This is a genomic window from Nonomuraea sp. NPDC050383 (genome assembly GCF_044459125.1).
Lineage (GTDB): Bacteria > Actinomycetota > Actinomycetes > Streptosporangiales > Streptosporangiaceae > Nonomuraea.
The window spans coordinates 53684-109085 of sequence record NZ_JBITIP010000016.1; the positions used below are offsets into that span (position 1 = coordinate 53684).

The following is a 55402-nucleotide window of genomic DNA, read 5'->3' on the forward strand; positions in this document are numbered from 1 at the left end:
TGCGGATCCTGATCAGTTCGACCACGGCGCCGGCGTCGTACCTCCGATAGCCGGAGCGGTCCCGCGCCGGCTCCGGGAGCAGCCCCTTGGCGTGATAGTGCCTCACCGCGCGCACCGTCACCCCGGCGTACGACGCCAGCTCGCCGATGGTCAGCATCCGACCTCCTTCAGTCGATTCTCGGTGTCGCCCGCATGCCGAAGTAGACGTACGGTGTGCCGTCCGGGAGCGTTCCGAACACCAGTGGCAGCCACGGCGCGCTGACGGGGCCGAGGCCCGGTATGGCGAGCACCGTGTCGGACACCGTCACCAGGTCGGTCTCGATCGGCGGTGAGTAGCGGGCGTTCCCGCCGGTCAGCTGCAGGCGCAGCCGCGGCACTCCGTCCCGCTCGCCGATCCTGAGGCGCATGCCTTCGCGTTCGTACGTGCCCGCGAGCCCGGCGACATCGACCGGCCGCGGGTTCGCGGCGGGAGCGAAGGCGTCGGGCATCCGCACCCCGGCGAGCTCACCCAGCAGCTCCTGGAACAGGTCGACGAACAGACCGCCCGCGCCGCCTCCGTTGGTCAGCAGCGCGGCGACGACGCCGCTGCCCGGCACGACACGCAGGTAGGAGAACTGCCCGATCGCGGCGCCGTCGTGACCGTAGCCGGTGACACCGTCCCAGTCGTACAGCGCCCACCCGTGGCCCCATGCGTGCGCCATGAACGTCCATCTGTCCAGGCAGTCGACGGCGCGTCGCCGCATCGTCGCCGCCGACTCGGCTGACAGCACGCGTGTGCCGTCGGGCGCGGTGCCGCCGTCGAGATGCATCCGCGCGAAGCGGACGACGTCGGCGGCCGTGACCAGGACGCGCCCGTACGGCCCGGCCGAGCGGGGCAACATGTCCCACGCGGGCGCCGGCTCCGGGTCGCTTCCCAGCTCCCCGATATGGCCCATCGCCGTCCGGAACCGCAGGGCCTCCTCCGGCAAGGTCATCGAATGCTCCAGACCGAGCGGCGCCAGCAACCGGTCGCGCATCGCGTCGTCCCAGGTCTGACCGGTGACCACTTCCACGATTCTGCCCAGGATCGCATACCCGGTGCTGCAGTAGGACACGACGGTGCCCGGCGGGCAGTCCTGACCCAGGTCCGCGCACGCCTCCACGTAACGGGCGAGGCAGTCGTCGCCGCGGCCGGTGTCGTGGGTGAAGTCCCCGGCGATTCCGCTGGTATGGCTGAGCAGCCGCCCGATCGTCACGCTCCTGGTGACCTCGTCGTCGGCGACGGCGAAGCCCGGCAGCACGTCGACGACCCTGCTGTCGAGCCGCAGCTCACCGGAGTCGACGAGCTGCATCACCAGCGTCGCCGTGTACGCCTTGGCGATCGAGCCGGACTGGAACACCGAGTCCGTCGTCACCTCCACGCCGGTCCCTCGGTGCAGCACCCCGCTTGCCAACTCGTGGATCTCGCCCTCCACCAGCACCGCCAGTGCCGCGCCCGGCACGTGATGAGTGGCGCGCAGCAGGTCAAGGCGCTCCTGCCAGCGAGCGCGGTCGAACCTCTTCTTCGTTGTCATGCCGACCATGCTGAGCGGTTGCCCCTGCGTCAGGGTCAACCGTCGCGACGACACTCAGCCGAGCTGATCAGGAAGCAACGGTCGCATGAACGTACGTTCGTAGCGGAGCACGCACCCGCTCTCGTCCCTGATGCGATCCGCCTCCACGAAGTCCGGGTGGACACCGAAAAGGCCGCGGTATTCCTCATACGCGGCGAGGCTGGGGAAGCTGAACAGGGCGAGGGCCCTGTCGCTGGCGCCTTCCGCCGGCAGGAAGTAGCCGTGATGCGTTCCACCGTGCAGGTTGACCAGCTCGATCCAGCGGCGGCCGAAACGTTCGAACGCGTCGATCTTGCCCGGATCGATCACGTACTCGACGACACAGGTAATCATGGAGCCATTCTTACGGGTCCGCCGAAGGCCGCGACGTTGCGAGGTCCCGCCGCGGGCGGAGCGCGACCGCAGGTCAGCCGCGACGAGACCCGGGATCGGGGGTCTGCCGGATCAGGACCGTGGTGGCGCGTTCGAGGAGTTCGCACAGCGCGTCACGCTCCGTCGGCGTGAAGCTCTCGGCGAGGGCGCGTTCGAGCACGACGACCTCCTGGTAGGCGCCGTCCAGCACGCGCCGGCCGTGCTCGGTCAGCGAGGCGATGAGGACCTTGGAGTGCACGGGTGAGGTCTCGCGGGCGACGAGTTCCTTGTTCTGCAGGCCGGTCAGGACGGAGGCCATGGTCTGCTGGGTGACCCCGCAGGAGCGGGCGAGCTGGGCGCCGGACATGCCGTTCTCGCGCGACAGCGTCAGGAGCACGGTGTACTGCGTCATGGTGAGGCCGTAGCCGCGCAGGACGGCCTCATGGTGGGCCATCAGCGCCTGCTCGGTGCGGCGGATGCGCGTGCAGAGGTATTCCTCGGCGGGAATCTCGGTCAAGGATCAACAGCTCCCTGTGTTGACTCAGGTGCCTGATACTCATATAGAGTCGCTCGGTATCAGGATACTGAGTCAACACAGGGAGCTGTAATCATGAAGGCCATGGTTCTCGACACAGACGACCGGTTCACCCTCGCCGACATCGACGAGCCCGTCCCCGCGGCGGGGCAGGTCGCGATCCGGGTCGACCACGCCGGAGTCCAGTACGGTGACGTGCTCGTCCGCAGAGGCCACTTTCCGGTTCCGCGTCCCTTCGTGCCCGGGTTCGAGGCCGCCGGTCGCGTCGTCGCCGTCGGTGAGGGCGTGGACGCGGGTCGCATCGGTCAGCGTGTCACCGCATTGACCAGCGCCGGGGCCTATGCCGAGGTCGTGGTGGCGCCCGACCTCCTCACCTTCGACGCCGCCGGCCTGGACCCTCGGACGGCGGCCGGGTTCGGCTGGGTCACCCCGACCGCCTACGACCTGATCAACACCGTCGGCCGGGTGCGTCCCGGCGACCGCGTGCTCATCCACGCGGCGGCAGGAGGCGTCGGCACGCTCGCGGCCCAGTTCGCCAAGGCCGCCGGAGCCGCCCGGCTCGTGGGAGTGGTCGGCGGCGCCGCCCAGACCGAGTACGCCACGCGGTTCGGCTATGACCTGCTCGTGACCAGCGAGGACTTCCCGGGCGCGCTCGCCGACGAGCGGTTCGACGTGATCCTGGATCCCATCGGCGGACCGGCCCGCCTGGCGAGCCTGGAGCGGCTCGCCCCGCACGGCCGCCTGGCGATCTACGGCAACATCGCCACCTTCGACCCCGTCGAGATCGACACCAACGACCTGCTCATGGCCGGGAAGTCGGCCCTGACCTACAACAGCAACCTGCTCAGCCAGACCCACCCGGAGCGTCTGGCCGACAGCGCCACCAGGGCACTGCGGCTGCTGGCCGACCGCAAGGTCCGCGTGGACGTCACCGCCGAGTACGAGATGTCCGACCTCGATACCGCCATCCAGCGCCTGGCCGAGGGCGGCACGCACGGCAAGAGCATCGTCCGCATCGCCTGACGCGCCGCTCGACTCCCTCCCCCGGCCCGGAACGGCCGAGGCGCCTTGCCCACGGGTGGGTCCGCTACTGGCCTACGCGTCCGTCGATCCGCTCGCGCAACAGGTCGACGTGGCCCATGTGGCGGCCGTACTCCCAGATCATTCCGACCAGCATCTCGCGCAGCGACATCGCCCCTCCCCCGCTGCCATGCTGGTTCAACGGATCGTCCGCGGTGATGTCGAGACTGGGCGTCTCGGCCACGAACCGCTCGGCGAAGTCCACCTCCGCACGCCATGCCTCCCAGGCCTCCGCCACCACCTGGGGGTCGGGAACGGCGCCGTCGAAGTCACCGTCACGGTCGGTGTCGGAGCAGAACAGCCGGGGCGCGTCCTGTCCCGCCATCGTCCCGCGGAACGACGCACGCTCCACCTCGGCCAGGTGGCGCACCAGCCCCAGGAGCGACATCGTCGACGGCTCGACGGAACGCCGCGCCATGGCCTCCGCGTCGAGACCTGAGCACTTCAGCTCCAAGGTGAGGCGTGCGGAGCGAAGGGCTTCGACCAGCGTGGTGCGCTCGTCGCCCAGCGTCGGTCCGTTCTCACGCGGGTCGTCGTCGGACGGCTTGCCGTCCGCGGTGAACATGTCGGCTCGTCGTGTCGTGGCCATGGCCGCCATCATCGGTGATCTGCACGGCGGCCGACAAACGAATTACTCGTTCTGGTCGACGGGTCGGTTCAGCAGGGCGTTCGCCGACCGGTGGATCTTTGTCAGCGCGCTGAGCAGGTGTTCACGTTCGCTCTGGGTGAGGTCGGCGGTGACCTGTTCCTCGATCGAGCGACGCTCCTTCTCGATGGGCTCCTGCAGGGCGCGGCCGGCGTCGGTGAGCCAGAGCCGTACCAGGCGGTTGTCCTTGTCGTCGCGGCGCCGGGTGAGCAGGCCGGCGGCGGCCATCCGGGTGGCCGCCTTGACGACGTTGGGAGTGGTGACGTTGAGGGCGGTGGCGATCTCGCCGGGGGTGCGGCCGTCCTGCCGCCACAGCACCGCGAGCAGGTGGTCCTGCCCGAGATGCAGCCCGTGACGCCGCATGGCCGTTTCGGCCACCGCCCGCAGCGCCTTCGACATCTTGCTGTGCAGGTCCAGGAACTCGGGCATCGCACGGCCTCCGGTGACATCGCGGGGACGACACGGTTCGATTGACAGCTGATCGTGTACCGGTTAACGTTCTAATCGTTAACCGGTACACGACTTCGGAGTTCTCATGATACTGGTCACTGGCGCGACCGGAAACGTCGGCCGCGAGCTCGTCCACGAGCTGGACGCCATCGGCGCGGAGTTCCGCGTCCTGGTGCGCGACCCCGCCCGTGCCGCCGCACTGCCCCAGCGGCCCGAGCACGTCGTCGCGGACCTGGGCGACCCGGCGACGCTGCCGGCCGCCTTCGCCGGCGTGGACCGCCTGTTCCTGCTCACCCCCGGCATCGGCGTCGAGCACACCGCTCACGCCGTCGCCGCCGCACGGGCCGCCGGGGTGAGCCACATCGTGCACCTGTCCTCCTTCAACGTCCTCGGCGACCCGATGCCCGCCATGGGCCGCTGGCATCACGAACGCGAGCAGGTGGTCCGCGCCTCCGGCATGCCCGCCACGTTCCTGCGGCCCGGCGGCTTCATGACCAACGCCTTCGACTGGCTGCCCACCATCCGCGAGGGAGGATACGTCCTCGACCCGGTCGGGCCCGGCCGGTACGCGCCGATCGACCCGGCCGACATCGCCGCCGTCGCCGCCCTGGCCCTGACCCGGGACGGCCACCAGGGCCGGGAGTACGTGCTCACCGGCGAGGAATTGTTCACCATCGCCGAGCAGGTCAAGGTCCTCGCCGCGGCGGCCGGCCGGGACATCGAGGTCCGGGCGACGGCCACCCCGGAAGAGGCCGTCACCTCCCGCTTCCCCCACGGGGCGCCTCCGGCGCTGGCCGACGCCATCATCGAGGGGTTCGCCCTCATGCGCGCCGACACCGCCGGATTCCGCACGGACACCGTGGAGCGACTGCTCGGCCGCAAGCCCCGCACCTTCGCCGGCTGGTGTGCACGCAACGCCGACGCCTTCCGGCTCGCCGCCGGCTGACCCGGTGCGGGCTCATCAGGTGAGCGGGTGCTCCCGTGCCGCATCGATGAGGCGGCTGCCGAGGGCGCGGATGTGCTGGACGAGCTCGGGCGGTTCGTGCACCTCGAACGGGACGCCGAGCTGCGCGACCCACATGGCCAGCTCGTCGAGGGAGTTCGATCCGGTGCTGAGGACGCACGCGCCGTCGCCGACCGGCTCGACCACCGCCATCGTCGGCGGCATCCGGCCGGCCACCACCTCGGCCGGGGCGTGCACCGTGAACCGGCCGCGGTAGCGGTACGGATCGACGGAGATCCGCTCCGAGACGTAACGGACCAGGTCGGCGCTGGGCGGCTCGCGGGGCGTGAAGCGTGGCCCGTTCGGGGTGTGCAGGCGCAGCCGGTCGACACGGAACGTGCGCCAGGCGTCCCGGCCGGTGTCCCACGCCACCAGGTACCAGCGGCGGCCCGAGTTGACCAGCCGGTACGGCTCGGCGATGCGGCGATCCCCGGTGCCGTCGTGGGAGCGGTAGGAGAACCGCAGGCTCTCCCGGTTGCGGACGGCTGCGGCGATCGCGGTGAGCACGGCCGGGTCCACGGCCGCGGCCGGGCCCGACAGCGGCACCGTGACCGACCGCAGGTCGCCGACGCGGTTCCGGAGCCGGGACGGAAGGACCCGCTCCAGCTTGGCGAGGGCGCGGACCGAGGTCTCCTCGATGCCCGCCACGCCGGAGACGGCGGCGGTGCCGAGCCCGATGGCGACCGCGACCGCCTCGTCGTCGTCGAGCAGCAGCGGCGGGAGCCCGGTGCCGGCGCCGAGCCGGTAGCCGGGTGTGCCCGCGGTGGCGTGCACGGCGTATCCGAGTTCGCGTAGCCGGTCGATGTCGCGGCGGATCGTGCGGTGCGAGACGCCGAGCCGTTCGGCCAGCTCGGCGCCCGGCCAGTCCCTGGGGGTCTGCAGCAGCGACAGGAGCCGCAGGAGCCGTGCCGATGTCTCCAGCATGACGCCCATCCTAGGACCGAACCTGTCCTAACCGGTTCCTACAGTGACAGACATGAACGACGAACTGCAGATCCACCCGTTCCGGATCGACATTCCGCAGGCACAGCTCGACGACCTGCACGATCGGCTGGCCGCGACCCGCTGGCCGGACGAGCTGCCGGGCGTGGGCTGGTCCTACGGGGTCCCGGTCGGCTACGCGAAGAAGCTGGCCGAGTACTGGCGCACCGGCTTCGACTGGCGTGCCGCCGAGGCCCGGCTGAACGCCTTTCCGCAGTTCACGACCCGGATCGACGGGCAGGACGTCCACTTCCTGCACGTCCGCTCCCCCGAACCCGACGCGCTGCCGCTGATCATCACGCACGGCTGGCCGGGCTCGGTCGCCGAGTTCCTGCACATCATCGGCCCGCTCACCGACCCCGCGGCGCACGGTGGCGACCCGGCCGACGCGTTCCATGTCGTCGCCCCGTCGATCCCCGGGTTCGGCTTCTCCGGTCCCACCACCGAGACCGGCTGGGACCTGGAGCGCGTCGCGCGGGCGTGGGCGGAGCTGATGGACCGGCTCGGCTACCGGCGATACGGCGCGCAGGGCGGCGACAGCGGCTCGGTCATCTCACCGATGCTCGGCCGCGCCGCACCCCGGAACGTCGCCGGCGTGCACGTCAACGGCGGGCTCGGGTTCCCAACTGGCGACCCGGCCGAGTTCGAGGGGCTTACCCATGCGGAGCTGGCCCGCCTCGGCCAGTACCAGGACCAGGACCGGGCCGGCTACGCCATCATCCAGGCGACCCGGCCGCAGACTCTCGCGTTCGGGCTGCACGACTCGCCCGCGGCGCAGCTGGCATGGATCGTGGAGAAGTTCAAGGAGTGGACCGACCCGGCCCGCGAACTGCCCGAGGACGCGGTGGACGTCGACCAGCTGCTCACCGACGTGAGCATCTACTGGTTCACCGGGACCGCCGCCTCGGCCGCCCGCCTCTACAAGGAAGGGCAGAAGGGCTGGGGGGCGGTGGCCGAGTACTCGGCGCTGCCGCACGGCGTCGCGGTCTTCCCCGGCGACGCCGGGGTCCGGCGGATCGCCGAGCGCGAACACCACGTCGTGCACTGGTCGGAGTTCGACCGCGGCGGCCACTTCGCCGCGATGGAGGCCCCCGACCTGCTCGTCGGAGACATCCAGACCTTCTTCCGCCCCCTCCGGTGACGCCGGTCCGTGCCTCAGGTGGTCAGGCGGCGGCCCCGGTTGACCAGCCGGTACGGCTCGACGATGCGCGCGCTGGCCGCACCTGCATGGTCGTGGCAGTCGAACCGGAGCCGTTCCCGGTCGCGGCCGACCGCGGTCAGGGCGGTCAGGATCGACGGGTCGACATGGGCGGGGTCATGTCCGCGCGATGGACGCGAGGAGCGCCACCTTGTCGGCACTGTCGGTGCCGGGGTCCGGGTGGAGGACGACGAGCGTCTGGCCGGTCGCGCCGCTGACGCCCAGTCTCTCCCGGTTCAGCCACAGGCCGCCGACCTGCGGGTGGTCGATGCGCTTGGGCGTGCCTTCGCACGTGTTCACGTCGTGGCGGGCCCAGAGCCTGCTGAATCGAGGGCTGGCGAGGGCGAGCTCGCCGACGAGTTCGATGAAGCGGGGGTCGTCCGTGTCGGTGCCGACGGACTCGCGGAAGCCGGCGACCATGCCCTGCGCGGCGTCCTCCCAGTCCGGGTAGAGGTCCTGCTCGGCGGGGTCGAGGAACACGTCCCGCAGGCGGTTGCCCCCCGCCACGAGACGTGGCGACAGAGCGGTCGCCAGCGCGTTGGCGGCGAGGACGTCGAAGTAGCGGCCCTCCACGTACGCGGGCAGTGGCAGCGTGGCGACGAGCTTGGCGACGCCCGGAGGGACGGTCTGCTTCCGGGGCCGCCGTCGCCGCCGGGGTCTTCCCGCGCCGAGGCGCAGCAGGTAGGCCGTCGCGTCGTCGTCGAGCTGCAGCACGCGGGCGAGGGAATCGAGGACCTGCGCGGAGGGGTTGCGGTCGCGGCCCTGCTCCAGGCGCAGGTAGTAGTCGGCGCTGATGCCGGCGAGCATCGCGACCTCCTCGCGGCGCAGGCCCGGCACGCGCCGTACGCCGACGGAGGGGATGCCGGCCTGTTCAGGAGTGACGAGCTCCCGGCGGGCGCGTACGTATTCGCCCAGCAGGTTGACTTCGTCGCTCATGTCCCCACTGTAATTCGCACACCTTCGTGCGTGCCTGGTCCTGTCACCCCCAGGATCGCGGGGGCTCTGGCTCCGTCAGCGGGTGAGCGGAAACCTCACTTCCGGGACGAACACCGTCGAAATCGGCCGGCGGTTCCCTTCCGCGAGCAAGGAGCTACACCATGTCAACGTATTTGCTGGTACACGGGGCCTGGCACAGCGGGAACTGCTGGGAGCGGGTGGTCCCGTTGCTGGCATCGGCGGGGCACCGGGTGGTCGCGCCGTCGCTGACCGGCTTCGGCGACAAGGCGCATCTGCTCGGCCCCGAAGTAGGGCTGGACACGCACGTCGACGACATCGTCAGGCTGATCACCGAGGAGGACCTCACCGACGTGATCCTGGTGGGCCACAGCTACGCCGGGCTGGTCATCTCGTCCGCCGCCAACCGCATCCCGGATCGGATCGCCCAGCTGGTCTATCTCGACGCGATGGTCCCGGAGGACGGCGAGAGCGCGGTGGATGTGCATCCCGTGACCCAGGCCCTCATCGACCGCGCCGCGGAGTCCGAGATCGCCTGGCGGATCCCGCCGATGCCCGAGTTGCCGCCGCCCCTGGGCCTGTTCGGGGTCACCGACCCGGCAGACGTGGCGTGGCTGCGGGCGATGTTGTCGGATCAGCCGGTGCTCTGCCTCCGGCAACCGGTCCGCCTGGACAACCCGCTCGTGCGCACGATTCCGCGGACGCACATTCACTGCGTCGCCGGCGTACCGGAGGGCATCGAGCGGCGGCCCGTCCCGGCGATACAGCCCAACGGCAGCCCGGCACAGGTGTGGGAGCTGGAGACGGGCCACGACTGCATGATCACCATGCCGGCCGAGCTCACGGAGCTGCTGCTCAAGCTCGGCTGACCCGGTTGGTCGAGCTGACCCGATTGGTCGAGGGGCGTCCCGGGGCACAGCTCCCGGTTCCTGCGATCTCGCAAAGCTGGAGCGGTGATCTCGCCCGTCGGGGATCGCGCCGAAGCGAGCAGGAGATCAACGAAGGACACGAGGTGAGTAGGATCGTCCGCGTGGATCTGGATGGCGTGGATCTGGACGACACCGCCGCCCGGCTCGGGGTACCCGTCGAGGACGTCGACCGCGTGCACCGGCTCGCCGGCGACCGGCCGTCCGCTCCGCTGCCCGCCAAGGCCGACGCGCCCGCGATCCTCGACCGGCTCGCGGTGCGGCCGGACGACGCCGCCGAGATCATGGCGGGCTGGCCCGACCCCGGCTCTCCCCTGTGGACTCCGGAGTTGCGCTGGCTGCTCGACCGCTCGATCGCCCTGGTCCGCGCCGATCTCGGGGGCCACGGCTGGCTGTCACCCGGTCCGGAGCTGCCGCGCGAACGTGGCCCCGCCTGGCGGCATCTCTACGTGTACGCGTACCTGGCCCTGGTCGACGTCGTCACGGGGTACCACCGCGACCGCGGCATCGCCGACGCCGCGTCGTGGGCGACCCTCGCGGACCTGGGCCGCAACCTCGCGATCGACCGGCGGATGCGCCGCGAGGGCTGGCCGGTCATGCAGAGCTGGCTGACGCTGCACGCGCGCGGCGGCGTCTACGAGCTGGGCCGGCTGCAGTACCAGCGCGGCCGAACCGCCATCGACCTGCACATCCCCGAGTCGGGGCCGATGACCCCGGAGGCGGTCGCGGCGTCGCTCGACGAGGCCCGCGCGTTCTTCCCGCGCCACTTTCCCGATGAGCGGTACACGGCGTTCTCCTGCGGCTCGTGGCTGCTCGACCCGCAGCTGCTGGAGTACCTGCCCGATGACTCCAACATCGTCCGGTTCCAGCGGAGGTTCGAGCTGGAGCCCTACGAGGAGCCGGAAGGGCTGGACGCCGACGTGGAGGTGCTGCGGTTCGTGTTCCGCACCCTGAGCACGCCGCTCGACCAGCTGCCGCGCCACACCGTGCTCCAGCGCGCGATCATCGACCACCTGAAGGCCGGCCGCCACTGGCACTGGCGCCGCGGCCGCTTCCCGATCTAGCCGGCCCGGCTCTGCCGCGAGTACGTGTTCGCGCTCCTGAGTGGAGTGACGCACGTCACGTCGCGTCCTGTCACGCCGCTGCGATCCCCGGTGTCTTGAGGGCATGACCGAACACAACACATCCCACAAGGTCGTGGTCATCGGTGGCGGTTACGCCGGAACACTGGCGGCCAACCGTCTGCGGATGCGCGACGACGTCGACATCACTCTGGTCAATCCCCGCCCGGAGTTCGTCGAGCGCATCCGGCTGCACCAGTTCGTGGCCCGTACCGGCGACGCCACGATTGACTACGGCACGCTGCTCGGCGAGGGCATCCACCTGGTCGTCGACAGCGCAACGCGCATCGACACGGCCGCCCGCACCGTGCGGCTGGCGTCGGGCCGCGCACTGGACTACGACTACGTCATCTACGCCGTCGGCAGCACCGGCGCGGTCCCCTCGGTGCCGGGCGCGGCCGAATTCGCTTGGTCCATCGCGGAATGGGAGTCCGCGCAGCGGCTGCGCGCCAGGCTGGAGGAGCTGCCTCTCAACGCTCCTGTCACCGTGGTCGGCGGCGGGTTGACCGGCGTCGAGACGGCCGCCGAGCTGGCCGAACAAGGACGCAAGGTCACGTTGGTGTGTGGCCGGACCCTGGCGCCCTACCTGAGCGCAGGGGGGCGCCGATACGTCGCCACATGGCTGACCCGCCATGGTGTCGCCGTGCTCGAGGGCGGCGCGGTATCCGAGGTCCGGCCGGACGCGGTCGTCCTGGCCGACGGTTCTGCCGACAGCGTGGTACGTCCGAGCGCACTGACTGTCTGGACGGCCGGTTTCGGCCTGCCGGAGCTGGCGGCGGCGAGCGGACTGCGCACCGACACGCTCGGCCGGCTGCTCACCGACGAGACGCTGACCAGCATCGACGACGACCGCATCCTCGCGGCCGGCGACGCCGCCGCACCGTCGGGCCGGCCGCTGCGGATGAGCGGCTACGCCGCAGGGCCGCTCGGGGCGCAGGCCGCCGACACCGTGCTGTGCCGCATCGCGGGGACCGAACCGGCGGTGATCAACCTGGCCTTCACGGGCGCGTGCGTCAGCCTCGGCCGGCACGCCGGCATCAGACAGATCGCCGGCAAGGATGACACCGCCGTGAACATCTACATCCCCGGCCGCCTGGGCGCGATGATCAAGGAAGTGACCTGCAAGTTCGTGGTGTCGAAGAGGATCCGCGGCGAGGCGCGCAAGCCCGGTTCCATGGGCTGGCCCAAAGGTGGTCCGCGCCCCGGACAGCCGGCCTCCGCCGCGCGGGCGGCCACCTCCCCGTGAGCGCCGACGAGCATGCCGAGCGATTCACCGTGTTGCGGCCGCTGCTGTTCACCATCGTGTACGAGATCCTCGGCTCGGCGACCGAATCCGACGACGTGCTGCAGGACAGCTATCTGCGGTGGGCCAAGGTGGATCTCGCGGCGATGCGGGACACCAGGTCGTATCTGGCGCGGCTGGTGACCCGTCAGGCGCTCAACGCCTTGCGGGCGAGCACGCGCCGTCGCGAGGAGTACATCGGCTCCTGGCTGCCCGAGCCGCTGCTGCTGGAGGAGAACGACGCGTCGGCCGATGTGGTGCTCGCCGAGTCGGTGTCGATGGCGATGCTGGTGCTGCTCGAAACGCTCACCCCCGATGAGCGCGCGGTGTTCGTGCTGCGGGAGGTTTTCGCGTTCGACTATGACGAGATCGCTGCAGCGGTGGGCAGGTCCGTGGTGACGGTGCGCCAGATGGCGCACCGCGCCCGCGGGCACGTACAGGCGCGGCGTAAACGGTTCGACCCCGTCGACGCTGGGACGACCATGCGGATCACCGAGCAGTTCATGTCCGCGGCGGCGACCGGTGACATGGCGGGGCTGCTCTCGCTGCTCGCGCCGGACGCCGCGTGGACCGCCGACAGCGGCGGCAAGGTCACCGCGGCGCGCCAGCCGGTGGTGGGCGCGGAGAAGGTGGCCGCGCTCGTCATGGAACTGTTCCGCGTGGGGCGGTTGCCGGACTCGCGGATCGAGATGGTCAACTGCAACAACGCGCCCGCGATGGCCGCCTACGACGGCGATCACCTGGTGGGCGTCTGCCTGTTCGAGGTCGGCGACGGGAAGATCACCAACTTCTACGTCATCCGCAACCCGGACAAACTCCTCGCGCTGACGGTTCCGCGTCGGATCAGCCGATAGGAGCCGGCAAGCCGCAGCGCAGCAGGTCGCGATCACGCATGTCTGAGGTGCCGCTGCGGATGGGCGCGGCAGGTGACACGTCCTGTGGCGATCGACGAACGCGTCTCCGCCCCTTTGCGTGTGTCGACGACGCCTGTTTGCCCTGGTCGAGCGCCCTAACGTGCCTGCTCATGCCTGTGGATTTCCTCTCAGATGAGCAAGTAGCCCGCTATCGCCGGCTCTGGCCCGAGGTGTCGGTGGCCGAGCTCGAGCAGTTCTTCCGACTGGACGCCAAGGCGCTGCAGGCGCTGGCGAGTAAGCGCCGTTTGTGAGAACGGCGGCCAGGGACAAACCGGACAGCTCGGGCGACGGGCCGAGGTCTGTCAGAACTCCTCGTTTCTGAGAGGGGCCCTGGTCATATCCGGCCGGGAATTCCCGCTAAGCCTTCGAGTGTCGGCATGCGGGGCCATGGAGGACATCGGGATCATGGCAGGAGAACGCCGAGCGAGCTCGGCTCGATTTGGGTGTACCGACTGATAGTGATCTAGTATGCGCGTAGTGTGACGGCTTGTGGCACAGGAGTATTTGTCCGCCGCGCAGTGCCCTGTCCGGCGAACACACCGCCTGCCGCTCCGCTGGATCGACCCGGCCGACGCGCATGACAGCCGGAGTTATCTGGGGTTGTCAGGCGAACTAGCAGGTCAGCTACCTGAACGCCTGTCAGGCACGTTGGGCAAGCAGGGGGAAGCCCGGCTGCGCCGGGGCATGCTCGAGCCACGAGAAATGATCAGGTAGCCCGTGTCCGTGTGGCTGGTCAGCGCATGAGTGCAAGTAAGGCATGTCAGCCAAATGGGTTGGCCCGCGCTGCCGCACGAGGTGTGAGCTGGCAGGTCTAGCGCTGCCCTCTGCCGAGAAGAGCCCTCACCAGCGCATTTGACCTCAACTTAGGTTGAGCTGATGGGCTGTTCACCGCCCGCCTCGGAACCAGAGAAAGCGAACAGCATGGACACCTCCACACCACCGTTCGAACATTCCACCGCGGTGGATCGGCCCTCTCCGTTTACGCTTCCGGTGGTCTTGGTCGGCGTCGTGCTGGTGGCGATGTCCATCTCGGGCACCGCGGTGGCGCTGCCGAGCATCAGTCGCGACCTTGACGTGTCCGGATCCCTGCTGCACTGGGTCGTCGCAGGATACAACCTGGCCTTCGCGGCCATGACGCTCGTCGCAGGCTCGGCCGCCGACCGAATCGGCCGCCGCCGGGTGTTCATCGCCGCGGCGCTGATCTTCGTGACCGGATTCCTTGCAACCGCGCTGAGTCAGGCGATCATCATCACCGACGTCGCCCGTATCCTGTCCGGCGTCGGCGGAGCCGGGATTATGGCAGCAGGCGGCGCCATCATCGCCTCGAGTTACGACGGCGCGGCCCGCAACCGTGCCTTTGCCCTGATGGGCACCATGGCCGGCGTCGGCATCGCAGTCGGCCCCACCCTGTCGGGCCTGCTGATCTCGGCCGCTGGATGGCGGGAAAGCTTCGCGGTCTTCGCGGTCATCGGCCTGCTGGTCGCCCTGGGCGCGGCCCGCACTCGAGAATCCCGGTCGACCGGTATTGGCCCGATCGACCGGACGGGCAGTGCGCTGTTCGTCGCCGCGCTGACCCTGTTGATGTTCGCACTGCTGGAGGCGCCCACGTTCGGCTGGACCCATCCGATCATCCTGGTCACCGCCGTCGCCGGGCTGGTCGCGCTGGTGTGGTTCGGCCTGTCCCAGCGGCGCAGCGCCGCCCCGGTCCTGGCTCCCTTCCTGATCGCCAACCGCGCCTTTCTGGGCTGGAGCCTCGCGACGCTGACCACCTCGATCGGGTTCCTCGGCGTTCTGGTCTTCCTGCCGACCTACCTGCAGGCAGCCGCAGGACTCTCACCTGCCGCTGCGGGGACGGCCATGCTGCTGCTCACCGCTCCCGTGCTGATCACGCCCATGGCCGCCGTCACCCTGGTCAACAAGGGAGTTCCGGCCCGGCTGGTCATGATGATCGCGCTGGCCCTGGTGGTGGCAGGGAACCTATGGCTGATGGGACTGAACGCCGGTAATCCGGTCGCGGCGGCCACCGCCCCGCTGCTGATGATCGGCCTCGGCATGGGAGCATCCTTCGGCATCACCGACGGCCAGGCCATGGCCCTGGTCCCGGCCGACGCGGCCGGTATGGCGGCCGGATTCCTCAACACGCTGCGCGGCGCGGCGGAGGCCCTGGTGATCGCCGCCTTCAGCGCCTCCCTGACCGGCCTCCTCTCGGCCAGGCTCGGCGACACGACCCGTGCCGCCGAGGTCGGCGCAGGGCGCCTCACCTCCGGTGCCGAGTCCGCGGAACTGGACGCCTTCACCTGGTCCTGGCAGCTCACCCAGCTCGGCGCCGGGCTGCTCTGCCTCGTGCTGTCCATCGTCGTGGCCGTCCTCATCCACAGCCGCGCCAGGTCCCGCCACACCGCCTGACACCACCTCACCGCAAGGAGCCGCCGTGCATGCCAGCCCAGAGGATCACCTCACGATCGGTGACATCGTCCGCCGGACCGGCGTGCCCGCCTCCGCGCTGCACTTCTACGAACGCAAGGGCCTGATTTTCAGTGCACGCGACGGCGGCAACCAACGCATCTTCTCCCGGCACATGCTCCGCCGGATCTCCCTCATCATCGTGGCCAAGCGCCTGCACATCCCGCTGTCGGACGTCGCAGAGATCCTTGCCACCCTCCCCACCGACCGCGCCCCCGCCCACAAGGACTGGCAGCGGGTCTCCCGTACGTGGAAGAAACGACTCGAGGAGCGCCGCCGAGCCATCGAGCAGCTCGAACACGAGCTTACGGGCTGCATCGGCTGCGGCTGCCTATCGATGAAAGCCTGCCTGCTGCTCAATCCCGACGACGCCCTGCGCGACCACGGCCCCGGACCGGTGCGGCTCCAGGAGCCCACCGAGTCCCTGCCCGGCGACCTGACGCGACGTTCCTCGGACGAGCCGGGCCCTTGATCCATACCCGTCGGCCAGGTCCTCGACCGGGGCGGCGCCCGCCCGGCTCGCCGATGGCAACGACGGATCCCGATCTCCCCGACGGTGGCCGGTCCGGATCGGCGGCGAGACTTTCGAACCCTGAGCGAGATTCTTGGGAGGCGCCTTCGCTGGTAACGCACGTGCCTGACAACACTGGATAATTTGTAAGGCACGTGCGCCAGGAGCCCACCTGCCTTACATGCCCGACACCTTCTCGGCACCCCAGATAACCGACTTAACCCCCGAGTCGGGTCCCGACCATCCACGCCTGGCTCCGACACACCGCCGGGAACAGCGATGGGCCTGTTCGTGCGAACTTCTGAGAATGACACGTTCTCGGAAGTACTCTCCGGTAGTGACTTCCGAGAATCCGGCTCCAGCCCGGTCACAACCCCCCCGGAACAACTTCCGAGAACACGGAGCCAGCCACGGACGGGCAACGGCCGAAGCGCCACGGTGCCCGCCCCACCCCGCTGCCCGCGGCCTACCAGCAGACGCTCGCCGACTACAGCGCCGCGCTTGAGCGAATGCCGCTGGCCGCCGACACCCGCCGCACCTACGCCTCTCGCGTGCGGATGTATCTGGCCTGGCTCGCCGAGCGGCCCGCCACTGGCGCCGACCCGCTCGCCGACGGCCGCGCCCGCGACTGGGCGGTACGCGACTACCGCCACTACCTGCTGCGCGAGGCCGACCCCAAACGCTCGGTGCGCTACGTCAACAACGCCCTGGCCGCCCTGGACGACTTCCACGCCCCGGCGTGGCCTGGGCAAGGCCGACGTCGGCCGCGAGGACATCCCCAAGACCGCGCCCAAGGCGATGAACGCCCCGGCCCAGATCCGCTGGCTGCGCGCCATCGAGGACTGGCCGCACCCCCGCGATCGCGCCCTGGCCCTGCTGCCCTTTTACGCCGGGCTGCGCATCGGCGACGCCGTCGCCCTCGACGTGCCCGACGTGCGCATCTCGGCCCGCAAGGGCGTGCTGATCGTCTACGGCAAGGGCGGCAAGGTGCGCGAGGTGCCCATCCATCCCCAACTGCGCCAGCCCCTGACCGACTGGCTGGATACGCGCCGCTCCTGGCCCGGCGCCGCCACGCAGCGGGCCCTGTTCCTCAACCGCCGCGGCACCCGCCTGTCGGCCCGCGGCGCCTCGACCGTCTTCACGGCGATCGCCCAGGCCGCTGGTTTGGAAGACCCCACCACCGCGCACGTCGGCCGGCACACCTTCGTCACCCAGCTGATCCGCGGCGGCGAGGATCTCGTCACCGTCGCCGAGATGGCCGGCCACGCCCGCCTGGACACGCTACGCGTCTACAGCCAGCCCACCGAGGAGGACAAACAGCACGCACTGCGCCACCTCGCCGTCGACCGCTGACCGGCAAGGACTGCGTCTGCCCCCGCAACCCGCTGTTCTCCCCTACGTAAGCTGACCATGGACGACAACGACGAACACACCCCCGCCCCGCCGCCCTCACCACCTGCCGAGTCCACACTGCACTACACCGTCCCGCCCCGCCCGGACGGCTGGCCCAATTGGCTCGGCCGCCGCCCAATGCGCCCCGCCAACCGTGACAAGATCCGCGAGGCGCTTGAGGCTGGACTCCCCGACGGCCCGCTCACCGTCCCCGGCCCGTTCCTGTGCTACCTCACCATCGACGACCTGGACCGCACTACCGACCAGCGCAAGCTCATCCGGTTACGCGGCCGGATTCACGCCGCCGCCCGGGTGGCCGCCGAAGGATGCCACACCACCTACCACGCCACCGACTCCGCCCTCCCCATCGGCATCCAGGGCCCCGACGCACAAGATCGCATCAACCAGCTCCGCAACGCACTGGCCAGGCTCATCACCAAGCACGGATGGACCATCCGCTACGAACCTCGCTGACCTGCACCTTCTTGCTTAGCGGGAATTTCCGGCTGGATATGACCAGGACCCCTGAGAACGAGATCAGCCTGGCGCGGAGGCTCGCGGCGTCTTTCTCGTCCAGGTGAGTCCTGAACGGAACGTCACGCCAAGCCGCATCCGCGCAGCGCTCGTTGGGTATTGCCCTCCGCTTGCCAGTCATTAAACATACGTTTAAGATCCTAAACATGTGTTCAGCATCGTCGGACTTGACCGCCCAGGCCAAGATCCGCAACGCGGCCATCGCACACTTCGCCCGGGACGGCTTCCAGAAGACCAACCTGCGCGCCATCGCAGCCACCGCCGGAGTGAGCCCCGGCCTGGTCATCCATCACTTCGGCAGTAAGGAAAAGCTCCGGAGCGTCTGTGACGACCATGTCCTCCGCATCTTGATCCAGCGGGCCGACAACGCCCGGCCCAGCGGCATGCAGGACCTCTTTCACGAATACCTGTCCAACCCGGAGGAATACCGCCTCCAGGTGCAGTACATGCTGCGCGCGATCGAGGAGGACACCCCCGCTGCGGCCACGTTCGTCGACACGCTGGTGGCGGAGTCCGAGGAGATCCTGCGGGCCGGTATCGCCGACGGCTCGATGCGACCGTCCTCGGACGTGCGGGCGCTGGCGGTGCTAACCGTGCTCAACAGCGTGGCCACGCTGACCATGCCGCCGCCCCTGGCGCGGGCGCTGGGCTACGAGCGGTTCGGCCCCGACCTGCTGCGCCGCCTCGCCCTGCCCACGCTGGAGCTCTACACCCACGGGCTGTTCACCAACGACACCGCGCTGAAGGCAGCCCGGACCGCGCTGGACGAGTCTCCACAGAAAAGGGACTGACACGATGGCCATCACCCTCCCCGAACTCACCCCGCTGGAGAACACGCTCTGGCTGACCCTGGCCGGCAAGGCGCTCGACTACCAGGCCAAACACTCGATCCTGCACGACAAGACCGCATACGACATCGTCAGGAAGCTCGACTACGACGCCGGGCAGTTCAAGCTCTCCGCCAGCCCCGTCGTGGGCATCGCGCACCGCTCCCTGGTCATGGACAACATCGTGCGCCAGTTCATCGCCAAAAATCCCGACGCCGTCGGGCTCGACCTGGGCGCCGGACTCGACACCCGCGTCTACCGCGTCGACCCGCCCACCACCGTCGAGTGGTACGACGTCGACCTGCCCGGCGTGGCCAAGACCAGGCAACTACTACTCCCCGAGCGCCCCCACCTCCACACCGTCGGCTCCGACCTCAACGACCCCCGATGGATCAGCGAAGTCCCCGCCGACCGCCCCGCCGTGATCGTCGCCGACGGCCTGATCGGGTTCCTGTCCGAAGAGGAGCTGGCCACCCTCCTCGACCGCCTCATCCGCCACTTCCCCGCAGGCGAGATCTGCTTCAACGGCTACACGAGGTTCCACGTCTGGGCGGCCAAGAAGTACGCCGGCACCCAGTCCGTCGTCCCCTTCCTGCGGTCTCCCGGCTTCGACACCCCGCAGGACATCGAGCGACTGGAACCCCGCCTGAAGCTGGTACGCGAAATCCTGCTGGGCCGCGAGCCCGAAGTCGCCGACTACCCGTGGACGACCCGCCTGGCCAGCTTCCTGACCGCCTGGAGCACCTCCATTTCGCGCAAGGGCACCGCCATCCAGCACTACCGCTTCAGGGACTCCAGAGGGACGAGGTGACCGCCGAGGACCGGCGGCTGCTGGAGGATCGTGTGCGCTTCCTGGCGGGCGGCGGCCGGGACCGACCGAAGAGCCGCATCGCCCGGCCGGCCGATCCGACATCAACCAGGCAAGTCACAGCTAGTGGCCCGTCTCTGAACGTTGACCCGGTAATTGATCTCGGCTGGTGAACCCGTGAAGCCGGCTGCCTCTGGAACCTGGGAGGTAGCCGTGGCCCGTCCACCGGATGTGTTCGTCCGGCCCTTGACGATGGAGGAGGGCCGGAAGATCCAGCGCATCTCCCGTACTGCGAAAGACCCGGTCAAACTGCGCCGGGCGATCGTGGTGATGATGTCCGGGCAAGGCCAGAGCGTTCCGGACATCACCTCGTTGATGCAGGCCGGCGAGGACTATGTACACGATGTCATCTACGCCTTCAACGAGCGCGGGTTCGACGCGCTGGACCCAAAATGGAGCGGGGCTGGCCACCGGCCGGGCACCTCATCGCCCGGGGTGTCGTGGCGGCGATCAGCCGCGAGCACCTGCGGCGCATCCTGCGCAAGGGCGGGGTCACCTGGCAGACCACCACGACATGGAAGGCGTCCAACGACCCGCTCTTCATCGCCAAGATGCAGCGGGTGCTGGAGTTATACGATCACCCGCCCGCCGGTGGGCGCGTGATATGCGTCGATGAGTTCGGGCCGCTGAACCTGATGCCCCGTAAGGGCAAGCGATGGCGGGAGTTCTTGTCCTTCCTCAAGACCCTGCGGCGGCGGTGGCCCGGCGAGAGACTCTACGTGATCATGGACAACTACTCGCCGCACAAACATTCCCAGGTCCGAGCCTGGGCCGCCGACCACGACGTCGAGCTGGTGTTCTTGCCCACCTACGGATCCTGGCTGAACTGGATCGAGTCCGAGTTCGCCGCGCTGCGCTACTACGCCCTCAACGGCACCGACCACCGCACCCATGAAGAGCAGAACGCGGCAATCGGCGGCTACGTCCGCTGGCACAACGCCCGCGCGCAACCGAAGACCAGCTTCGCCGCCAGCTCACCCATCCGAAGCTGGACCAGTTACCTGGTCAACGTTGCGTGACGGGCCACTAGATCAACGCTGTTCGGGGCTCAGTCGGGTCGGGGCAGGGCGCGGTGCTGGTCCTGCGATCAGTCCGTTTCCCTGACCCACCCGCCTAACCAGGCATGTATGTTTCCAGGCACCGAGCTCTCCGCGTGTCTTGCCGGGGGTCAACCGCCTGCGGTGGTGGTGTCCACGGCGTCGGAATCTTGGTTCCGCGATGGCCGCTAACGCGAACTACGCTTACGCTCACTGGTGTGCGTCACGCAGTACGGTGCTGACCACGCGGTCGACGAAGTTGGTGAGGGCCTGCGGATCGTGTTGTCCGAAGGCGGAGGTCCACAGGGCGAAGCGACCGAAGATCGCGGACCAGATGAGCATGGCGGTGTGTTCGGCGCCGTCCGGCCAGTGCAGTCCCTCCTCCTCACACGCGTGGACGGCATCCAGCCATTGCTGCCACAGCAGCCGGGCCGGATGAACCTCGGTGGGCTGAGCGAATCGTGAGGAGTCGTGGCCGAACATCAGGCGGGTGACACCGCGTTCGGCGCGGGCGAAGTCGCAGAAGGCGTTGGCCTGGACGCGGAGGCGTTCACCGGCGTCGGCGCCGCGAGCGGCCGCCTGGGAGTCGGCGTCGCGCATGGCGGCGACGACCCGCTGGTAGCCGTCCTCGGCGACGGCCTGAGCGAGTTGGTCCTTGTCGGCGAAGTGCAGGTAGAGGCTTTGGGCGGCGATGCCGACCTCGCGTGCGACCTCGCGAAGGGACACCGGCAGGGCGGTCTCGGTGAGCTCCCGGTCGAGCAGTCGGGCGACGGCGGCCAGGATTTCCGCGCGTAGCCGGTCCCCCTGGCCGCGGGGGTTGCGTCGGCGTGTGGTCGTGTCGCTGGTGTCCTGGCTCATGTGTTCATTCTCCTGAGTTTTCCTGCTTCGCGGATTCCCGGTCCTCCCATGGGAATCCGCGTGAGCGGCGGCTACGCCTCCTTGAGCGCCCGGGTCGCGGAGGCCATGGCCTGGCCGGCGGCCGGGAGGCCGATGTAGGGGATGGTGTGGATGACGGCCTCCTGGATCTCCTCCGGGGTCAGCCCGTTGGCGAGGCCCCCCAGCACGTGGTTGCGGATCTCCCACTGATGACCCTGGGCCATGAGCACGCCGAGGGTGACCAGGCTCCGGCTGCGTCGGTCCAGGCCCGGCCGCGCCCATATCTCGCCGAAACACTGTTCCAGCGCCAGCCGGGCCGTCACGGCTCCGGGGCCGTCGCCGTCCGCTGCCGCGGTCATGTTCTCGGTGAGGAACCTCTCACCGAACATCTCCCGCACGACCTGTTCACCGGCGGCTCTGCGGTTCTCGGACGGGCTGCTGCTCATTGTTGTCCTTTCCCTGGGAACCGGCTATCCGGGGGAGCATGCCCAGCACGGTGGCTGTGGTGGTGCCCGCGTCGACGGGCAGTACGGTGCCGGTGATCCACCGGGATTCAGCACTGGCCAGGAAGAGAACCGCCCAGGCCAGGTCCCAGGCGGTGCCCTCGGCACCCAGCAGGTTGGCCGCGCGGCGCATCCGCCGGCCCTCCTCGCCGCCGTGGTCTCCGATGGGGGTGTACAGGTGACCGGGAACCAGGCAGTTGACCCGGATGTTGTCCGGTCCCCAGCTGTAGGCGAGGTCGATGGTCATCGACTGCAGCGCGCCCTTGCTCGCGGCGTACGCGCCGCTGCCGAAACCGCGCAACGCCGCGATCGAGGAGATGTTGACGACGGAGCCGCCGCTGCTGCGGACCAGATGGGGATGGGCGGCGCGAGCCACCTGCATGGCCGCGGTGACGTTCAGGGCGAAAACTCGGTCCCAGCCCGCGCGGGTGGTCCCGGTGATGTTGCCCTCGCCGCTGATGCCGGCGTTGTTGACAAGCACGTCAAGGTGTCCGGCTCGGTCGGTGAAGTCGTCCACCGCGATACGCGCGGCCTGCTCGTCGGTGATGTCCGCGGTGAGCGCGACGGCCTGGCCGCCTGCGGCCTGGATGCGCTTGCGGGTGTGTTCGGCGCGCTCGTCGTTGATGTCGACGACGCCGACGGTGGCGCCCTGGGCGGCCAGCAAGATCGCCGTGGCGGCCCCGGTGCCCAGGAAGTCACCTGAGCTGCCGGCACCCGTCACCAGGGCGGCCTTGCCCGCCATCCGCTCGCCGCGGCCGTCGGCGTGCCCGCCGACCTCGAACTCCGGGCTACTCGGCATGCTGCTCACCAGGTCACCGGAAGGGACTTGAGCCCGTAGACGACGGAGTTCTTCTTGAAGGCAAGCTGGTCCTCGGCGACGGCGAGCCGCAGGCCGGGAATGCGCTCGAACAGCCGCGGCCAGGCCACCTGCATCTCCACCCGCGCCAGGTTCTGTCCCAGGCACTGGTGGGAGCCGAAACCGAAGGCCACGTGGTGGCGGGCGCCGCGTCCGATGTCGAGCTTGTCGGCAGGGCACTCACCTTCGCCGGTGCCGAAGGCGCGGGGATCGCGGTTCCCGGCGATCAGCGAGACGATGACGCCCTCACCCTTGCGGACGAGCCGCCCGCCGATCTCCACGTCCTGCGTCGCCACGCGCCGCGGATCGGTGGAGACGATGCTCCAGTAACGCAGCATCTCCTCCGCGGCGCTGGGCGCCAGCTCGGGGTGCTCCCGCAACCGATCGCGCTGGTCGGGGTTGAGCAGCAACGCCACGGTGCCCAGGCCGAGCATGTTCGCGGTGGTCTCGTGCCCGGCGCCGACCAGGATGCTGACCAGGACGGGCATCATCTCCGGCGCGAACCCGTCCGGGCCGGAGTGGTCGGCCAGCAGCCGGCTGACCATGTCATCGGCCGGTTCCTGGCGCTTGCGCTCGACCAAAGAGGTGTAGTACTCGAACGCCTCACGCTGGATACGCGCGCGCTCCTCATGGCTGACGTCCAGGTCGGTCCCCGCATTGGCGTGCTGCTGGAACATCTCGTGGTCCTCGTAGGGGACGCCCAGGATGATGCAGATGGCTCGGGAGGGCATCGGCAGACAGAAGTCCTGGATGAGATCGACCGGCCCGCCCTTGGCAAGCATCGCGTCGATCAGCTCGTCGGTGAACTCCAGCAGTTTCTCGCGCATCGCCTGGGTGCGCTTGACGCTGAACTCCTTGGTGAGCATCTGCCGCAGGCGGGCATGCTCGGGGTCGTCCAGCCGCAGGAACATGCCGCCCTCGTGCTCGCGCTGGTTGGAGTGGACCAGTGGAAAACCGAGGTTGCGCACGTCCGCGCTGAAGGAAGGGCTGGACAGCACGGCGCGGATGTCCTCGTGCCGGGTGGCGAGCCAGTGCTGGGAGCCGTCCCAGATGGTGACCTTGTGCAGACCGCCGCTCTCGCGGAAGTCGGCGTACTGCGGCGGTTCGCTGAACGGGCAGCTGCGCGGAGCCGGAAAGAACGGCGCTTCCCCGGCGGAGGTGGTCTCGGGCGTGGTGGTCGTCATGTCGCCTTCCTTGATCAAAGAGTTGACGCCTCGGCGGTGGGAGCCGCCGCTGCGGATGCGGATGCGGGCCAGGGGGCTCGGTCGAGTACGGCCTGCCGCCAGGTGCGCAGGGCCCGGGCCATGCCGTTGCCCAGCACCCCGTCGACCTGGCGCGGTCGTCCGCCGGCGTCCCGGTGGCCGTAGACGCCGACGAACCGGCCTTCCTGCAGGGAGCCCTCCACGACCGTGAAGGCCATCTGCCGTCCGGTGAAGCCGTAGGACTGCAACTTCAGGTCGTACTGGTCGGACCAGAAGTAGGGCAGCGTGGCCGGGGCCGGCTCAGCGCCCATCAACGCCGCGCCGACCGCGCGGCCCTGCTCGGTGGCCGCGAGCCGGTGCTCACTGCGCAGGTGGCGCCCGGTCACGGGATCCAGCCAGGCGGCCACGTCGCCGGCGGCCCAGATACGGTCGCCGGCCCGGCCGCGGGCGTCACACAGGACCCCTTCGACGCCGTCCCGCTCCCGGCTGCCCAGCGGCACGCCGGATCCTCCCAGCCAGTCCACCACGGGCTGGGCACCGACCGCGATCAGCACCGTGGACGCCTCGACCACGGCACCGTCGTCGAGGACGACCCCGACGGCCCGGCCGTCCTGCGCCAGCACCTCGGTGACCCCCTTGCCGCAACGCAGGTCCACCCCGGCGGCGTGGTGACGGGCCTGCAGCAGGCCGGCCACCTCCTCGCCCAGGACGTTGACCAGGGGGAGCGGGAGCGGGTCGACCATCGTCACCGGCACTCCCATCCCTCTGGCGACCGCGGCCGCCTCCGCGCCGACGAATCCGGCACCCACGACGACCAGCCGCCCACCCATGCCGAGCGCCTCACGCAGCCGCAGGGCGTCCGGCAGGTTGCGCAGCACCTGGACACCGGACAGGCCCGCGCCCAGGGACGACGGATGTACCGCCTGCGCGCCGGTGGCGATGACCAGCGCGTCGTAGGAGATCTCCTTACCGTCGGCCAGACACACCGTGCCGGTGGCCGGCTCCAGTCGCACGACCGCGGTGCCGGGCAGGTGAGTGACCTGGAGGCAGTCCCACTGCTCTTGCGGGCGCAGCAGCAGCCGTTCGACCTCCCACTCACCCGCCAGCAGCTGTTTCGACAGGGGCGGACGGTCATAAGGCAACCCCGGCTCGGCGTCGACCAGCATCACCTCGCCCGTGAAGCCGCGGCGCCGTACCTCCTCGACCACCGCCAGCCCCGCGGCCGAACCGCCGACCACGACGAGCCGGCGAAGTCCTTCAGCGGCCTTCACGTCAGCGTTCCTCGATGATGATCGCCGCGGCCGGGCACACCTGCGCCGCCTCCCGCGCGGCGGAGTGCTGCTCCGCCGGGGGTTCGGCGTCCAGCAGGATGACGATGCCGTCCTCGTCCCGCTGGTCGAACACCTCCGGTGCGACCAGCACGCACTGGCCCGCACCACAGCATTTCGCCTCGTCAAGGGTGATTTTCATGTTCCTTCCGCCTTCTCTGGTGACACTCCAGCAGGCGTTGACCACCCACTTATCCTCACAGATGTCACCTTATGACTGTCAGGTTATGCGCGGAAGCTGACAAGCGCAAGGTTAAATCGGTGAAGTCGGGGGCCTTCCGTGACTGCCTCGGCCACGACGGCGAGCAGCCTGGCCGGCGCCGCCTCCACCGGCTCCGAGGCGCCGGCGACCAGCCGGGCCGGTGAGCTCATCGCCGTCCCGACGGCGGGTGTCGATGAACTCCTCGATCACGCGTACGGCGGCGCCGCGCGTGGCAAGTACCGGGTGGCCGAGGCCGCGCAGGCGCTCCACCAGATCCTGGCCGCCGACGCGCTCAACCCCTGGCACTACCAGTCGTGGGTCTTCATCCGTGATCCCGACTTCGCCGCCAAGGCCACCCGCGTGCTGGACCTCTACCAACGCATCTGGGACGGCCGGCCGTTCGCCGACGACGAAGAAGGCCGTCGCCCGGCGGGGGCAACGGCCTTCACCGTCCCGATGCGGGTGGAGGTGTTGTGACCCTGCAATCGATGACCGTCACCTGGGTGCGGTTCGCGCAACGATCTCTTTGGCGGGGTCCTGGTCGGCCGGGTCGGCATGCGGGCGCGCGCTGCGCAGTGCGGCCTCGACGCGGCGGTTGCTGGTCATGGTCGCGGTGACGGCGGTCATCGTGAGCAGGAGGCCGGCGGCGGCGTAGAGCGGGGTGCGCAGGTCGTAGGTGGTGGCCAGCCAGCCGCCGACGAAGGCGCCGAAGGGGGCGGCGCACATGGCGAGCATGCGGGAGGTGGAGGCGACGCGGCCCATCAGGTGGGCCGGGACGATGGCCTGCCGGAGGGAGGGGCCGAGCACCATCGTGGCGCCCATGCCCGCGCCGCAGACGGCGAGCGCGAGCCCGGCCACGTACGGGTTCGGGGCGGAGGCGAGTCCCAGGATGGCGAGGCCCTCGATTGCGGCGGTGCAGGTCAGCGCGGCGCCGGTGCCCAGGCGCCGGCCGAGGAGGGAGGCGATGCCCGCGCCGAGCAGGCCGCCGATGGCCTCGGCGGTGAGAAGCAGGCCGAAGCCGAAGGCGCCGACGCCGAGACGTTCGCGGGCGAACAGGGCCAGGACGGTCTCCACGGCGAGGAAGGCGACGTTCCCGACCGCCGGACGGAGCGCGAGCCCGAGCAGCAGCCGGTCCCGGAAGACGTAGGAGGCTCCGGCGCGCGCCTGCCGGAGCAGCGACTCGCGGGCGCTCGCGGCCGGGCGCGGCACGGCGGGCAGCGACCGGACGAGCAGTGCGGACAGCGCGAACGACACCGCGTCGGCGAGCAGCGGAACCGAACGTCCGAGCGCGAGCAGTGCACTGCCCGCAGGTGGCCCGGCGAAGCCGGACGCCGCGGTCTGGGCGCCGCGCAGGCGAGCGTTGGCGCGCTCCAGCTGGGCGGGGTCGCGGCCGAGCAGATCCGGCAGGTATGCCGTGGCGGCCGTGTCGAAGAACAGCCCGCCGAGGGCGAGCAGGAACGCGAGGGCCGCCAGCAGCGGGATGCTCAGCACGTCGAGCGCCGCCGCCACAGCGGGTATGGCGAGCAGCACCGCACGCGCGGCGTCCGTGACCCACATCGTGCGGCGGCGGTCCCAGCGGTCCACCAGCGCACCGCCGAGCACTCCGAACAGCAGCCAGGGCAGTGTCCCGGCGGCCGTGACGACGGCCAGCGCCATCGGATCCCGGGTCAACGTCAATGCCAGCAGCGGCAGCGCGGCATGCGTCACGCCGTCACCGAGCGAGGACACCGTCTGCGCGGTCCACAGTCGCCCGAAGCCGGCCGGCAGCTTCGCTGCATCGTTCATTGGATTTTGGGTCATTCGGCGTCCTCCTCGACCTGCCGGCGCGGAGTCGGCCGGAACAGCGCGAAGATCAGCGACACGTCTGGAAGCGATGGATCAGACAGCGCCCGGTACTCATCCGCCAGTGCCTCCAGGCGCGCCCCCAGCTCCGTGAACTGCTCCGCGGTGAGTCGCAGATGTGCCATTCGTACGTGCCGCTCACCATCCGCCGGCGACGCCTCCAGGTCCGCCACCGCGTTCCGCAGCAGCACGTCCGGCTGCCCCGGCCCTGGATCCGGCAGCTCGATCGACCGCGCGGCCATCGCGTAGTACCGCTCGGTGACCCCTCTCACTTTCCGCGTCCGCACCACCTTCACCAGGCCGGCCCGCTCCAGCAGCCGCACGTGATAGCTGGAACTCCCCTTCGCAAGGCCCACCCGTTGGGCGATCTGCGTGATCGTCGCCGGCTCGAAGCGGAGCATGGCCATGATCCGGTGACGCGTGAGATTGGAGACGGCGCGTAGTTGCTCGTCAGTGGTGACGTGAAACGTCTCGGGGAGATCATCGGTAGACACGCGGACAATGGTCAACGATTCTTGACCATTTGCACAAGGGGTCCATGCCTAGCAATATGGCGCTTTCCCCCGCGCCCCGGGGTCGCCCTCACCTGCCGCGCAGCTCCGCGGCCACCGCCCGCTCCCGCAACTCCGCCGCCTCGGCCCGGACAGCCTCCAACTGCGCCCGTACGTCGTCCAACCGCGCCCGCTCCAGCCGCAGCTCCACCCGCAACTCGTCACGCTCGCCGGCCAGGGTGTCGGCCCGTTCCCGCTCGGCCGTCACAGCCTCGGCGCGCCGCGCCGACTCCCGCTCGGCCACCGCGGACGCCTCCCGACGTGCCGCCTCCAAGCTCTCGGTCACGGCGGCGAGCTCGCTCTCGGCCCGCTCGCGCTCCCGCCGGGCCTCCGCCGCCTCCGTCTCGGCGGCCTCGCGCGCCTGCTCGGCCGCGTTGAGCGCCACGGCGCGGTCACGCTCCGCCTCCGCGGCGGCTCGCTCGGCGCTCTGCGCCCGCGCGACCGCCCGGTCCCGCTCCTGCTCGGCCGCCTCCGCCCGAGCCCGCGCCGCCGCCACGTCACGCTCGGCCTCCTGGCGGGCCAGCACCGCCGCGGCCACCTCCTGACGCGCCTGATCCCGTTCGGCCCGCGCCAGCTCCGCTTCCGCACCGGCTTGTACGGCCTGCTCCAGCGCCTCGCTCGTACGGACCTCGGCGGCCTCCACCCGTTCGGCCAGCTCCCGAGCCGCCTGGGCGCGGGCCCGTTCAGCCTGCTCGGCCCGGCCGTCCGCCTCCTCCGCCCGCCGCTCGGCCAGCTCGGCCCGGCGGGCGGCCTCCTCGGCGCTCTGCAACGCCTGCCGCTCGGTGCTGGCGGCCTCCCGCAGCGCGGCGAGGGCCTGCTCGCGTGCCTGTTCGGCGTCGCCGAGCGCGGTGTCGCGCTCCGCCTCGGCCTCCTCGACCCGCAGCCGCATCTGCGCCGCCTCCCGGCGCGCGTGCTCGGCCGCCTCACGCGCCAGCCGTACCTGCTCGAACGCCTGCTCCCGCTCGGCACGCGCCACCGCCACCCGGGTGTGCGCCTCGGCCTGCACAGCGCTCAGCTTCGCCTCCACCCCGGCGGGACTCAGCTCCTGCGCGAGCGCGTGCGCGAGCGGCTCGATGGCGGCGGCGAGCCCGCTCTCCATCCGCTCGTACAACTGCTCGGCCCTGGCCAGCGCGCCCTCCAGTCCGGGAGTGGCGCGCCGCAGCTCCCGCTCCCGCTTGGCGGCGGCCTGGCAGTCACTTTCGGGGCAGTACGCCTTCGGCCGCCCTCTCCCCCGCCGCTGCTCGATCGGCGCCCCACAGTGCTTGCACGGCGTCACCACGCCGGTCTCCACGGTCACAGCAGCACCCTACCATTATTGATTTTCCAGAAAATAAAAATCAGAAATTCAGATCTGTTGCGTCACGATGGCATCCCAGTAACTTGCGGGAATGCAGAATTCCCGCAAGCTTTGTCTGGACGGCCAACGTGAAGGATGACCGAGTGGCGGTGTGGGATGCGGCGCCCTGTCGGTCAAGACCGCGATGCGCATGCTGAACAACACCGGCGTCTTCCTCGACATCAACGCCACCCCGGCCAAGTTCCTGCACGCGGCGTTCAACCGGCGCCACAAGATCTTCAACTGCGCCCCGACCACGCAGATCCTCACCGAAGTCGCCCGCGCGGCCGTCGACGGGAGCCTGCGCATGCTGATCGGCGAGACGGTCCCCCTCGATTCCGCCATCGATCTGATCACCGACCTGGAGAAAGGCCGCAAGATCGGCGACAGGGGGGCTCATCCTCATGGACGCGAACTAGTAAGGGGCCGGTGACCGCTATCGCCGCCTCGACTGGCGGCCCGGCTTCCGCGCCGGGCGGTGCGAGGCACCGGGCAGGCGCCTGCAGCAGCGCGGCAGCACCGTGTCGGCCCCTGAGCAGCAACCAATCGGTCAGTGGCGGTAGCGGATCGACGTCGGCGGACCTACCGCCATCCAGCGGCCCGTTGTGGGTGGGCAGCAGCATGACGGTGGATTGAGTAACTGTTCGGCTACTTTCGGTTCGTTGTGGGTGAGCTGGCCATAGTTTGCGGCGTATGCCGGTGGTGGAGTTCCTGACCGATGACGAAGCGTCCGCGTACGGCCGATACGGGGAAGTGCTGTCGCGGGCGGACCTGGAGCGGGTGTTCTTCCTTGATGACGAGGACCGGGAGCTGGTCGAGCGTCGTCGTGGCGAGCACATGAAGCTCGGCTTCAGCCTTCAACTCCTCACTGTTCGCTGGGTTGGGGCGTTCCTGGAGGACCCTCTGGAGGTGCCGGCCTCGGTCCTGGACTTCGTGGCCGAGCAGCTGGGCATCGCCGACCCGTCGTGCGTGAAGCGGTATACCGAGCGGACCAAGACGCGATTCGACCACCAGTGGGAGATCCGGCGGGTGTACGGCCTGAAGGAGTTCGGGATCGTCGAAGTGGATCTGCGAGCGTGGGTGGAGGCCAGGTCCTGGACCACGGGGGATGGACCGAAGGCGATCTTTCTTGACGCGGTGAGCTGGCTGCGGGAACGCGATGTGCTCCTGCCCGGGTGACGACGCTGGCGCGGCTGGTCACCAACGTCCGCGATGAGACTACCCGGCGGCTGTGGGGTGTCCTGGAAGGGCTGCTGACCGTGGGCCAGCGCTATGTGCTGGACCAGCTGCTGGAGGTCCCGCCGGGATCACGGATCTCTGACCTGGAGCGCTGGCGCAAGGGCCCGGTCCCGCGCGGGTCCGGGCCGACGCTGATCAAGGCACTGGAGCAGGTCGCCGAGGTCGCGGGATTGGGCATGACGGACCTGGAGGCCGACCGCCTGGTGCCGCCGCGTCGGCTGGCGGAGCTGGCCAAATACGGGATGAGCGCGGACGCCTCGCAGATCCGCCGTCACCGCGATGGCCGCCGTCTGGCGACGCTGCTGGCCACGGTGGCGTTCCTGGAGGCCAAGTCGGTCGACGACACCCTGGAACTGCTGGACCTGCTGATGACCACCGAGCTGCTGAACAAGGCGCAGACCGCGGCGGACAAGGAGAAGATCCGCAAGCACCCGAAGCTGGCCAAGGCCTCGGCCCGCCTGGCGGTGGCGGTGGAGGCGCTGTTCGACTCCGACGCCTGGGGCGGTGAAGACGAAGAACCGCGGGTGTCGGAGGTGTGGGAGGCGATCGAGGCGGTGGTGTCGCGGGCGGAACTGCGGGCGGCGCTGGTCTTGATGAATGAGAACGTACTGCCGGTGGATGCGGAAGAGCCCGACGACTGGCACCGAGCTGATCGGCCGCTACAGCACGGTGTCGGGGTTCTTGAAGGTACTGCCCAAGGCGATCTACTTCGGCGCCAACGCCGAGGGCGCCCCGGTGCTGGCGGCGATGCGGCGACTACCGGAGGTGCTGGCCTACCGCAGCAGGCTTCCCGCGCCGCTGATTCCGGCCCGGCGATCGAGGCGGCCGTGGTGAGCGGCCCGTGGAAGCGGCTGGTGTTCGGCCGGCCCGTTCACGAGGACGGCGCGGTGAACAGGCACGCCTACACCTTCTGCCTTCTGGAGCAGTTCCACCGGCATCTCAAACGCCGCGACATCTACGCCGATGCCTCCACCAAGTGGCGCAACCCGCAGGCCAGGCTCCTGGAAGGCCAGGCGTGGGAGACGGTCCGGCCGGACGTGCTCACCAGGCTGGGCCTGCCGGAGGACCCGGACGTCCTGCTGGCCGACCACACCCGCGCGCTGGATGCGGCATACCAGGACGTGGGCAGCCGCCTGGAGGTCAACACCGAAGTCCGGATCGACGACGCCGGGAAGATCCATCTGACCGGCGTGAAGGCCATCGATGAACCGCCCTCGCTGGTCGACCTGCGCAAGCGCACCACGGCGATGCTGCCGCGCGTGGATCTGCCCGAGGTCATCTTGGAGGTGATGAGCTGGGAGCCGCAACTGGTGGAGGCCTTCACAGCGGCCTCCGGTGGCCGCTCCCGGCTGGAGGACCTGCCGACCTCGATCGCAGCGTGCCTGGCCGCGCACTCCATGAACGTCGGCTACCGGCCGATCGCCAAGACCGGCGTCCTCGCGCTGGAGCGCTCGAGGCTCTCGCACGTGTTCCAGAACTACTTCCGGCCCGAGACGCTCAGCCTGGCCAACGCTCCGCTGGTCGCCTGGCAGGGCGGGCTGCCGCTCGCCCAGGCGTGGGGTGGCGGCATGGTCGCCGCGGTCGATGGCATGCGGTTCGTGGTCCCGGTCCCGGCGGCCTTCGCCCGTCCCAACCGCAAGTTCTTCGGCTCCAAGCGCGGCATGACCTGGCTCAACGCGATAAATGATCAAGGAATCGGGCGAGGCGCGAAGATCGTGTCCGGCACCGTCCGCGACTCCCTGCACATGGTCGATGTCATCTTCGGGCTGGACGGCGGGGAGTTGCCGGAGATCGTCGTTTCCGACACCGGCTCCTACAGTGACCTGACCTTCGGCCTGCTGGAACTGCTGAACATCTCCTACCGGCCCGCGCTGGCAGACCTGCCCGACCAGAAGGGCTGGCGCATCGACCCCGGCGCCGACTACGGCCCGCTGAACACCTTCGCCCGCGGCAGGATCGACCTGCGCAAGGTGCGGCGGATGTGGCCGGACATCCTGCGCGTGGTCGCCTCGATCTACACCGGCACCGTCCGCGCCTTCGACGTGGTGACCATGCTGCAGCGCGATGGCCACCCCACCGCGCTGGGCGAGGCGATCGCCGCCTACGGCCGGATCTTCAAGTCCCTGCACATCCTGGCCTACATCGACACCGACGAGACCTACCGGCGCGACATCAAGCACATCCGCAACCTGCAGGAGGGCCGACACGCCCTGGCCCGCAAAGATTTGCCACGGCAAGAAGGGCGAGCTCTACCACCGCTATCAACGCGGGCTGGAGAATCAGCTCAGCGTCCTCGGCCTTGTTCTCAATTGCGTCGTTTTGTGGACGACGGTCTACCTGGACGCTGCAGTCCGGCAGATGAAGGCGCAGGGCTATCCCGTCCGCGATGAGGACATGGCCAGGCTCTCACCCTTCGTCAACACCCAGCTGGGCGTGCACGGCGCCTACACCTTCCTGCTTCCCGACCTGGCTCCGGGGGCGATCCGCGCTCTGCGTGACCCCGACGCACCCGACGACGACGAGATCTGAAATTATCTAGTGCTGCGTCAGGCCATGTTTGCCCTCTTGACGATCCTGCGTAGCCGCTCGTCGTTGGTGTGGCGATTGCGCCAGGCGATGTAACGGCGGGGCTCCGGTGCTCAGTCCGCGTACTCGAGGCCCGTCTGGCGCTCGGCGGTGACCTCCAGGCCGACCACGCCCTCACGCGCAGGTATGACCTTGAACACGATCCAGTCGCCGCCCACCTGATCCGCGGCCAGTGGTTCGACCGTGTACCCGCCCTCATGGACCACGACGCGGCGGAACTCCGCACTCAGGCCGCGCTTGCCGACCTCGGCCAGCACATCGCCGACGGTCCGGCCGCTCACCTTGACGCCGGCCAGCGGCTCTCCGGGACGGGTGGCCGACTGCCAGTTGTTCTCGTAGGACTCCCCCTGCTTGGCCGGCCTGCCCAGCTCGAAGTGCACCGTGCCCTTGATCGCCGCCGGGACGGTCACCACCATGAAGCAGCCGCTGTCGGTCAGATCGCAGTCCGCCGGCTCCTTGCGGGCGCCGATGGGCACGTTGACCGGGGTGGCGCCGCCGCCCAGGCTCACGATCTCGCCGACCGCGCTGGGCGAGACCGGGATCACCCTGAGCTCGACGTTGAGGCCGAGGGAACGGAACGCCTCCGAGAACTCCCGCTGGTCCGCGTAGGGGTCCTTGATCCGGGCGACGTAGGTGTCGGCCTCCTCGTGGATCTCCACCGCGGAGTTGGCGTAGGAGGTCGCGACGCCGCCGAGCAGGCTCGGTCCGAGGACGACGCCGAGGGCGAGGACGGCGGAGGCGGTGAGCCCGAGCAGCGCGCGACGCCCGAGGCGACGCCCGCGCGGGCGTCGTAGGAGCGCCGCCGCCGTCGTCGTGTCCCGCTCCTGGGCGATGATGTCGGCGAACAGCGCCTGCGCGCGGGCGCCGCCAGCACGTCCGCCTGGTTCGTCCGGACTGATCCGGGCCAGCGGCCTCAGCAGCTCGTTGATCTCGTCGATGTCCCTCATAGTGATCTCCCCGTGGGAACGACCGCGTTGGTCGGCGTGAGTCGGACGTCGGCTTCTTCGAGCGCCCGGGACAGGCGTCTGCGCGCGCGGTGAAGCCGGATACGGACGGCGTTGCGGGAGAGCCCCAGCATCGTGGCGATCTCCCTGCGGTCCAGGCCCTCCCACGCGACCAGCGCGAGCAGCTCGCGGTCGTCGTCGGGAAGCGTCGCGAACGCCTGGGCGATCGCGTTCCTCTCGACGCTGTGGTCGGCGAGGTCACCGTAGAGGTCGGCCATCTCCGCGTCGAGGTCACGGTGCCGCGCCTGGCGGCGCAGCGCGCTGCGGCGGTGGTCGGCCAGCACGTTGCGGGCCACTCCGTAGACCCAGAGTCTCGCCTGCGCGCCCGGTGGCAGTTCGTCGATCTTGCGCCAGACGATGACGAAGGTCTCGGCGACCACGTCGGCCGCGTCCTGCGGCGAGTCGCAGCGGCGTCCGGCGTAGGCGGTGATCTGGTCGTAGGTCGCCCGGTAGACCGCTTCGAACCTGTGAGTGTCATCTGACACAGGCGGTTCCCATCGTGACGTCCTCCACTTCCGGTACGGGTACGAACGCTCTCTTCATGGGTGGCGGTGCCCCGATCATTTCGCCCGGGACCGGAGAATTTTCGCGCGGACTCGTCGCTCTCCTGTCCAGAGTGGCTCGCAGAGAGCGGCGAGGTCGGCTCCCCGGGTCGTCGGGCGTGATCACTTCAACGTCGGCGGGAAGAACAAAGACCCCGAGCGCGAGCCCCGGCCGCGGATGCGCGCCACCTACACTCGCACGCAGGGCGTACGCCACTTATTCGCCGCCCTGGACCTGGGCAAGGAAAGATGTACGGGCACATCAAGAAGCGCAAGCGACGCGGCGAGTTCCTGGAGTTCTGCCGCTACCTGCGCAGCCTCTATCCGCCCGAGATCCGCATCGCGATCATCTGCGACAACTTCAGCCCGCACCTGACAACCAAGAAGGACAATCGGGTCGGGCAGTGGGCAGAGGCGAACAACGTCGAGATCGCCTACACGCCCACCCATTCGTCCTGGCTGAACCGGATCGAAGCCCAGTTCACCGCGCTGCGCGAGTTCACTCTCAACGGCACCGACCACGCCTCCCACCGCGAGCAGGGCAGCATGATCCGCCGCTACATCGCCTGGCGCAACCGCCACACCCAAGACGAGCGGCTACGCAGGATCGTCAAGAGGGCAAACGTTGCCTGACGCGGCACTAGGTGCTGGAAACGCGTCAGGCATGTGAGGCAAGCGCACTCCCACGAACGTGCCTGACACGTTATCTGGGGTTGTCAGGCACGTTTGTCACCTGCGAAATCTTCTGCTCAGCTCGCTCTGTCGTACGTCAGCTGGTCCTCGAACGTAAGGTCCCTCAAACGTTTCGGTCCGCAACGTTTCCTGCCTGCATTCGAGGGACGTAAGCCCTGATCAGCGGCCTTTGAACGGTGAAGCCACCGAGAGGCGCAGGTCGTGCTCGGCGGTGATGCGGACGGCGCTGAACCACGGGATCTCCCATCACCTGGACCTACGCCCCCTGGTCCGCCGCAACTCGCGCTTCAACCCGCCCCAAGCTGGGCGCGCGGCCAGCGGGGTATCTGCCGAGCTTCTACCGGGTCATGGCCGACGTCAGCGCGGTGATGCCGGCACGGGTGCGCACATAGATCATCTCGTCGGCCGGGAGGATGGCGAGGTTCTCCTCGCTGTACTGCGCACCCAGGTACTCCGTGAGCTCGTACCGGCCGCCGACGATCTCGTCGTCGAGGTTCACCTGCCAGACGGACTCGCCGGTCAGCTGCTGATAGGTGGAGATCGTGCCGTCTCGCGCCGCCAGGTAGATCAGCCCGTCAGCCAATACTGGTGACCCCACGGGAAGGGCGGGCAGGCGGATAGTCCAAACCGGTGCGGCGGTGGCGATGTCCACGGCGTACAGCATGAATTCAAAAGGCCGCTCCGGCTCGGTCTCGGGGTCGCCGCCCTGCGCAACGATGAAGAACAGGCGGCCGCCGGCGACCGCGACCGCCCCGCTGACCTCCGATGCCAGGCGGGGATCGAGCTGGAACGACCAGCGCCGCCTCCCCGTCACCGGGTCGAGGCCCACCACCTCGGCGCTGGTCCAAAGCTGGGAATGGAAGCCGTCGTCACCGTGCTCGCGCCGGGCCGGCATCCACGCCAGACTCTCGGCCAGCACCGCGTGCGCCTGCGCGAACAGCACCCAATCGCTTGGGCGCTCCTCCTCCTCGTCATCATCGTCGTCATCATCGTCGTCCTCCATGGACGAGAGCAGCTCGGCTTCCAGCGGGCACTGCGCCTCCTGGTCATCTCCGGCCTGGAAGATCTCCGCTCCCGAGTTCACGTCGAATGCCACAACCCCGCTGTGCGTGTGATGGCCTTCGAAGCCCAGCGCCGCGTAGGCCACGCCGGTCGCCGACAGGGCCAGATCCGCCTCGAGTAGCCCGGTGAAATCCTCGTTGTGCCAGCGCGGTGTGAGCTCGGGCAGGTCCAGTGCCCGGACGCCGTGGTTCAGGTCGGTGCACAACAGCAGGTCGCCCGCTACGGTGCAGCAGCTGGCGCCGGGCTTGAGACGATGTAGCAGCGTGCCGGTTAACCGGTCGTGCACATGGACGCAGCCCTCATAGTCCCGGTCCGGCAGGAAGAGCAGGCCGCCCCAGACCGTAGGCGACCCGGTGAACACCGGGTTGAGGTAATCCCACTTCTCGTCCAGACCGCCGGATCGCCAGCGTACGGTGCCGTCCGCGGCGTCAAGGGCGTACAGGCTGCCTCGTACGTCCACGACGTAGAGCGTGTCGCCCGCCAGGACCGGCGCAGCCAGGACGGCGGCTTTGGTGAGTGCACGCCAAGCCACCGATGGCCGGTCCTTCACTCCGCCGCCCGGATGAACACCGCTGCGTCCCGCGTCCCCGAAATCGGGCACCGCGAATGCGGTCATTGCCATCTCCGTCTCCCTGTGTAGTGAGCCGCACCTGACTATGCCGAGGGAGGTATGTCGGTCTCGTGCACGGGCAGGTCGGTCGTCGATCTTGGCACAGTCCGGAGCTTCGACGAGCCGGATCAACACTGCCTGGTCCAGGAATCCTGGTACAGCCCGAGAACCACACCATGCATGCGGTCAACAAAGCGAGGAACCGGCGGACAGCCGTTATCGATGAGAACGATCGTGGCAACGCCCTCCAGGACCGCCTCGGTGTCGCACAATCCCTCCACCCACGCCAGGTGGACGGCCTGCTCCTTGGACTTCGACCAGCTCGCCGAGCGAGACCCTGCTCACTACCGTCGAACGCATGCCGCAGAAGAACTCCAAGGTCGTCGACCGCGTCAGGCAACTCGTCGGTGGCGTCGGCAACTCCGAGACCCAGGTGCACGCCACGCGCCTGGCCAACCTGAGCAACGCCTGGCCCGTCTCGTCCCCTTGCCCGGAGTGGTCGCGACCACAACCATCCGCGACGCGCTCCTGCAGAACCCCATGATGATCGACGTCCAGGCCCAACGGAACGACTTGACCGTCGTGCTGGTCGGCATCGGCAGCCTGGAACCTCCACCTCTCCTGCTCAGCAGCGGCGACCATCGCACCCGCTAGCGCAGGAGGTGGCGGTCGTCGATGAACGCGTTCCACAGCTGGGCGGCGCGGTCGCCGCGATGTGCGGGGGTGTGGCGGCGCAGGCGGCGGACGGCACCGCAACGTGCCGTGCACACCAGCCCATATGCCTACGTGCCTGACAAGATCACGTCTCTTCGACCTGTGAGAAGGCCCAAGAACCCGAGATAACAATCGATCCTAATGAAGGCAGCTCAGTGGATGAGAGAGATTATCCGCTGAGAATGGCTAGCATCTCAGTGGATAACGTCGCCGCCGGAGAATCAGAAGCCGGGGCTGAACTCAGCGGATAATAAGGAGCGGGCGCCAATGACGGCGGATCCCCACTCACACCGGACCGGGCAGCCCGAGGTCGATGCGCTCCTCGACCGAGCCGACACCGAGCACCGCGCGGTGGCCGAGCTCGTGACGATCAACCACGCCGAGGGCCTCGTCACCCACGCCCGGCAAGCCGACCTCGCCGCCGAGCACCAGGCGCTGCATGAGCGGTATGGACAGGCGGAAGCCGAGCTGGCGGCCGCGGCGGCCAGCGGCGATCCGGCCCGGGTCGCCAGGGCCCGCCGCCTCCGCGACGAGGCGAGCGCCACCTGCGACCGCGTTGGCCGCACGCTGCGCGAGGAACTGGCGGGGCTGGCGGAGGCGGGCTTCGAGCGCACCGGCGAGTTGCTGGCGCAGATGCGCACCGCCTGGCGGGCCGAGGACACCGCGCGCGAGGCGCTCCGGCGCAGCACCTGGGAGGCCGGCCCGCTCGACGGCGACGCTGACGGGCGAGGGTGATCGCGTCATGCCCAATGTCGTCGCGCTCCGGCCCGCCGGCGACGTCGGCGCTGCCGCTCGTGAGGCCGTGGTGGCGGCGCACCGTCACCTCGACCGGTGCAAGCTGTCGGCCAACACGGTCAAGGCCTATCGGCGGCAGATCGCCGCCTACGTCGCGTGGCTGGCCGAGCACGCCGCCGAGCGTGACGACGCCTTCGCCGACCTGGTGGGCGCCGAAGCCGCGGTCACCGCCTGGCGCCGGAGCCGGATCGACGGCCGGGCCGCGCCCAACACCATCAACCAGGGCATCGCCGCGCTCACGCTCATGTACGCCCAGCTGGGGCTGCGCATCCGCGTCAAACGCGCCACCGTCCCCAAACCGGGCGAGCCCGACGCCCTCACCACCACCGAGCAGGGCGCCGTCGAGCGCGCCGCCGCCCGCCGCGGCGCTCGTGACGCGGCGATCATCGCGATCCTGCTGTACGGCGGAGCCCGCGAAGAGGAGTGCGCGCGGCTGGAGGTCGATGACATCGCGATCACGGCCCGCACCGGCACGATCCGTCAGCACGGCAAGGGCGACCAGGTCCGGGTCGTCCCGCTCCCCCCGATCGTGCGAGAGCGCATCTCCACCTGGCTCGACCTCCGCGGCCGCCATCCCGGCTCGCTGTGGGTCGGCCAGCGCGGAACCCTGACCATCTCCGGGATTGTCCAGGTCGTGCTGGCTGTCGGCGATGACGCCAAACTCCCCGGCCTGCGCCCACATCGGCTGCGCCACACCTACGCCACCCGGCTGCGTGAAGGCGGCGCCGACGTCGCCCAGGTTCAAGCCCTCCTCGGCCACGCCTCCCTCGACACTTCAGCCCGGTACTTCCGAGCGGGCACCGCCGAGCAAGCCGCCGTCGTCGACCGCGTCTTCGAGTAGCCCAGCCACCAGCATCGGGCCGCTGGATGGCGGTAGGTCCACTGACATCGGCCCACTATCGCCACTGACCGATTGGTTGCTGCTCAGGGGCCGTGTCGGCGGTCAGAGATTTGGAACGGAATCCGGCTTCAACGGGATTTCCGCAGGTCAGTGAGCCTCTGTCATCGCGGTCTTCCAGACGCGGTTAACGCCGGATTCCGTTCCTTCGCACAGAGGGCGTGGGGCTCGGCCAGTTCTTGGATGATCTCGGTTATCCGGCGAGATAGCGATCAAGCCGGGTGCGGGCTGGGCGGCCGTCGTCCGGCGCGGGAGCTTCGATGCCCGGTTATCTGGCAACCTGGCCGATCGGCACAATCGAGAGTGTGGGCAGGACTGCTGACGAATCGAGGTTAGTAGGCGAGTTCTCCGATGCCACCGTCGACGCGCAGGACGGTGCCGGCGGTGTAGGCGGACTCGTCAGAGGCGAGGTAGACAGCTGCCTTCGCCAGCTCGGTGGCGGTGCCGATGCGATGGAGGGGCACGGTCTGCCGGAGTTCGTCGTAGATGGCGGCCTGTCGCTCGGGGCCGAGCGACTTGAACGTGTCCGTGAGGGTCGGCCCCGGGCTCAGCCCGTTGACCCTGATGCCCCGGTCCTTGAGCTCGTAGGTCAGCCCGCGGGAAAAGGACAGCAGGCCTGCCTTGGCGGCACCGTAGACTGCCGCGTTCTCGTGCCCGATGAAAGCGGAGACAGAGCCGACGAGGATGACCGAGGCTTGCCGTGACAAGAGCGGCAGCAATGCCTTGATCAGGAAGAACGGCCCCTTGAGATTGGTGGCGACGAGCCTGTCGAATGCCTCCTCGGTCCATTCCTCGATCGGGAGATGAGTGACGTCGGCGGCGTTGCTCATCAAGATGTCGAGCTGCGGCCATTCCTCCTGCAGCCGCGCCGCGAGTGCCGCCTGGCTGGGGACGTCGCCGGCGTCGCTGACGATGGGCAGCAGCGGTCCGTCCAGCTGCCGGGCGGCCTCCTCCAGCCGTTCCCGCGAGCGGCCGGTGATCGCGACAGCCGCTCCCTCGGCGAGGAACTCACGGGCTGTCTCCAGCCCGATGCCGCTCGTCCCTCCCGTGATCAGTGCGTACTTTCCCGCAAGACGACCCATTGACCTCATTCTCCTCACTCGCGCCAAGGCGCGTGATTCCGGTAACGATGACGGGCCATTCCCGCCATCACGGAACACCCGCCAGAGGCAGGCTTCCTCACTGTGGACGTGGCTCTGGCCAGCGCATTCGGGGTCAGATGGCGGTCCGGCCACCGTCGGCGGCCACGACCGCGCCGGTGACGTAGCTTGCCTGGTCGCTGGCGAGGAAGGCGATGACCTGGGCGACCTCGGCCGGGTCGGCGGTGCGCTTCAGCGCGGTCGACAAACCCATGCCGCCCAGGTCCGGACCCATGGCCGCCACCACCTTTGAGGTGGTCATCGGGCCGGGTGACACGGCGTTGACACGCACGTTCGACGCGGCGAACTCGGCCGCCCAGGTGCGGGTCAGGGACTCCAGCGCCGCCTTGGTGGCACCGTAGACCGCCATCGGCGGCATGCCCAGGCCGGCCGCGGTGGAGCTGACGTTGACGATGCTGCCGCCCCCGCCGGCAGCCATCTTCGGCGCGAGCTGGGCGACCAGGACGAACGGCGCGCGCACGTTGACCGCGAAGGCGGCGTCGTAGGCGGAGATGTCCTGGTCGGCGGTCGCACTGAACGGGACGACACCCGCGTTGTTGACGAGAATGTCCACCGCCCCGGCGTCCTCGGCCAGCCGCTGCACGGCCTGCGGGCCGGCCAGGTCGGCGGGAATGAAGCGCACGGTGCCGGCCGCGCTGGCCCGCACGTCGTCCACGACCTGGGCGCCGCGGTCCGGGTCGGTGCCCGTGATGATCACGTTGGCCCCGCCGGCGGCGAGGATTCTCGCTGTCGCGTGCCCGAGCCCGCCGATGGCGCCCGATCCGGTGATCAGCGCCGTCTTGCCGTTGAAGTCCATGTGATCCTGCCTCTCGTCCTCTGGCGCGCTCGCCCGCCAGAGGACTTCTATGTGGTCGTTCAATAAGTCGGTCAGCCCACAACGTACGGCATTTTGTGCACGCGGTCAAAAAGTCGTAACCTGGGAATATGGCACGGACAGGACGCCCCCGCGCATTCGACAAAGACCAGGCCCTGGAGCGCGCTCTCCTGCTGTTCTGGTCCCGGGGCTACGGAGCGACCTCCGTTCAGGACCTGGTCGACGCGCTGGCCCTGGAGCGGGGCAGCCTGTACGGCGCCTTCGGCGACAAGCGGAATTTCTACCTGGCAGCGGTCCAGTTGTACTGGGACACCTACGAGCGCCAGCTAATCGCGGCACTGGAGGCCGGGCCGGTGCTGCCGGCGCTGCGCGAGGTGCTCGCCACTCCGGCCCGGACGCACGAGTACGCCTCCGATGCCGGCAGTCCGCTAGGGTGCATGATCGGCAACACCACCGCCGAACTTGTTCCGCAGGATGCCGAGGCCCGCGAAGTCGTAGCCCGCTCGCACACCCGCTTCACCCAGATCGTCGCCGACGCCCTGCGGCGCGCGCAGGCCGACGGCGAGGTCACCCAGAGCGCCGCCCCCGAGGCCCAGGCACAGCTACTGCTGTTCACCGTCCAGGGCCTTTCGCTGGTCTCCCGCGCAGGACTCGACACGGCCGCCGCGCTCACTGCCGTCGATGCCCTGATCGACGCCCTTCGCGCTTAGGCCATCCGATAGAGCCGAATGACAAGGCCTCCCAGCTGACCAGCCGGGAGGCCTTGTGTGTCAGACCGGTCGGGCGCCGAAGGCCCGGATCTTGGCGAACATGTCCTCAAGCAGGAAGCGGACGTCGACGTCCTCGCAGACCCAGATCGGCTTATTGGAGCCTGCCAGCAGGGAGCCGTCGGCGCCGAAGCGAGGGGCAGGCCGGACCCGGAGACTCCCGCTCTGCGGGAAGAGCATCAGCGCGATGGCCGGCGAGTCACCCAGGGACCGGGACTCGATCGGCTCCAGGTTGTGGGTCGCATTCCACTCGTGTAGCTGGTCGATCAGGTAGCGCCCCAGGGGACCGGCGCCGCCGATCTTCTCCTCCAGTTCGGCGTAGCTCACCGAGACCTTGGTGTAAACGTCCCTCGGCACCTGCCACAAGGTGATCCCTGAGCCGAACACGACGTTCGCGGCGTGGAGGTCGTTGGAGAGGTTGAACTCGATCCAGGGGCCTTCGTCATAGCCCCGATATCCCGGGCCGCCTGTCCAGATCGCGACGACCGGACGGCGGACCAGGTCCGGGTCCAGCAGGATGGCGGAGGCCAGGTCGGTCAGGGGTCCGAGGAAGGCCACATAGAGCGGGTCCCGGGCGATGGCGAGCTTCGACTCCTCGATGATCAGTCGCGCGCCCGGGGACTCCGCCGGGGTCCACTCATCCGGCAGAGCTGCCGCCGCGCCGTCGGCCACGGTGACAGCGCCCCGCAGGCCAAGGAGGTCCAGGAGGAGGTCGATCTCTTCGCGTGACTCCTCCATGCTCCGCTGTGTTCGTCCCGTCCCGAAGTGCGCCGGAATCAGCCCACGCACGTCGAAGGTCGGCGACAGCAGCCCGTGGACGATGGCGAACTGGTCGTCCGCCTCGTTCTTGGCGTCGCTGTTGATGATCACTTTTCGCTTGCGCATGACAGCCTCCGATTCCGGCGAGCGTCACCGTGGGCAGGCGAGCCAGTCCTGCTGGTAACTGGCCCGGACATGGCGGATCTGGCCGATCCGCCCAATCACGCACCAGTTGCCGGGCCAGCGCGAGCGCGGGGACCCGGCAGTAGTTGAAGCCGACCATCGAGCGGACCCCGCGGGCGGCGGCCTTTTCCGCCGCGTCAGCCATGGCCTCAGCCTCGGCCACCGTGTTGGCCAGCGGCTTCTCGCACAACACGTGCTTGCCGGCGTTCAGCGCGGCGACCGCGATCTCGGCGTGCGAGTCCCCGGGCGTGCACATGTCGATGAGGTCGATGTCGTCCCTGCTGATCAGGGCCCGCCAGTCGGTCTCGGCGGACTGCCAGCCCAGGCGGCCTGCCGCGGCCCGCGTCGCGGTGCCGTCGCGGCCGCACAGGGCGACCAAGGCGGGCCGCAACGGCAGGTCGAAAGCGTGCGCCGCCGTACGCCAAGCGTGTGAGTGGGCGGCGCCCATGAACGCGTAGCCGACCATACCCACGCCGAGAACCGATGTTTCTGCCTTGAGTGACACTGGTCTTTCTCCTCCTGCTCAGACGGTGCGGGCCAGCGGATCCCAGTCCGCAGCCAGCACGTCGGGCGCGGTGAAGGTGGTCCGGACCGGCACGAAGCTCCCGGTGTCGGCGGAGGCCGTGATCGCCTCCATGACGTCGAGGACGTGCAGTGCCAGCTCGCCGGATGCGCGCGGCCGGCCGCCGTTGCGGATGGCCCGGGCCATGTCCAGGACGCCGAGGCCACGGCCCTGGGCCGCCCCGGTGGCCGGGATGACCGCCCAGTCGTCGGCGTCCGCGGTCTGCACGCGCACATCGCCGTCGAAGCGGTTGGGGTCGGGAGTCGCGAACGTCGCCTCGGTGCCGGTGATCTCGACGAAGCCACCGCGCCGCAGGGGCGAGTCGAAGCTCATCAGCAGGGTGGCCGCCTGGCCGCCCGCGTAGTTGATCAGCGCGGCGACGTGGGTCGGCACCTCGACGTCGAACGAGCTTCCGGCCTTGGGCCCGGCGCCGATGACACGTCGGTCGTGGCTGCGCCGGCCCAGCGCCGCCACCGAATCCGCCGGCCCGAAGATCGTGGCCAGCGCGGTCAGGTAGTAGGGCCCCATGTCGTACAGCGGGCCCGCGCCGCGCTGGAACAGGAACGCCGGGTCGGGGTGCCAGCGATCCGGCCCGGGATCCTGCAGCAGGGCCAGGGCGGTGAGCGGCGTGCCGATGGCACCGGCCTCGATCAGCCGCCGCGTGGTCTGCAGCCCGGCACCGAGTACGGTGTCCGGAGCGCAGCCGACCAGCACGCCCGCCGCGTCCGCCGCGTCGAGCAGGCCCCGCCCGGTCTCGGTGTTCAGGGCGAGCGGCTTCTCGATCCAGACGTGCTTGCCCGCGGCGATGGCCTCCGACGCGATCGGCGCGTGCGCGGCGGGAATGGTCAGGTTGACGATGAGTTCGACCTCCGGATCGGCGATCGCCTGCGCCACTGTGCCCGCCCCCGGCACGCCGTACTCGGCCGCCTGCGCCTTGGCCCGCTCGACGTCCAGGTCGGCGCAGAAGACCACCCTCAGATCGGGGAATGCGGTGAGGTTGCTCAGGTACGCATCGCTGATGTTGCCGCAGCCGACGACCGCGACACCGACGGGTCCGCGCGTCATCAGGCACCCTGCCGATGCTCGGTCAGCCAGGCCAGGCTGTCGCCGACGGCGGTCAGCATGTCGGTGGCGCACCGGTCGAGTTCGACCACGTGCCAGGTCGCCGACGGGCTCGCGGCCAGGATCTCGGCCACCGGCATCCGTCCGGCGCCCACGGCGGTATTCGGGTCGTCCTTGGTCACCGGGCCGTCCTTGACATGCAGGTAGCGCACCCGGTCGCCCAGCCGTCCCAGCAGCGCGGGCACGTCCTGCCCGCCGACCGCCGCCCAGTACGTGTCTATTTCCAGCAGCACGCGATCGTCCAGGGCGTCCGCCAGCACCTCCAGGGCGGGATGACCGTCCACGATCGTCGAAAGCTCGAACTCGTGGTTGTGGTACCCCAGCCGCAGGCCCTCGTCGGCGAACCGGCGCGCGGTGTCGTTCAGCTCCCGCGCGAGCTCGCCGATGCCGGCGGCGTCGGTGAACCGCTCGGGCGGGGCGTAGGGAAGGATGACGGTGTCGGTGCCCAGCGTCCTTGCTGCGGCGACGACCTCGCCGGTCTGCTCGCCGGAGAGCATGACATGCATGCTGCACACGGTCAGGCCGGCCCGTGCCAGATCGTCACGTAGCCCGTCGGTGTCGGCGAGCACGTCGTACGCCTCCACCGCCTGGAAACCGAGGGCGGCCACCTGGGCCAGCGCTCCGGGACGGTCGGCGGCCAGTTGTTCACGCAGGGTGTACAGCTGCACGGCAGGGGGGTTGATGGTGGTCAACTGGTCGAACTCCTTGGATGGGTGCTGAAGGGTCAGCCCTTGATTCCGGACGCGACGACGCTCCGGACGAAGTAACGCTGGGCGAACAGGAAGATCAGCAGCACAGGTATGACGTAGAGGCCGGCCGCGGCTGCCTGCACGGTCGGCAGGGGGTTGCCGCGCGGGTCCTGATACCAGGCGGTGATCGCCACGGAGAGCGTGGTGTGGTCGACGTCGAGCAGCAGGGCGGGTGCGATGTAGTCGCCCCAGCTCCAGGTGAAGGAGAGCAGGAACGCCGTGACGAGCACGGGACGGGACAGCGGCAGGAAGATCGTGGCGAAGATCCGTCCCCATCCGCAGCCGTCGATGATCGCGGCATCCTCCAGCTCGCGCGGGATCGCCGCGAAGAACTGCCGGAACAGGAACACCAGGAAGGGCGAGGCGGCCAGCCCCCACAGGACCCACGGCCAGTAGGTGTTGACGAGCCCTATCCGGGAGAACAGCACGTAGGTCGGCAGGAGCGTCAGCACCTGCGGCAGCATCATGGTGGACAGCAGCACGAGGAACATCGCGCGCTTGCCGGGGCCTCGCAGCCGGGCGAATCCGAATCCGACCGCCGCGCTGGACAGGGTGATGAGTACCGCGTAGACGGTGGCCAGGAACAACGAGTTCATCGCGTAGGCGGGGAAGTTGATGTCGGTGAGCGCGTGGACGAAGTTGCTCCACTGCGCCTGGCCGGGAAGGATCTTGGTGGGTACCGCAACCCACTCCTCGCGGGTCTTGAGCGCGGCCAGCAGCAGCCAGAAGATCGGGCCTATGAAGACCACGGCGAGCGTCAATAGGAGGATGTAGACGCCGCCGGCGCTCCGGCGTTTGCGCCGCGGCCTTCCGCGGGACGCCGCAGCTCGGCTGGCAGGCACGGGACGGCTCCTAACGGTCTGCATCGCTGTTCACCTCGTAGTGGACCCACCAGCGGCTCGACCGCTGGACCAGCAGTGTGAAGGCGAGAATGATGACGAAGAAGACCCACAACATCGCCGAGCCGTACCCGAAGCGGTTGCCGAGGAAGAACTCCTCCCAGACCTGCACCATGTACAGGTGCGTGCTCTGCGGCACCTGACCGACTCCCGAGATGCTGTTGGTCTCGGCCAGCAACAGCGGCTGGACGACGATCTGGAGGGTCGCGATGATGCCGGTGACCACCTGGAAATACAGGACCGGCGAGATCATGGGTACTGTCACGTAGCGGAACGCCTTCCAGCGGCCGGCGCCGTCCACCCGGGCGGCGTCCTCCAGTTCCTTGGGGACGCCCTGCAGCGCGGCGAGCATGATGACCATGCCGCCGCCGAGGCCCCACAGGGTCAGGATGATGAGCGCGTAGAAGGCCATCGGGTCGACCAGCCAGGTGATCCCGTCCAGCCCGACGGATTCGAGGAGGGCGTTGAGGACGCCGGCGTCGCGGTTCAGGACGAGCTTCCACATGATGGCCGTCGCGACGACCGGCACGACCGACGGCAGGTAGAAGACGGTGCGCCAGAGCCCCACCGCCTTCAGGCGGCGGTTGAGCAGGACGGCCAGGCCGAGCGAACCGGCGACGCTGAGCGGTACCACGATCGCGGTGTATCCGATGGTCCTGAGCAGAGCCGCCCAGGCGTATTCGTCTCCGAGCAGTTCGACGTAGTTGCGGAAGCCGACCCAGCGCCAGCGCGGCGAACTGCCGTCGAAGTTGGTGAGACTCACGGCGAACGCGTACACCAGCGGTGCGGCGGTCAGGAGCAGGAAGCCCGCCACCCACGGGCCGACGAACAGATAGAAGGTCCTCTTCGGGTAGCGGGACCAGGTGCGTCGTGCCATGCCGGGCTCAGCCGATCCGCTCTTTGCCCTGCTTCAGCAGCTTGTTGATCTCGACGGTCACCGCCGCGCAGGCGGCGTCGACGGTGAGCTCCTTCTTGATGGCTCGTTGCAGTTGCTTGTCGATCGCGACGTTGCACGCGTCGGTCGTGACGTACGGCGATTCGGGCAGGGGCGCGGCGTACTGGAGCTCGTTCTGGGCGACGGTGTAGGCCTGCTTCTGGTAGGGCAGATCCTGCGGCAGCTTCGAGGCCAGGGACTTCAGCCCCGGCAGCCCCCATCCGCTCTTGGCTCGCTCCTCGGCGGGCGGGCCGGCCATGAAGTACTCCATCAGCTTCCAGGCGGCGTCCTTGTGCTTCGCCTCCGCCGGGATCCACGCTCCTTGACCGGAGTAGCTGGCGCTGACCCGCTTGTCCCCCATGATCGGGGCGGGCGCCATCCGGATGCTGCCGTTCAGCGCCTTGTCCTCGATGAAGTTGCCGCCGAACCAGTAGCCGTCCTGCGTGATCGCCATCCGCTTGGCGCTGAAGGTGGACATGTCGGAGCCGTCCGGCAGCGGGTTCAGCGACGTCGGGCCGACACCCGCTTGGGCGAAGTCGACGTACCACTGGAAGGCGCGGCGGGCGGCGGCGAAGTTGAAGTCGATCTCGGTCAGGTCCGCCTTGTACAGCTGGCCGCCCTGCTGGAGGACCATCGTGGCCATGGGGCCGATGAGGCTCCACGCCCACTCCAGGCCGAGGCCGAAGACCAGGGTCTTGCCGCCGTCCTTGACGGTCAGCCGCTTGGCGATGTCCAGCAGCTCGTCGTAGGTCGCCGGCTCGGTGTCGCTCAGGTACGGCACCTTCGCCTTGTCGAACAGGGCGGTGTTGTACCAGAGGGTCGCGTCCTGGCTCCAGTCCTTGACGATGCCGTAGTAGCCGCCCTAGCCGATCTTGCTGCCGTCCCAGCGGAAGCTGTCGTTGACGGGCTGTAGGTCGTCCTTCTTCAGCGCCTGGCTCTTGTCCAGGTAGGGGGTCAGGTCGGCCGCGAGGCCGCGGGCGTTGGTGTTCGCGCTGCCCACGGCGGGGCCGATCACGATGTCCGGCGGGTTGCCGGAGGCGAGCATGGCGTTGAGGCGGGTGGGGTCGTTCTCCAGGAACTGGATCTTGATGCCCGGGTTCTTCGCCTCGAAGTCGGCGATCTGCGCCTTGGACAGGTCCTGGACGCCGAACATCATGGTGAGGGTCACCGCGCCCGCGCCGGCCGTGTTCCCGCCGCTGGGCGCCTTGCTTGACGGGCCCGCGTTGCACGCTCCAAGCAGGGGCACCCCCGCGACTGCCGCTGCGCCGGCCAGTAACCGGCGCCTGCTGATCGATGCGGAATTGGTCATGTCGACCTCCTGGCCACGGTGGGATTCAGGCTCTTTCGAGCCGTCCCGGGGTTGGGTTGAGGTGACAGTACAGCGAAAACCGTACACATGCTACATTTTGCTTCGGCTAGATTTCCCGCAGATCAACTTGTCGTAACCAGGCCCCCATCAGCGAGGAGCGCCCGTGACAACCCCGCCCGAGGCCGATCCCCGACGCGCGGGCAAACCCGCCCGCATTCGAGGCCCGTATGCCAAGTCGGCCCAGAGATCAAAGGAGATCATCGAAGCGGCCACGACCGTCTTCGCGACGCACGGGTACCGTGGCGGCTCGTTGCGCGACATCGCGCGGCAGCTTGATTTGAGCTTGACCAGCATCGTTCATCACTTCGGGACCAAGTACGAACTCCTCGAAGCAGTTCTGGAACGGGCGGACAAAACAGTCGGTACGGGCTTCGCCGCCTTCGACTTCGAGGCGGATTGTGCCGAGCACGGTGTAGCCCTCGCCACCCTGGAGCGGGTACGGTCCAACCTCGAACGACCGGAGTTGCTCAGGCTCCTGGCGATTCTGGCTGCCGAGTCGTCCGCCCCGGAGCATCCTGCCCACGACTGGTTCATCAACAGATACCGGAGCAAGCGAGAATCGCTCGCCGCGGCGTTCGCCTTCGACCGGACGAAGGGCCGAATCGACAGCGGGCGCGACCCCGAACTGCTGAGTGAATTGCTCATCGGCACGTGGGACGGGCTGCAACTGCAATGGCTCATCGATCCGTCCACCGACATGGAGCGCGGCATGCGCGCCTTCTTTGAGTGGGCGATTCCTGAGTCGCTGCCGGGTGGTGATGAAGTCACGAGCTGACCGGGGTCTCCTCGCCGGCCTGGCGTTCTTTCGGCATGCCCATTGCCTTGCGCAAAACCCGTGCACCAAAGGCAAATTCCGTGAAAGTTATTTGCGGCATTGACAGCGGAGAGCGGCCGTGTTTCGATGTGCGACTAAATCGGGGATTACGCCAATGCTTGTGCCTCCTTCAAGGATCACAGGGCCGGAGGAATTCCGTTGGAGCGTCATCAATCACCCGCTCGCGAAGCAGATCAGTATTCGTCCCGAAGCTGTTCACCTACTCGATCACGAGCCCTTCACCGTCGCGGATTCCGTCAACTCAGAGCGTTCGCGATTGCCGCTGTGCTCACGCTCGTCACCAGCGCGTACATCCCCGTAGCAGCGGCTGACGCGGCGGTCATCAGACTGCGGGAGAAAGCCGCTGAAGCGGGGATCCTCATCGGCTCCGGGGCGGTCAATCCCCACTATCTCGACGACCCGCAGTTCGCTCGCATACTCCCGCAGCAGTTCAACAGCCTGTCGCCCGAGAACGAGCTCAAGTGGTCCTTCGTACAGCCACGACAAGGTGCCTTCGAGTTCACGGGGCTCGACCGGCTCGTCGACTTCGCGGAACAGCACGACATGGCCGTGAAAGGCCACGGCCTCATCTCCGGCTGCTGCAACCCGGCCTGGCTGGAGCAGATCCAGGACCCGGCCCGGCTCCGCGCCGCGATGACCACCCACTTCCGGACGATCATGACTCGGTACGCGGGGAAGATGGACCGGTGGGACGTCGCCACCGAGGTATTGTCCACCTTCGGTGGTACGGGGCTCGCACAGAATTACTTCTACCGGGTCCTCGGCCCCGATTATCTCGCCGAGGCATTCCGCATTGCGCACGCCGCGGACCCCGGCGCCAAGCTGTTCATCAACGAGTCCCTCGTCGAATTCTATCCGGCGAAGCGCCAGGAGCTTTATGGCCTCGTTTCCGACCTGGTCGCCAGGGGCGTGCCCATCGACGGCGTGGGCCTCGAAACGCACTTGACCCTGTCCCCGCCCGACCCCGGTGTCATCACCGGGATCGTGAACTCGTACAAAGCGCTCGGGCTCGAAGTCGCCATCACCGAGATGGACGTTCACCTGAACCCGGACGCGAATCACGATACGGACCAGGCGCAGATCTATTGGAGCGTCGTTTCCGAGGCGCTGGCCGCCGGAATCCGGGATATCAGCTTCTGGGGCTTCACCGACAAGTACGCCTTCACCTGGATTCCCGGCGCCAGGCCACTGATGTTCGACAAGGACTACAAGCCGAAGCCGGCCTTCTTCGCCACCTGGGCCGCGCTGGCGCTTCACTCATGGGTCTCGGCCCAGGGAGCTTCGGGGTCGGCCGGGAGCATCGCGCAGGCGCTCGTCACCTCCGGCACCCTCGACGCCAGGGACGCCCCCAAGCTGACGACCATGCTGAAGGCCGCCGCGAGTGACCTGGGCGCGCGCAACGCCAGGAGCGCCGTCTCCAGGGTTCAGTGGGATCAGGTTCGCGTAGGACCTGTTCGACAGCGGTGATCCGTCGCCCGGCCATGGGCAGGGTCGACCTTTCAGCTCAACGGCCGAGCTGAGCGCGATCGGCCCGAATCGACAGAGCCACCGGATCGGAACGCGATCCGGTGGCTCTCCCGATGGGGATGCCCAGCCGCGTGTTTCGGCATGCCGGCGCTGCAGGTCGTTCCCCTTGCGTGCCATCTCCCGCCGCACCCCTGTCAGGAGGATGGCTCGAGGACGAAGACCGGGATATCGCGGTCGGTCCGCTTGCGGTACTCCTCGTAGTCGGGCCAGGTCTCCACGGCCATGGCCCACCACTTCTGGCGTTCTTCGCCGTCGACCCGGCGGGCGACGTAGTCGCGGACGGCTACGCCGTCCTGCAGGGAGACGTGCGGGTCGGCCATGATGTTGTGGAACCAGAACGGATGGGTGGGCGCCCCTCCCTGGGAGGCGACGACGGCATAGCGAGTGCCGTCGGTGACCCGCATCAGCGGCGTCTTGCGGATCTTCCCGGACTTCGCGCCTGTGGTCGAGAGGATGACGACGGGGCGGCCCTGCAAGGTTCCGCCCTCCGCGCCGCCGGTGCGTTCGTAGAGCTCGACCTGCTGGGCCACCCAGTCGGCGGGGCTCGGTTCGTACTTCCCCTTCAGGGGCATGGCGACTCCTTCGTGTTGGCGAGGTGTTCTTTCAGCGACCGGCTGGTGTCCGTGGCCATGGTCCGTGGCAGGCAGACGCCCTCGCCGAGAGCCCGGCGTACCGTGAGGAAGTCGGCGGGGCTGTTGACGCATTCGGCGGCGACCAGCCGTGACCCCCGATAGCGCAGCGTCGTGTGTTGCCCGGGGCGTCGGCCTCCGCGGGGCACGATCTCGTCGTCCGGCCGGGCCAGTCCGGCGATCTGCAGCTTGAGGCCTCCCTGGTCGGACCAGAACCAGGGAACGCCGCGGTAGGGGCGGTGCAGGCCGACCAGCGTGCCGGCGGCCGAGGTGGCCTGCTCGACGGCGTTGTCGACGCTTTCCAGCCGCAGCCGCGGAGCGTGGTCCGCGGCGAGCGAAGGATCGGGGAGGTTCGCACAGTCCCCTACGGCGATGGTGTGGCCGTCGGAGGCCAGGGAGCAGGCGTCAACGACGATGCCGTTGTCGCAGTGCAGGCCGGCGGAGCGGGCGAGTTCGTCCCGTGGTTGGGCGCCCACTCCGACGACCACGAGGTCTGCGGGCAGTTCGTCGCCGTTGTCCAGTTCGACCGCGACGACTGCGCCATCCATGCCGCGCAAGCGGACAGGGCGCAGTCCCGTGCGGATCCGCACGCCGGCCGCGCGGTGCGCGATGGCGACGATCTCCGCCGTGGTCGTGCTGACGACGCGATTCATCAGCGCGGGTGCGGCTTCGACCACCGTCGTCGGCACGCCGGCCGCGGCGGCGGTGGCGGCCACCTCCAAGCCGATGAAACCACCGCCGATGACGACCAGGGCCTTGGCGGTGGCCAGGCGCCCGGCGAGGACCTGCGCGTCGTGGACGTCGCGTAGCGTCAGCACGCCGCCGAGGTCGGCGCCCTCGGCCGGGAGGCGGCGGGGACGCGCGCCGGTGGCCAGCACGAGACGGTCGAACCTCCAGCGGCGGCCGGTGGCGGAGGTGGCCGTGCCCGCGCCGTCGCCGGCGAGATCGATCCGGTCGATGTGCTCCTCGGTCACCAGATCGATGCGCTGCTCCAAGTAGAAGGCGGCGCTGCGCAGCGCGAGTGACGTGAGCGATGCCTCGCCTTTGAGGAACGCCTTCGAAAGAGGCGGCCGGGCGTAGGGGGCGTGCGGTTCCTGCCCGATGAGGGTGATGGAGCCCTCCCAGCCCAGGTCTCGAGCGCTGCTCGCGAACTGCACGCCGGCTTGGCCCGCGCCGACCACGAGCAGGTTCACAGCTGGGCTTCCGGGACGGTCACGCGGACCTCCTGGCTCTCGCGCAGGACGAGCTGGCACGACAGGCGGGAGTTGTCCTGGCGTTCGGTGGCGGCACAGTCGAGCATCTCGTCCTCGTCGTCACTGACGGCGGGGAAGTCGTCCGCGTTCTCCTCGGCGAGGAAGACGTGGCAGGTCGCGCACGACAGGGAGCCGCCGCACTGGCCGACGATGCCGGAGACGCCGTTGCGGACCGCGGTCTGCATGACCGAGTCGCCGGCGGCCGCTTCGACCACTTCCTGGCGGCCGTCGGGCTGGGTGTAGAACACTTTCGGCATCGCGCTCACCAGGTGACGGGCAGTTCGGTCATCGGCTGGGTCAGCACGTCGTAGCGGACGACGGGCTCGCCCGCGAGTCGCAGTTGCGGGAGCCGCTTGAAGATCTCTGCCATGCCCACCTGCAGCTCCATGCGGGCCAGCGGCGCGCCGAGGCAGTGGTGCATGCCGTAGCTGAGCATCAGGTGCGGGTTGTCGACCCTGGTGATGTCGAAGCGGCCCGGATCCGGCACGACGTCGGGGTCGTGGTTGGCGGCGCCCGGGTCCATGCTGACCGCCTCCCCGGCGGCGATCAGTTGTCCGTCGATGACCACGTCCTCCGTCGCGACGAACGGCACCAGGCCGCCCCCTCCCCCGACCGGGCCGCCCATCATGAAGCCGCCGTGGCGCAGCACTTCTTCGGCGGCCGTGGGAGCCAGGGCATCGGGGTCGGTCAGGAACAGCTCCCGCTGCTCGTCGGAGCGCAGCAGCGACAGCACGCCGGTGGTCAGGAAGTTGGCGGTGTTGTCGAAGCCTCCCACGATGAGCAGGAACGCGATGGGCAGGATCTCGGCGTCGGTGAGCGTCTCGTCCCGCTCGTGGGCGTGAGCGAGGGAGCTGAGCAGGTCGTCCCGTGGTTCCGCCCGCCGCTTGGCGATCAGATCGGTCATGTACGCGGCCAGCTCGCCCATGTCCGCGGCGATCTCCTCCTCCGATTTCCCGGCCACCGACAGGGTGGAGGAGCTCCAGCGCTCGAACTTCTCCCGGTCGGACGACGGCACGCCGAGCAGCGAGCTGAGCATCTCGATGGGCAGCGGCACGGCGTACTCGGCGACCAGGTTGCGCACGCCGCCGCGGGCGATCATGCCGTCGATCAGCTCGTTGGCGAAGGCGACGGCCGAGTCGCGCATGTCGCGTACGCGCCGTGGCGAGATCGCCTTCTGCACCAGCCTGCGCAGCCTGGTGTGCTGGGGCGGGTCCTCGAACTGCAGCGTCGTGCGCAGGAAGTCCGGGAAGGGCACGAAGAACGGCACCTCCCGCTCCCCCGTGCGGAACGGTTCCCGGACGAAGCGCCGGTCGCCGAGCATCTCCCGGGCCGCCCGGTTGCGGTGCACGATCCAGACGTCGCCGCCGTACGGCATGGTGACCTTGGTCATGGGGCGGTCGGCCATGAGGCGCCGCAGGTGTTCCACGGCCTCGGCGGGTGGCCGGGGCGCGAAGGGGAACTCGATGGGGGTGGTCATCAGCTCTCCGTCGAAGTCAGGGTGATGGTTTCCGGCCGCGCCTCGGGGGTGAGGGCCATGATCTCGTCGAACCGTTCGGCCACCGTCTCGATGGTCAGGCCGGGCTCGTGGATGCCCTGGGTGGTGACGACGGCGATCCGGTTGACGATGCCGCCGGCGGCGTTGAAGACCTCGCCGCTCACCCGGCAGGAGGGGTGGACGAGGTAGGCGGCCACCGGGGCCACGTGCTCGGGCAGGAGCTGGGTGCGCAGGTACTCCATCACGTCGGGAGGCAGCGAGTCGGCCGAGTTCTCGGCCATGCGGGTGCCGGCTCCAGGCGCCAGGGCGTTGACCAGCACACCATGCGGGGCGCCTTCGATGGCGAGGTTGCGGGTGAGGGCGAAGACCGCTCCCTTGGAGCTCCCGTAGTGGGTCATCAGCGGGTTGCCGAGCATCGCGGCGGAGACCGTGTTGACCACCCGGCCGGTGCCGGAGGCGATCAGGTGCGGCCAGGCGGCGCGGCAGACGTGCAGCGAGCCGAAGAAGTGCACGTCGAGGTGGCGCCGGTACTCCTCGATCGGGATCTCGTCGAAGTGCCCGGTCCGGACGATGCCGGCGTTGTTCACCACCGCGTCGAGCCGGCCGAACTCGGCCAGGGCGGCTTCGACCACGGCGGCGGCACCGACTTCGGTGGAGACGTCGGCGCGGCAGGCGACGGCCCGCCCGCCGGCGGCACGGATCTCGGCGACGACGTCGGCGGCCGGGTCGTCGCCCTCGACGCCGGAGCCGTCCACGCTGGCCCCTAGGTCGGCGACGACGACGCCGGCCCCGCGGGCGGCCAGCAGCAGGGCATGCGCCCGGCCGATGCCGCGTCCGGCGC

59 protein-coding genes and 2 pseudogenes (2 of these 61 cut by a window edge) are annotated in these 55402 nt (G+C 69.3%); 27 read left to right on the plus strand and 34 right to left on the minus strand.

From position 1 onward, the window contains the following. The 4 genes from ACIBG4_RS32240 to ACIBG4_RS32255 form a co-directional block, all read right to left on the minus strand. Positions 1–157: the 5' end (the start) of a MerR family transcriptional regulator gene (locus ACIBG4_RS32240; RefSeq protein WP_397205058.1), read on the minus strand. Its footprint begins 749 nt before the window's first position; only the first 157 of its 906 coding nucleotides appear in the window; it begins with the start codon at positions 155–157; its stop codon lies off the left edge, out of view. A gap of 10 nt (positions 158–167) precedes the next feature. Then, positions 168–1553 (minus strand): serine hydrolase domain-containing protein, encoded by a 1386-nt coding sequence (locus ACIBG4_RS32245; RefSeq protein WP_397205060.1) that lies wholly within the window; start codon positions 1551–1553, stop codon positions 168–170. 54 nt (positions 1554–1607) lie between these two features. Further along, positions 1608–1925, minus strand: a complete 318-nt coding sequence (locus ACIBG4_RS32250; RefSeq protein ID WP_310711260.1) for an NIPSNAP family protein — start codon at positions 1923–1925, stop codon at positions 1608–1610. A gap of 73 nt (positions 1926–1998) precedes the next feature. Beyond that, positions 1999–2460, minus strand: coding sequence for a MarR family winged helix-turn-helix transcriptional regulator (locus tag ACIBG4_RS32255; RefSeq protein WP_397205062.1), 462 nt, complete (start codon positions 2458–2460; stop codon positions 1999–2001). 102 nt (positions 2461–2562) lie between these two features. On the opposite strand from ACIBG4_RS32255, the gene ACIBG4_RS32260 reads away from it, so the two are divergent. After that, positions 2563–3501, plus strand: a complete 939-nt coding sequence (locus tag ACIBG4_RS32260) for a zinc-binding alcohol dehydrogenase family protein (RefSeq protein WP_397205064.1) — start codon at positions 2563–2565, stop codon at positions 3499–3501. 64 nt (positions 3502–3565) lie between these two features. On the opposite strand, the gene ACIBG4_RS32265 is transcribed toward ACIBG4_RS32260, so the two are convergent. Further along, a complete protein-coding gene (locus ACIBG4_RS32265; RefSeq protein WP_397205066.1) occupies positions 3566–4147 on the minus strand; it encodes a DinB family protein in 582 nt (193 codons plus the stop codon). A 42-nt stretch (positions 4148–4189) separates the two neighbouring features. Next, positions 4190–4633 (minus strand): MarR family winged helix-turn-helix transcriptional regulator, encoded by a 444-nt coding sequence (locus ACIBG4_RS32270; RefSeq protein ID WP_397205068.1) that lies wholly within the window; start codon positions 4631–4633, stop codon positions 4190–4192. Positions 4634–4739: 106 nt separating this feature from the next. Here ACIBG4_RS32270 and ACIBG4_RS32275 point away from each other — a divergent pair, with 106 nt between their 5' ends. Further along, positions 4740–5600 carry an NAD(P)H-binding protein gene (locus ACIBG4_RS32275; RefSeq protein WP_397205070.1) on the plus strand — a complete coding sequence of 287 codons (861 nt, stop codon included), beginning with the start codon at positions 4740–4742 and terminating at the stop codon, positions 5598–5600. Between the two features lie 15 nt (positions 5601–5615). Here the strand turns inward: ACIBG4_RS32275 and ACIBG4_RS32280 are convergent, their stop codons facing one another. Beyond that, entirely contained in the window at positions 5616–6581 is a 966-nt protein-coding gene (locus tag ACIBG4_RS32280; RefSeq protein WP_397205072.1) for a helix-turn-helix transcriptional regulator, read from the minus strand. 52 nt (positions 6582–6633) lie between these two features. Here ACIBG4_RS32280 and ACIBG4_RS32285 point away from each other — a divergent pair, with 52 nt between their 5' ends. Further along, on the plus strand, positions 6634–7779 hold the full coding sequence (locus ACIBG4_RS32285) for an epoxide hydrolase family protein (RefSeq protein ID WP_397205074.1): 1146 nt from the start codon (positions 6634–6636) through the stop codon (positions 7777–7779). A gap of 174 nt (positions 7780–7953) precedes the next feature. Here ACIBG4_RS32285 and ACIBG4_RS32290 read toward each other — a convergent pair whose 3' ends face one another. Beyond that, a complete protein-coding gene (locus tag ACIBG4_RS32290) occupies positions 7954–8772 on the minus strand; it encodes a helix-turn-helix domain-containing protein (protein WP_397205076.1) in 819 nt (272 codons plus the stop codon). A 161-nt stretch (positions 8773–8933) separates the two neighbouring features. Between ACIBG4_RS32290 and ACIBG4_RS32295 the strand changes: the two genes are divergently transcribed. From ACIBG4_RS32295 to ACIBG4_RS32350, 12 genes are all read left to right on the plus strand, one after another. Then, entirely contained in the window at positions 8934–9659 is a 726-nt protein-coding gene (locus tag ACIBG4_RS32295; RefSeq protein ID WP_397205078.1) for an alpha/beta fold hydrolase, read from the plus strand. Between the two features lie 161 nt (positions 9660–9820). Further along, positions 9821–10780 (plus strand): acyltransferase domain-containing protein, encoded by a 960-nt coding sequence (locus ACIBG4_RS32300; protein ID WP_397205080.1) that lies wholly within the window; start codon positions 9821–9823, stop codon positions 10778–10780. Positions 10781–10883: 103 nt separating this feature from the next. Beyond that, complete coding sequence (locus ACIBG4_RS32305; RefSeq protein WP_397205082.1) at positions 10884–12083, plus strand: NAD(P)/FAD-dependent oxidoreductase; 1200 nt, start codon at positions 10884–10886, stop codon at positions 12081–12083. Then, positions 12080–12973 carry an RNA polymerase sigma factor SigJ gene (gene sigJ / locus ACIBG4_RS32310; protein WP_397205084.1) on the plus strand — a complete coding sequence of 298 codons (894 nt, stop codon included), beginning with the start codon at positions 12080–12082 and terminating at the stop codon, positions 12971–12973. The genes ACIBG4_RS32305 and sigJ overlap by 4 nt, the downstream gene beginning before the upstream one ends. 170 nt (positions 12974–13143) lie before the next feature. Further along, positions 13144–13284 carry a hypothetical protein gene (locus ACIBG4_RS32315; RefSeq protein ID WP_397205086.1) on the plus strand — a complete coding sequence of 47 codons (141 nt, stop codon included), beginning with the start codon at positions 13144–13146 and terminating at the stop codon, positions 13282–13284. Between the two features lie 670 nt (positions 13285–13954). After that, positions 13955–15439, plus strand: coding sequence for an MFS transporter (locus ACIBG4_RS32320; RefSeq protein ID WP_397205088.1), 1485 nt, complete (start codon positions 13955–13957; stop codon positions 15437–15439). A gap of 25 nt (positions 15440–15464) precedes the next feature. Beyond that, positions 15465–15968: a redox-sensitive transcriptional activator SoxR gene (gene soxR / locus ACIBG4_RS32325; RefSeq protein ID WP_397205090.1), complete on the plus strand. Its 504-nt coding sequence runs from the start codon at positions 15465–15467 to the stop codon at positions 15966–15968. Between the two features lie 837 nt (positions 15969–16805). Further along, on the plus strand, positions 16806–17360 hold the full coding sequence (locus ACIBG4_RS32330; RefSeq protein WP_397205092.1) for a tyrosine-type recombinase/integrase: 555 nt from the start codon (positions 16806–16808) through the stop codon (positions 17358–17360). A 57-nt stretch (positions 17361–17417) separates the two neighbouring features. Then, positions 17418–17873, plus strand: a complete 456-nt coding sequence (locus ACIBG4_RS32335; protein WP_397205094.1) for a hypothetical protein — start codon at positions 17418–17420, stop codon at positions 17871–17873. A gap of 227 nt (positions 17874–18100) precedes the next feature. After that, a complete protein-coding gene (locus ACIBG4_RS32340) occupies positions 18101–18724 on the plus strand; it encodes a TetR family transcriptional regulator (protein WP_397205096.1) in 624 nt (207 codons plus the stop codon). Positions 18725–18728: 4 nt separating this feature from the next. After that, on the plus strand, positions 18729–19571 hold the full coding sequence (locus ACIBG4_RS32345) for a class I SAM-dependent methyltransferase (RefSeq protein WP_397205098.1): 843 nt from the start codon (positions 18729–18731) through the stop codon (positions 19569–19571). A gap of 497 nt (positions 19572–20068) precedes the next feature. Beyond that, complete coding sequence (locus ACIBG4_RS32350; protein ID WP_397205100.1) at positions 20069–20647, plus strand: transposase; 579 nt, start codon at positions 20069–20071, stop codon at positions 20645–20647. Between the two features lie 228 nt (positions 20648–20875). On the opposite strand, the gene ACIBG4_RS32355 is transcribed toward ACIBG4_RS32350, so the two are convergent. The 6 genes from ACIBG4_RS32355 to ACIBG4_RS32380 all read right to left on the minus strand — a co-directional run bounded on the left by ACIBG4_RS32355 (position 20876) and on the right by ACIBG4_RS32380 (position 25572). After that, positions 20876–21523 (minus strand): TetR/AcrR family transcriptional regulator, encoded by a 648-nt coding sequence (locus tag ACIBG4_RS32355; RefSeq protein WP_397205102.1) that lies wholly within the window; start codon positions 21521–21523, stop codon positions 20876–20878. A 71-nt stretch (positions 21524–21594) separates the two neighbouring features. Further along, a complete protein-coding gene (locus ACIBG4_RS32360; protein ID WP_397205104.1) occupies positions 21595–21987 on the minus strand; it encodes a carboxymuconolactone decarboxylase family protein in 393 nt (130 codons plus the stop codon). After that, positions 21947–22843 carry an SDR family NAD(P)-dependent oxidoreductase gene (locus ACIBG4_RS32365; RefSeq protein WP_397205106.1) on the minus strand — a complete coding sequence of 299 codons (897 nt, stop codon included), beginning with the start codon at positions 22841–22843 and terminating at the stop codon, positions 21947–21949. The genes ACIBG4_RS32360 and ACIBG4_RS32365 overlap by 41 nt, the downstream gene beginning before the upstream one ends. Positions 22844–22848: 5 nt before the next feature. Beyond that, positions 22849–24084, minus strand: a complete 1236-nt coding sequence (locus ACIBG4_RS32370) for a cytochrome P450 (RefSeq protein WP_397205108.1) — start codon at positions 24082–24084, stop codon at positions 22849–22851. Between the two features lie 14 nt (positions 24085–24098). Beyond that, on the minus strand, positions 24099–25373 hold the full coding sequence (locus tag ACIBG4_RS32375; protein WP_397205110.1) for an NAD(P)/FAD-dependent oxidoreductase: 1275 nt from the start codon (positions 25371–25373) through the stop codon (positions 24099–24101). Between the two features lies 1 nt (position 25374). Beyond that, a complete protein-coding gene (locus tag ACIBG4_RS32380) occupies positions 25375–25572 on the minus strand; it encodes a ferredoxin (RefSeq protein WP_397205112.1) in 198 nt (65 codons plus the stop codon). Between the two features lie 138 nt (positions 25573–25710). Here ACIBG4_RS32380 and ACIBG4_RS32385 point away from each other — a divergent pair, with 138 nt between their 5' ends. Continuing rightward, positions 25711–26109, plus strand: a complete 399-nt coding sequence (locus ACIBG4_RS32385) for a hypothetical protein (protein ID WP_397205114.1) — start codon at positions 25711–25713, stop codon at positions 26107–26109. A gap of 18 nt (positions 26110–26127) precedes the next feature. Here ACIBG4_RS32385 and ACIBG4_RS32390 read toward each other — a convergent pair whose 3' ends face one another. From ACIBG4_RS32390 to ACIBG4_RS32400, 3 genes are all read right to left on the minus strand, one after another. Beyond that, positions 26128–27417 carry an MFS transporter gene (locus ACIBG4_RS32390; protein WP_397205116.1) on the minus strand — a complete coding sequence of 430 codons (1290 nt, stop codon included), beginning with the start codon at positions 27415–27417 and terminating at the stop codon, positions 26128–26130. An 11-nt stretch (positions 27418–27428) separates the two neighbouring features. Beyond that, complete coding sequence (locus tag ACIBG4_RS32395) at positions 27429–27983, minus strand: ArsR/SmtB family transcription factor (protein ID WP_397205118.1); 555 nt, start codon at positions 27981–27983, stop codon at positions 27429–27431. A 73-nt stretch (positions 27984–28056) separates the two neighbouring features. Beyond that, on the minus strand, positions 28057–29322 hold the full coding sequence (locus ACIBG4_RS32400) for a hypothetical protein (protein ID WP_397205120.1): 1266 nt from the start codon (positions 29320–29322) through the stop codon (positions 28057–28059). A 151-nt stretch (positions 29323–29473) separates the two neighbouring features. Between ACIBG4_RS32400 and ACIBG4_RS32405 the strand changes: the two genes are divergently transcribed. The 4 genes from ACIBG4_RS32405 (at position 29474) to ACIBG4_RS32420 (ending at position 33129) form a co-directional block, all read left to right on the plus strand. Further along, complete coding sequence (locus tag ACIBG4_RS32405; protein ID WP_397205122.1) at positions 29474–29794, plus strand: hypothetical protein; 321 nt, start codon at positions 29474–29476, stop codon at positions 29792–29794. Positions 29795–30054: 260 nt separating this feature from the next. After that, positions 30055–30540 (plus strand): DUF4158 domain-containing protein, encoded by a 486-nt coding sequence (locus ACIBG4_RS32410; RefSeq protein ID WP_397205124.1) that lies wholly within the window; start codon positions 30055–30057, stop codon positions 30538–30540. Beyond that, positions 30537–32990 carry a Tn3 family transposase gene (locus tag ACIBG4_RS32415; RefSeq protein WP_397205126.1) on the plus strand — a complete coding sequence of 818 codons (2454 nt, stop codon included), beginning with the start codon at positions 30537–30539 and terminating at the stop codon, positions 32988–32990. The genes ACIBG4_RS32410 and ACIBG4_RS32415 overlap by 4 nt, the downstream gene beginning before the upstream one ends. Beyond that, the gene (locus tag ACIBG4_RS32420; protein ID WP_397205295.1) at positions 32872–33129 is read left to right on the plus strand and encodes a Tn3 family transposase; all 258 of its coding nucleotides are present in this window, start codon (positions 32872–32874) and stop codon (positions 33127–33129) included. The genes ACIBG4_RS32415 and ACIBG4_RS32420 overlap by 119 nt, the downstream gene beginning before the upstream one ends. A 110-nt stretch (positions 33130–33239) precedes the next feature. On the opposite strand, the gene ACIBG4_RS32425 is transcribed toward ACIBG4_RS32420, so the two are convergent. Then, the gene (locus ACIBG4_RS32425) at positions 33240–34133 is read right to left on the minus strand and encodes a hypothetical protein (RefSeq protein WP_397205128.1); all 894 of its coding nucleotides are present in this window, start codon (positions 34131–34133) and stop codon (positions 33240–33242) included. Further along, entirely contained in the window at positions 34130–34675 is a 546-nt protein-coding gene (locus tag ACIBG4_RS32430; protein ID WP_397205130.1) for an RNA polymerase sigma factor, read from the minus strand. Before ACIBG4_RS32430 ends, ACIBG4_RS32425 begins: the two co-directional genes overlap by 4 nt. 306 nt (positions 34676–34981) lie before the next feature. On the opposite strand from ACIBG4_RS32430, the gene ACIBG4_RS32435 reads away from it, so the two are divergent. Then, positions 34982–35365 (plus strand): transposase, encoded by a 384-nt coding sequence (locus ACIBG4_RS32435; RefSeq protein ID WP_397205132.1) that lies wholly within the window; start codon positions 34982–34984, stop codon positions 35363–35365. Between the two features lie 397 nt (positions 35366–35762). Here ACIBG4_RS32435 and ACIBG4_RS32440 read toward each other — a convergent pair whose 3' ends face one another. Next, positions 35763–37103, minus strand: a complete 1341-nt coding sequence (locus ACIBG4_RS32440) for a PQQ-binding-like beta-propeller repeat protein (protein ID WP_397205134.1) — start codon at positions 37101–37103, stop codon at positions 35763–35765. A 489-nt stretch (positions 37104–37592) separates the two neighbouring features. Here ACIBG4_RS32440 and ACIBG4_RS32445 point away from each other — a divergent pair, with 489 nt between their 5' ends. From ACIBG4_RS32445 to ACIBG4_RS32455, 3 genes are all read left to right on the plus strand, one after another. Beyond that, positions 37593–37751, plus strand: coding sequence for a hypothetical protein (locus ACIBG4_RS32445; RefSeq protein WP_397205136.1), 159 nt, complete (start codon positions 37593–37595; stop codon positions 37749–37751). 327 nt (positions 37752–38078) lie between these two features. Next, positions 38079–38546, plus strand: coding sequence for a hypothetical protein (locus ACIBG4_RS32450; protein ID WP_397205138.1), 468 nt, complete (start codon positions 38079–38081; stop codon positions 38544–38546). Between the two features lie 7 nt (positions 38547–38553). Then, positions 38554–39447: a tyrosine-type recombinase/integrase gene (locus ACIBG4_RS32455; RefSeq protein ID WP_397205140.1), complete on the plus strand. Its 894-nt coding sequence runs from the start codon at positions 38554–38556 to the stop codon at positions 39445–39447. A gap of 389 nt (positions 39448–39836) precedes the next feature. On the opposite strand, the gene ACIBG4_RS32460 is transcribed toward ACIBG4_RS32455, so the two are convergent. Both ACIBG4_RS32460 and ACIBG4_RS32465 read right to left on the minus strand, forming a co-directional pair. Next, positions 39837–40586, minus strand: a complete 750-nt coding sequence (locus ACIBG4_RS32460; protein WP_397205142.1) for an SDR family oxidoreductase — start codon at positions 40584–40586, stop codon at positions 39837–39839. Positions 40587–40719: 133 nt separating this feature from the next. Further along, on the minus strand, positions 40720–41460 hold the full coding sequence (locus tag ACIBG4_RS32465) for an SDR family NAD(P)-dependent oxidoreductase (RefSeq protein WP_397205144.1): 741 nt from the start codon (positions 41458–41460) through the stop codon (positions 40720–40722). A 128-nt stretch (positions 41461–41588) separates the two neighbouring features. Between ACIBG4_RS32465 and ACIBG4_RS32470 the strand changes: the two genes are divergently transcribed. Continuing rightward, a complete protein-coding gene (locus tag ACIBG4_RS32470) occupies positions 41589–42188 on the plus strand; it encodes a TetR/AcrR family transcriptional regulator (RefSeq protein WP_397205146.1) in 600 nt (199 codons plus the stop codon). 60 nt (positions 42189–42248) lie between these two features. Here ACIBG4_RS32470 and ACIBG4_RS32475 read toward each other — a convergent pair whose 3' ends face one another. From ACIBG4_RS32475 to ACIBG4_RS32505, 7 genes and pseudogenes are all read right to left on the minus strand, one after another. Continuing rightward, entirely contained in the window at positions 42249–43115 is an 867-nt protein-coding gene (locus ACIBG4_RS32475) for a nucleoside hydrolase (RefSeq protein ID WP_397205148.1), read from the minus strand. A gap of 247 nt (positions 43116–43362) precedes the next feature. Further along, a pseudogene (locus ACIBG4_RS32480) lies at positions 43363–43653 on the minus strand (Gfo/Idh/MocA family protein); the annotation flags it as partial. A gap of 57 nt (positions 43654–43710) precedes the next feature. After that, the gene (locus ACIBG4_RS32485) at positions 43711–44814 is read right to left on the minus strand and encodes a Gfo/Idh/MocA family protein (protein WP_397205150.1); all 1104 of its coding nucleotides are present in this window, start codon (positions 44812–44814) and stop codon (positions 43711–43713) included. Continuing rightward, on the minus strand, positions 44814–45563 hold the full coding sequence (locus tag ACIBG4_RS32490; protein ID WP_397205152.1) for a sugar phosphate isomerase/epimerase family protein: 750 nt from the start codon (positions 45561–45563) through the stop codon (positions 44814–44816). The genes ACIBG4_RS32485 and ACIBG4_RS32490 overlap by 1 nt, the downstream gene beginning before the upstream one ends. A gap of 32 nt (positions 45564–45595) precedes the next feature. Beyond that, positions 45596–46381 (minus strand): carbohydrate ABC transporter permease, encoded by a 786-nt coding sequence (locus ACIBG4_RS32495; RefSeq protein WP_397205154.1) that lies wholly within the window; start codon positions 46379–46381, stop codon positions 45596–45598. 91 nt (positions 46382–46472) lie between these two features. Then, positions 46473–47396 (minus strand): carbohydrate ABC transporter permease, encoded by a 924-nt coding sequence (locus tag ACIBG4_RS32500; RefSeq protein ID WP_397205156.1) that lies wholly within the window; start codon positions 47394–47396, stop codon positions 46473–46475. 7 nt (positions 47397–47403) lie between these two features. Then, positions 47404–48762: pseudogene (locus ACIBG4_RS32505) on the minus strand (ABC transporter substrate-binding protein). 163 nt (positions 48763–48925) lie between these two features. On the opposite strand from ACIBG4_RS32505, the gene ACIBG4_RS32510 reads away from it, so the two are divergent. Then, a complete protein-coding gene (locus ACIBG4_RS32510) occupies positions 48926–49597 on the plus strand; it encodes a TetR/AcrR family transcriptional regulator (RefSeq protein ID WP_397205158.1) in 672 nt (223 codons plus the stop codon). A 324-nt stretch (positions 49598–49921) separates the two neighbouring features. Then, entirely contained in the window at positions 49922–51124 is a 1203-nt protein-coding gene (locus tag ACIBG4_RS32515) for an endo-1,4-beta-xylanase (protein ID WP_397205160.1), read from the plus strand. 194 nt (positions 51125–51318) lie between these two features. On the opposite strand, the gene ACIBG4_RS32520 is transcribed toward ACIBG4_RS32515, so the two are convergent. The 5 genes in view from ACIBG4_RS32520 to ACIBG4_RS32540 are tightly spaced (at most 5 nt apart) and all read right to left on the minus strand, a layout consistent with a single transcriptional unit that may run on beyond the window. Then, positions 51319–51756, minus strand: a complete 438-nt coding sequence (locus tag ACIBG4_RS32520) for a nitroreductase family deazaflavin-dependent oxidoreductase (RefSeq protein ID WP_397205162.1) — start codon at positions 51754–51756, stop codon at positions 51319–51321. Then, a complete protein-coding gene (locus ACIBG4_RS32525) occupies positions 51747–53006 on the minus strand; it encodes an NAD(P)/FAD-dependent oxidoreductase (RefSeq protein ID WP_397205164.1) in 1260 nt (419 codons plus the stop codon). Before ACIBG4_RS32525 ends, ACIBG4_RS32520 begins: the two co-directional genes overlap by 10 nt. Beyond that, complete coding sequence (locus ACIBG4_RS32530; RefSeq protein WP_397205166.1) at positions 53003–53323, minus strand: 2Fe-2S iron-sulfur cluster-binding protein; 321 nt, start codon at positions 53321–53323, stop codon at positions 53003–53005. Before ACIBG4_RS32530 ends, ACIBG4_RS32525 begins: the two co-directional genes overlap by 4 nt. Before the next feature lie 5 nt (positions 53324–53328). Further along, positions 53329–54543, minus strand: a complete 1215-nt coding sequence (locus tag ACIBG4_RS32535) for a cytochrome P450 (protein WP_397205168.1) — start codon at positions 54541–54543, stop codon at positions 53329–53331. Beyond that, positions 54543–55402, minus strand: partial view of an SDR family NAD(P)-dependent oxidoreductase gene (locus ACIBG4_RS32540; protein ID WP_397205170.1) — the 3' portion only. It continues 43 nt past the right edge of the window; 860 of the gene's 903 nt are visible here — the last part of the coding sequence; its start codon lies beyond the right edge, outside the window; its stop codon occupies positions 54543–54545. Before ACIBG4_RS32540 ends, ACIBG4_RS32535 begins: the two co-directional genes overlap by 1 nt.

What these genes read in the sequence shown, in the direction of transcription:
- ACIBG4_RS32245 (WP_397205060.1), bottom strand. Translation starts at nt 1,553, where the DNA reads ATGACAACGAAGAAGAGGTTCGACCGCGCTCGCTGGCAGGAGCGCCTT.
- ACIBG4_RS32250 (WP_310711260.1), bottom strand. Translation starts at nt 1,925, where the DNA reads ATGATTACCTGTGTCGTCGAGTACGTGATCGATCCGGGCAAGATCGAC.
- ACIBG4_RS32260 (WP_397205064.1), top strand. Translation starts at nt 2,563, where the DNA reads ATGGTTCTCGACACAGACGACCGGTTCACCCTCGCCGACATCGACGAG.
- ACIBG4_RS32265 (WP_397205066.1), bottom strand. Translation starts at nt 4,147, where the DNA reads ATGGCCACGACACGACGAGCCGACATGTTCACCGCGGACGGCAAGCCG.
- ACIBG4_RS32270 (WP_397205068.1), bottom strand. Translation starts at nt 4,633, where the DNA reads ATGCCCGAGTTCCTGGACCTGCACAGCAAGATGTCGAAGGCGCTGCGG.
- ACIBG4_RS32275 (WP_397205070.1), top strand. Translation starts at nt 4,740, where the DNA reads ATGATACTGGTCACTGGCGCGACCGGAAACGTCGGCCGCGAGCTCGTC.
- ACIBG4_RS32280 (WP_397205072.1), bottom strand. Translation starts at nt 6,581, where the DNA reads ATGCTGGAGACATCGGCACGGCTCCTGCGGCTCCTGTCGCTGCTGCAG.
- ACIBG4_RS32285 (WP_397205074.1), top strand. Translation starts at nt 6,634, where the DNA reads ATGAACGACGAACTGCAGATCCACCCGTTCCGGATCGACATTCCGCAG.
- ACIBG4_RS32290 (WP_397205076.1), bottom strand. Translation starts at nt 8,772, where the DNA reads ATGAGCGACGAAGTCAACCTGCTGGGCGAATACGTACGCGCCCGCCGG.
- ACIBG4_RS32295 (WP_397205078.1), top strand. Translation starts at nt 8,934, where the DNA reads ATGTCAACGTATTTGCTGGTACACGGGGCCTGGCACAGCGGGAACTGC.
- ACIBG4_RS32305 (WP_397205082.1), top strand. Translation starts at nt 10,884, where the DNA reads ATGACCGAACACAACACATCCCACAAGGTCGTGGTCATCGGTGGCGGT.
- ACIBG4_RS32315 (WP_397205086.1), top strand. Translation starts at nt 13,144, where the DNA reads ATGCCTGTGGATTTCCTCTCAGATGAGCAAGTAGCCCGCTATCGCCGG.
- ACIBG4_RS32320 (WP_397205088.1), top strand. Translation starts at nt 13,955, where the DNA reads ATGGACACCTCCACACCACCGTTCGAACATTCCACCGCGGTGGATCGG.
- ACIBG4_RS32330 (WP_397205092.1), top strand. Translation starts at nt 16,806, where the DNA reads ATGAACGCCCCGGCCCAGATCCGCTGGCTGCGCGCCATCGAGGACTGG.
- ACIBG4_RS32335 (WP_397205094.1), top strand. Translation starts at nt 17,418, where the DNA reads ATGGACGACAACGACGAACACACCCCCGCCCCGCCGCCCTCACCACCT.
- ACIBG4_RS32345 (WP_397205098.1), top strand. Translation starts at nt 18,729, where the DNA reads ATGGCCATCACCCTCCCCGAACTCACCCCGCTGGAGAACACGCTCTGG.
- ACIBG4_RS32355 (WP_397205102.1), bottom strand. Translation starts at nt 21,523, where the DNA reads ATGAGCCAGGACACCAGCGACACGACCACACGCCGACGCAACCCCCGC.
- ACIBG4_RS32360 (WP_397205104.1), bottom strand. Translation starts at nt 21,987, where the DNA reads ATGAGCAGCAGCCCGTCCGAGAACCGCAGAGCCGCCGGTGAACAGGTC.
- ACIBG4_RS32365 (WP_397205106.1), bottom strand. Translation starts at nt 22,843, where the DNA reads ATGCCGAGTAGCCCGGAGTTCGAGGTCGGCGGGCACGCCGACGGCCGC.
- ACIBG4_RS32370 (WP_397205108.1), bottom strand. Translation starts at nt 24,084, where the DNA reads ATGACGACCACCACGCCCGAGACCACCTCCGCCGGGGAAGCGCCGTTC.
- ACIBG4_RS32380 (WP_397205112.1), bottom strand. Translation starts at nt 25,572, where the DNA reads ATGAAAATCACCCTTGACGAGGCGAAATGCTGTGGTGCGGGCCAGTGC.
- ACIBG4_RS32390 (WP_397205116.1), bottom strand. Translation starts at nt 27,417, where the DNA reads ATGAACGATGCAGCGAAGCTGCCGGCCGGCTTCGGGCGACTGTGGACC.
- ACIBG4_RS32410 (WP_397205124.1), top strand. Translation starts at nt 30,055, where the DNA reads ATGCCGGTGGTGGAGTTCCTGACCGATGACGAAGCGTCCGCGTACGGC.
- ACIBG4_RS32425 (WP_397205128.1), bottom strand. Translation starts at nt 34,133, where the DNA reads ATGAGGGACATCGACGAGATCAACGAGCTGCTGAGGCCGCTGGCCCGG.
- ACIBG4_RS32435 (WP_397205132.1), top strand. Translation starts at nt 34,982, where the DNA reads ATGTACGGGCACATCAAGAAGCGCAAGCGACGCGGCGAGTTCCTGGAG.
- ACIBG4_RS32440 (WP_397205134.1), bottom strand. Translation starts at nt 37,103, where the DNA reads ATGACCGCATTCGCGGTGCCCGATTTCGGGGACGCGGGACGCAGCGGT.
- ACIBG4_RS32450 (WP_397205138.1), top strand. Translation starts at nt 38,079, where the DNA reads ATGACGGCGGATCCCCACTCACACCGGACCGGGCAGCCCGAGGTCGAT.
- ACIBG4_RS32455 (WP_397205140.1), top strand. Translation starts at nt 38,554, where the DNA reads ATGCCCAATGTCGTCGCGCTCCGGCCCGCCGGCGACGTCGGCGCTGCC.
- ACIBG4_RS32460 (WP_397205142.1), bottom strand. Translation starts at nt 40,586, where the DNA reads ATGGGTCGTCTTGCGGGAAAGTACGCACTGATCACGGGAGGGACGAGC.
- ACIBG4_RS32465 (WP_397205144.1), bottom strand. Translation starts at nt 41,460, where the DNA reads ATGGACTTCAACGGCAAGACGGCGCTGATCACCGGATCGGGCGCCATC.
- ACIBG4_RS32470 (WP_397205146.1), top strand. Translation starts at nt 41,589, where the DNA reads ATGGCACGGACAGGACGCCCCCGCGCATTCGACAAAGACCAGGCCCTG.
- ACIBG4_RS32485 (WP_397205150.1), bottom strand. Translation starts at nt 44,814, where the DNA reads ATGACGCGCGGACCCGTCGGTGTCGCGGTCGTCGGCTGCGGCAACATC.
- ACIBG4_RS32500 (WP_397205156.1), bottom strand. Translation starts at nt 47,396, where the DNA reads ATGGCACGACGCACCTGGTCCCGCTACCCGAAGAGGACCTTCTATCTG.
- ACIBG4_RS32520 (WP_397205162.1), bottom strand. Translation starts at nt 51,756, where the DNA reads ATGCCCCTGAAGGGGAAGTACGAACCGAGCCCCGCCGACTGGGTGGCC.
- ACIBG4_RS32530 (WP_397205166.1), bottom strand. Translation starts at nt 53,323, where the DNA reads ATGCCGAAAGTGTTCTACACCCAGCCCGACGGCCGCCAGGAAGTGGTC.
- ACIBG4_RS32535 (WP_397205168.1), bottom strand. Translation starts at nt 54,543, where the DNA reads ATGACCACCCCCATCGAGTTCCCCTTCGCGCCCCGGCCACCCGCCGAG.